A 56,611-nucleotide genomic window follows, 5' to 3' on the forward strand; every position below is an offset into this window, starting at 1 on the left:
TTGCAGAGCATCTCAATGCGACCTGCAAGCACGAAGTCGCCGAAGGTCAGCAAGGCGAGCAGGTGATGCGTAACCGTATCTATATTGCGCCGGGCGGCTATCACATGTTCGTCGAGAAGAAAGGCGCGACGCCGACAATCGGCCTGAATCAGGATGCACAGGTGAATTTCTGCCGTCCTGCGGCTGACGTCCTGTTCAACGCCGCTGCAAAAGTTTACGGTGCAGCACTGACAGCGGTCGTGCTCACAGGTATGGGCGCTGACGGATGTCAGGGTGTTGCAACGATTGTCGATCAGGGTGGCCGGTCCATCGTGCAGGATCAGAAATCAAGTGTGGTCTGGGGTATGCCAGGCGCGGTTTTCAATGCCGGTCTCGCACATTCTGTACATCCACTGAACGAAATTGCTGACGCGGTCGGCAAATCACTCCATGGAGTTATGTCATGAACGATGCTGATTTTGATTTCGTGACGTCCGAGCTGAAACGCCGTTCAGGCATCGTTATCGGCAAGGACAAAATGTACCTCTTGGAGAGCCGACTTTCGCCGATTGCGCGTAAGGAAGGCCTTGAATCGATTGGTGAGCTGGTTTCGCAGGTGCGCCGTAATCGTGACGAACGCCTGATGAAGGTCATTGTCGACGCTATGACGACGAACGAAACCTTCTTCTTCCGTGACAAGACGCCGTTCGACCACCTTGAGAAAGCCGTGCTGCCAGCGCTTCGTGAGAAGCGTCCGGGCCAGCGTATCCGTATTCTCTGTGCTGCGTGTTCAACGGGTCAGGAACCATATTCCATTGCGATGATGCTGGACCAGAATCCTGCACTGACAGGTGGTGCGCCGGTTGAGATTACAGCGGTCGATATTTCCGATCGCGTGCTCGATAAAGCGCGCGCTGGTCTCTACAGCCAATTCGAAGTTCAACGCGGTTTGCCGATCCGCACGCTGATGACGTATTTCACCCAGCAGGGTGATGTCTGGAAACTGTCCGATAACATCCGGTCAAAGGTTCAGTTCAAAAACGTCAATCTGCTGGATCCGATGACCACGCTCGGTAAGTTTGATGTCGTTTTCTGCCGCAACGTTCTGATTTACTTCGATCTTCAGACCAAACGCGACATTCTTCAGCGTCTCTCGGCACAGATGAATGATCCTAGCTTCCTGCTGCTCGGCGCTGCTGAGACGGTGGTTGGCGTCGTAGATTCATTTGCGCCGAACAAAGAGTTTCGCGGGCTGTATGAAAAGTCTGGCACTGCAGGTCGTGCGGGCATTCGCGCCGCGTAACCCGGTCTCGATAGTTACAAGAAAAAAGCCTGTCAGATATCTGGCAGGCTTTTTTCTTTTCAGAGGTTGTAGCGTTTCTATTCGGGTGTGACAGGCGCGCCGGGCGCTGCATCTTCAACCGCGTGCTCTGCTTTGCGAATTGGCTTTTCCGGTTGTCCGCGACCACGCAGCTGGATCACCGGCACGAACAGAATAGAGATCAGCGCGAAGATAACGATCACGACACCGCCCATGAAGATGAAGCTCATGGAGTCTGCAAAAGCGACTTTCAGGAATGGCGGCATCTCGACGGCGGCGCCGGCTGTCTCTGCTGAAATGTATTCTGCCTGCAGACGACCAAGATTGATGTTACCGGCAGCTTCAGGAAACTGCTGAGACAGATTTTCGGTGAGCCTTGATGTCATCAGCGCACCGAAGATCGCAACGCCAACGACAGAGCCTGTCTGGCGCAGGAACATGCCGGTAGAGGTTGCAACGCCGACCTGCTGGACCGGTGATGCGCTCTGAGAGACAAGTGTGAACAGGCTTTGTGAGGGGCCAAGGCCGAGGCCGACAAGGAATAGACGCCAGATGACGTCATAGGCGCTGGAGTTTTCCGTAAGGTGCGTCATTAGCCAGAGGCCGATGATCTGCACCACAGCGCCGCCCAGCATAAAGGCTTTATACTTTCCCGTCTTGGTCACAAGCCGGCCGACCAGGAAGGCAGACAGGATGAGCCCACCCATCAAAGGCAGCATAGAGAAGCCGGAATTGGTGGCTTTGATGCCAATCACCAGCTGCAGGTATAACGGCACGTAGATAATCGTGCCCATGAACGCCATTGAGATAATGAAGGACGAGATCATGCTTGTGGTGAAGGCTTTGTTTCTGAACAAGCCAAGCGGCAGGACCGGGTCTTTCACGCGGCTCTGTACAATCAGGAAGGCAATGCCTGTGACGATGGCGAGTGCGAAGAGAAGATCCACCGCCGGGTCGAACCAGCCATCCGTCGGGCCGTGTGTCAGTGCGAGCATGAGCGCACCAAGCGATGTGACGATCAATATGCCGCCAACATAGTCAATCGTCCCGCCGGTGCGCGTGCCGATGTCTGGCATTTTGCGACTGATCATGAAGAGCGCGAGCAGCGACGTTGGCAGGTTGATATAAAACACCCAGCGCCAGCCTGCGATGTGAACACCCAGAATGTCCGTTGTGCCATGGTCGGTGAACCAGCCGCCAATAATCGGTCCGACTACACTCGCGAGGCCGAATACGGCACCGAACAGACCGGCATATTTTGCGCGCTCACGCGGCTCGAACAGGTCGGCAATCGTAGCAAAGGCCGACGTGAACAGCGCGCCGCCTCCAATACCCTGAATGCCGCGGAACACGATGAGCTGGGTCATGCCGGACCCAAGCACAGGCAGGTCACCGAATTCACCCGCCAGACCGCATAGCCAAGAGCCGAGAATGAAGATGCCGATACCGGTAATCAGAACGCTTTTCCGGCCATACATGTCGCCGAGCTTGCCCCAGATAGGTACCATCACGGTAGACGTCAGAAGATAGGTCGTCGTCACCCATGCATAAATCTCAAGGCCGTGTAGGTCTGCAACGATGCGTGGCATGGCGGTCGAAACGATTGTCTGGTCCAGCGCGCTGAGCAGAAAGACAATCATCACGGCCATGAAGGTGGCGCGCTTTTGCTCCGGCGTTGCTTGCGGCTGACCTGTTTCGCTTAGTGGTAGGGCCTGATCTGTCATGGAATAGCGTCCATTGTACGGTGTATAGTTGTATCTTGCTATATCCATTGCGGGGGTACGATCAACCCCGCATTCCATCAAATGAAAGCGGGTGCCTGTCATGTAAGCACGGCTTACGACCCATTTTCTCCTGAAAGGGGAAATGGCGGCTTGCAGTTTGCAAAATTCGCGATTGAACACCTGCACATGACGGATTCTGGCACACCTGCCAGCGGTTTGTGTGAGCGAAGAGATAAGAGCGAGCGATATGCTATCCGGAATTCACCTGCTGCGCGGCGTTGCGGCCCTTCTGGTCGCGGGATTTCACATCTATGCGGCATCGACGGGTGGTGAGAACGGCAATCCGGTTCTCTTTTCGGCCTTCAAAGGCGGGGCGCTGGGCGTAGACATCTTCTTCGTCATTAGTGGCTTCATCATTTACTACGCGGCGGCGCGCGCGCCCGTCTGGTCATCCGGGCGCTTCATGGCGGGGCGGTTTTTCCGTATCTATCCGGTCTATTGGGCCGTTCTGATAGGCTATTTCGCGCTGTTGATCGGCCTGTGGGTTCTGACTGGGGATGCAAGCCGGTTCGCAGACCCGCAAACGATGATCCGGTCCATTTTCCTGTTTCCGTCTGATGCACATGTCATAGAGATTTCATGGACGCTCACGATAGAGCTTTTGTTCTATGTGCTTTTTGCGGCGACCTTCCGTGGTCCGAATTCCGATACCAGCCTCGTTTTCACGTCCATGCTCAGCTGGGCGTTTCTCTCCGTGCTCTACACGGTCGCTGGCATAGATGCGGGCGGTCTGAACGTCATCTTCCATCCGGCGGTCAGCGAGCTGCTCTTTGGTATGATTATCTGCGAGCTCTGGATGAAAGGGGCGCGCCGTTTTGCGCTCCCTATGTTTGCTTTCGGGGCAGGGGGGCTTCTCGCAACGCTCATTCTTGTACCTGGTCATGAACTTCACGAATGGCGTGCTTTGCAGGCCGGTGTGCCAGCGGCATTCCTCGTTTATGGCGCGCTGGGGCTCAATTTCCGTCTGGGTTTCTTTGGCAAGCTGTTCGGGGATGCATCTTACATGCTTTACCTCATCCACCTGCCGGCATTTATGGTGATTGGTTTCCTGGTCGAAAAAGCAGCCGGTATCAGTATTTATGCCAATGACCTCACCATGGGGATCACGCTGGTGCTGACCGTTGTCGCGGCCTGCCTGCTTCACCTGTTGTTTGAGCGGCCATATCAGGCCTGGTACAAGGCTTTGATGGCGCGTTTCGATGGTCGCGAAAAGCAGGCGCACCAGACGAGCTGAGGCACCTGCTTTTCGGTGTGAGCGTTAATTTTTAAGCACGCTTTTCGTTTGCTTGGCCGGTGCCTGTTTGATCCAGAACGGACCGGCGACCAGTGCTGCGCCCAGAACGATCAGGCATGCATTCAGTACGGCAAATGTCGTGTCAGACGCGACGTTAAAGAACATGATCTGATGCAGTATGCCGGCTAGAATAAGCACAGCGCCCGTCGCGCGCCGCAGTAGGAAGCCAATACGGCCCGCATCTGCAACGAATGGAAGGCCAACCGACAATGCGGTGAGACCTGCCCAGAACACCCAGCTCATGAGGTATTCGCCAAGTCCAGCGAGGCTGATGAGTAAGGTCAGCGCTAGCAGAGCGGGCGCGCCCCATACACATGCACTCCATGCAGCAGCCAGTCGTTGCTTTGGCTGGCCTTGTTCAGCCGATTTCAGGAAATAGATATTCAGTCCTGTCGCGACGATGAAGCAGAGCAATGCACCAAGGAACAGATAGGCAATCTTCATAGCTGTTCCGCCAAAATCGCCGAAATGCAGCCGGTAAACCGAGTAGGCAATCTGACGACCCGCTGCGCCGTCACTGAAGCCGGCGTGGCCGAGATATGTGCCGTCGCCATCAAACTGGTAAGCTTCACCATAGATAAGCCTGTCTGTATGCTCGGCCTGAATGTCGATGTGCTGTCCAGCCGTGCCCGGATCGTGCACGATGATAAGGAACGGTTCGACGCCGGGGACTTCTCGTTCGAAGTTTACGAGCGCGGTTTCGACATCCGCAAGCGGCGCCGGTGCTGCGTTCGCTGCCGGTTCATCCCCGAAAATCGCTTCGGATAATGCTCTTGTGTCGCCGTCAAAGCTTGTTTGGGCGAGGACCAGTGCGACGACGGCGAATAGTCCAATGACCGCGCCTGTGCCCGCGACAATAAGATTGAATGGCAGGGTCCAGACGCTGAGGCGATTGTGCAGGTCTGCCTGAACAAGGCGTTGCTGCCCGGACGTTTTCAGACGGAAGGCATCCCGAAAAATACGCGGATGCGCGAGCAGGCCCGAAATCGACATGGCGATCATCATCACACCAAAGATGGCCACCAGTATCATTCCGAACTGTTCGGGAAGGTTTAGATAGTAATGTAGGTGGATCAGAAAGCTGTTCCATGCCGTTTCATAAGCGCCCACAACTTCGCCGTTTGAGCCTGCAGCCTCAACGCCATTATCTCCGCCAATGACGAAGCGTGGCCAGTTCTCACGCGGAAGGTAGAGATAGACATGACTTGTATCTGGCTGAGCTGCGAGAACATTCTCGGCCGCGGTTTGTGCGGCATGTGGCGTTACCGTTTGAACAGCAGGCGTCTGTGCCGCTTCCCACCAGCCAAACTCGTCTTCAAGCACAGCGACGGTTCCGCTGAGGCAGACAATGTAGAGAATGGCGCTGATCACCAGCCCCATAACGCTGTGCGCGCTAAGCGATTGTTCGACCAGTTTGTTCGATGCGCGCGGCCAAAGTGACTGTTTCATGATTACCCCCTCAGACCCACGCCGTGATGGCGAATATAGCTGCGCCGGAAACAGCAAAGAGCGTGCGGCGCATAAGCTTTGCTTCCATGAGTAGAAGCACGCTGATCACGCCCCAGAGGACGACCGCGGTTACAATTGCGAGCACGCCATGCGTGGCGATCTGGTCCGGCGTCCGGTTGATGACGCGGAACATGGTTGCTGCTGCAAAAAGCGCGATGATGCCAGCGACCGGACCTGTCAGGATGAAGGTCCAGACCCGTGCAAGGTTTTTACGAACAGGGGAGGTCGGTGCTGGTAAAGCATCTGTTTTCCTGTTTCGTCCAACCGCGTAATCAGCGCGTGGAAGGCCAGACAGGATACTGGCTGCAAAGAACACGCCCGTCAGGCACATCGCGATCACGATGATCTGGGCTATGCCGCGATCTGCATTGGCTATAAACGCCGCAATCAATGCCGCCGCGATCAGCGCCCAACCTGCACCGAGAGCAACAGGTTTAGACCTGTGTTTCCATGCGTAGAAAAGCAGGAAAAGCCCTGCCGCTATCGCGGCAAGGCTCAACCCGGCTGTTATGACAGCTGGCTGGATCATGAGCCGAACTCATAGGCAAGTCGGGCTACCACCGTACGTCGCAGACCCGGGAAGCAGTCGCCGCGAGTCAGGCACGAGGTCAGATACACTTCGTCCGCAATATTGCGTGCGTTGATCTGGAAGTCCCACTGATCCCATTCATAACCGATCATCAGATCGCCCAGTGTATAGGACGGTGTGTCGTATCTGACGGTCGCTGTCTCGGACACGCTCTCGCCAACATAACGGACGCCTCCGCCGACACGGAAGCCATCCCATGCGCCTTCCGGGCGCCAGGTGACCCATGACGAGGCCGTGCTGTCAGGCTGGCCAGACAGGCGGAAACCATTCGGGTCTTCAGCATCGATTGTTGATGCCGCAAACTGCAGGAAGACATTGTCGAGTTGCAGACGACCTTCCAGTTCGACGCCGCGCAAGGTCGAGATACCCTGTTGCTGGCTAGCATTTCCCGGTAGCGAGTTTGGATTTGGCAGATTGCTAATCTCGATATCGTAATATGCGAGTGTGACCAGACCCGGGAAGTTTGTCGGTTCGTATTTGAGGCCGACTTCATACTGGCGGGCTTCTTCAGGCTCGAACTGGTTGCCATTCAGGTCTGTGCCGATGACTGGTTCGAAGCTTTCCGAATAGCTTGCATAAGGCGACAGGCCGTTCTCGAACTGGTAAAGCACGCCGACGCTTGTTGAAATGGCGTCGTCAGATTGAGTCACTGCGCCTGTATTGCTCTCGATTTCGTCATAGCGAAGACCGAGGGTGAACCGCCAGTTTTCATAGGAAATCTGGTCGGAGACATAGAGGCCGAGATCCTCTACCTGCTGGGGCGTTCCATCCGTGTAGATGGCGTCAAGAACAGCTTGGTCCGGATAGTTTCCGTAAACCGGATTGGCGAGGTCGAAGACGTAAGAAAAATCACCTGACAGAGCGCCGCCACCAAAGAAGTAGGCTGTGTTGTTGTCGGTTTCGACATCCTGATACTGCATGCCCAGAAGCAGGTTGTGTTCCAGAGCGCCGGTAGAGAAATCAGACTTGGCGCGCAGGTCAGCGGCGTATTGTTCAGACGTGTTGTCGGCGGCGTAGAATGTACGTGCAACGGTCGTTTCGGTGAAAAGGGGAACGCCCAGATACTGGTTCAGGTAGCGGCTTTGGCCGGCGCCAGTAAAAGTTGGCCAGGCCTGTTGGTATGCTGCCTCGCCGGAGCGCCAGAGTGCGGTACCTTCAAGGCGCCAGTAATCGTTGATGCGATGCTCGCCCAGAAGCGTGATTTGATCGGACTTGGTATCGAAGAAGTTAAAGTCTGGTTCGCCTGCATAGACGTCCTGATCGATATATTCGCCGGTAACGTTGTGAGGGAAGAGCGTGCCTTCCACAGGGATGAACTGGGCAGCGACGTCGCCTTTTGTATCCTGATGGATGCCGATCAAAGTCAGCCTTGTATCAGGCGATGGCAGCCAGGTGAGGGACGGCATGAAAACGCCTGTTTCTTCGTCGACATAATCGACCTGAGAGCCGGTGTTTCGATACAAACCCACCATTCGGAAGAGTAGTTGGCCGTCTGTTCCTGCAACCGGTCCTGTGATGTCGCCAGCCAGCTGATAGCGGTCAAAGTTTCCGAGTTCTGCTACGAGGGAGCCACCAAAGTCTTCGCGGGGCGTTTTGGACACAACGTTCAGAAGACCGCCCGGAGATCCCTGTCCGTAAAGCACAGATGCAGGGCCGCGCAGCACTTCGACCTGTTCGACCGTCCACGGTTCGACGCGTGTGGTATTATAGCTGCCGAAAAGCTCCTGAATGGAGTCGCGGTAGCGCGGAATGGAGAGGCCGCGGGATGTGACCCAGTCGCCTCGTGTGGAGAAGCCGTATGTCTCAGCCGTTACGCCTGACACGTAAGACACTGTCTGGGACAGATTGAGTGCGCCGCGTTCGATGAATACGTCCGCAGGTTCGATCGAAACGGAGCGGGCGGTTTCGGTAATAGGCGTGTCTGTTTTGGTGGCCCCGAATGCATCGACTTCGCCTGCAACGATGATCGTCTCCTGGCGGCTTTCTGCATCGGCTGGTTCGCTGGACGCGGCTTGTGCGAAGGCTTGTGGTGTGAAGCTGAGAGCGGTCAGCAGCGCGATGACCCCGGCGCTGTAACCTGATTTCGAAAGTGACATGGATTCCCCTGACGCAATTGCGAGTCATTATCAATAAAGGTTCGATATTGGTAATGAGAATGATTGTCAATTGCGTTTACTTGGCGAGGGTTGAAATCGCGCTTTCATGGGGGAGGGCAAAAAAAACGGCGCCCTGAGGCGCCGTTCTCTTTTTCAGTTGCGTGAAGGCCTTAAGCGGCTTCTTCGTCGCGAAGCTGTTGAGCGTTTGGAGAAGGATCACGAAGAACGTAACCACGGCCCCAGACTGTCTCGATATAGTGATTGCCCTTGGTCGCCTGTTGAAGCTTCTTGCGGAGCTTACAGATGAAGACGTCGATGATCTTCAGTTCAGGCTCGTCCATACCGCCATAAAGGTGGTTGAGGAACATTTCCTTGGTGAGCGTCGTGCCCTTACGCAGGGAAAGAAGCTCGAACATCTGGTATTCTTTACCGGTGAGGTGAACACGCTGCTGGCCAACTTCAACAGTTTTAGCGTCGAGGTTCACAACGATCTCGCCTGTACGGATAACGCTTTCAGCGTGGCCTTTAGAGCGGCGGACGATCGCAGTGATACGAGCGATCAGTTCGTCTTTGTTAAAAGGCTTTGTGAGGTAGTCGTCAGCGCCGTAACCGAGCGTTTTGACTTTCGCCTCAATGTCCGGGTTACCGGAGAGGATCAGAACTGGTGTGTTCACTCGGCTCATGCGGAGCTGCTTGAGAACATCAAAGCCTGAGATGTCTGGAAGTGAAAGGTCGAGAATGATGATGTCATACTCGTATACTTTACCAAGATCGACGCCCTCTTCGCCAAGGTCCGTCTGGTAGATGTTGAACCCAGCTGCTTTGAGCATCAGCTCGATGCTGCGAGCGACTGCGTGGTCGTCTTCAATCAATAGTACGCGCATCAAGTCGTCTCCCGAATCACTAACAGTGTAACGCGTTGGCGGTCTTCGCCTATAGGTAAACAGTTGTCGGGTTGCGAAATGGTTAACGCGAACTCCTTTTCGCATCAAAAATTTTAACGAAGATTTCTAATTCGTCATTTTGATGCGTTAACCCCAGCATTTACGGGGTTTTTGAGATTCGAGAAGCCTGTGGACAACGACTCCCTGATTCTCATTTTCAGGCAATACCCTACGAAATTTGACTCTTTTTCTTGGCACTTTGTTAACGAGTTGGGCTGGGTTCGTTACCAGATGGCGCCGTGCTTCATGGGGAAAACACACATTTGCCTCATTAATGAATGAACAAAACGGGCCACGCTCTTAACGAATGCTTAAGCGCATAGGACGACTCTCTGAGGAAAGTTTCACCCTCACTCTGATCGTAGCGATATCATGCTTCAGGACCTCATTCGGGACGTAAAACGCGCTTCGGCTATTCAGCTGACCGGTCGCGTTGAAGCTCTTGAAGGGCTGCGTATTGAGGCAAGCGGGCCTCGAACGGCATTACGCATTGGCGCGCTCGCGCATATTGGAGCGCCGAACGGGCCTCTGGCGGAGATTGTAGGTTTTCGCGGTGAACTGGCTGTATTGCTCGCCTGCGAAGAAAGCCAGGCTGTTTATCCGGGCGCTAAAGTCTTCTTCCAGACAGAACCCGCTGTTCTATACCCGTCTGATAAGTGGCTCGGCCGTGTCGTTGATCCGTTCGGCCTGCCAATGGATGGTGGCCCCGAATTGCCGCATGGGCCTTATGCCAAGCCTGTAGATGCGCCGCCGCCCTCTGCACACACGCGCTCACGTATTGAAGAACGGCTGCATCTTGGCGTCCGCGTCATGGATTTGTTCACGCCGTGCGGTCAGGGACAGCGCCTTGGCCTCTTCGCCGGCTCCGGTGTCGGTAAGTCGACCTTGATGGGCATGCTGGCCAAAGGCGCCGATGCGGATGTGATTGTGATCGGTCTGATCGGTGAGCGGGGCAGGGAAGTACGTGAGTTTGTTGAGGATGCGCTCGGTCCGGAAGGGCTTGCGCGTTCTGTTATCGTCACGGCGACATCTGATGCGCCTGCGCCAGCGCGTAAGCGGGCGGCAATGTCTGCGCTCGCTGTTGCCGAATACTTCCGTGACCAAGGCAGGCAGGTGCTCTGTCTTCTTGATAGCGTGACACGATTTGCCATGGCGCAGCGCGAGATTGGTCTTGCCGCAGGCGAGCCGCCTACGACGCGCGGTTACACTCCATCTGTGTTCGCAGAACTTCCAAAACTGCTTGAACGTGCCGGCCCTGGTAAACAGGGATCAGGTGCTATCACCGGTCTCTTCACTGTTCTTGTCGATGGTGACGACCATAACGAGCCAGTCGCAGACGCAGTTCGCGGTATTCTCGACGGTCACATTGTTATGTCGCGCCACATTGGTGAACGCGGGCGTTATCCGGCGGTCGACATTCTGAAATCGCTTTCGCGTCTTGCGTCCCAGCTGCACGGACTGGAAGAGGCCGAGCTAGTGCGCAATGTGCGCCGTCTCATCTCCACCTATTCCGACATGGAAGAATTGATCCGGATCGGGGCATATGCGCCGGGCGCCGACCCTGAGACGGATCGGGCAATTCGTCTGAATGAGGGATTGAATGAATTCCTGACACAAAGCCAGTCAGACCCGACCGCGCCGGACGCCGTATTTGATGCGCTCCGCCAGATCTATGATGCCAGCGCATGAGTAAGACGCTCGAAACTCTGATCAAACGTGCCCAGAAAGACGTCGATGCCCTCGCAATCGAGATGCGTCGTGCTCTGGAAACGCGGAATGAAATCCTTGCGGAGATGGCATCGTGCGAAGCCAGCATCGAAGCCGAAGCATCCATGTTTGATGGCTCACCAATGGCTGGGCTCGGGTTTGCAGCATTTCTGGATCGTCAAAAGCTCCGCAAAGTTAATCTGGATGAAGCGCTCAAGCTTGCCGATCAGGCCCATTTAGACTGCCAGAAGGCGATCAACCGCGCCTTTGCCGAATTGAAACGACTTGAGCAATTGCTTGAGCAGCACAAGCTTCGGGAGCGTCAGGAAATTCAAAAGCGCGAACAGGCAGCCTTTGACGAACGCAGTTCGCAAATGTTTGGCCGCTAGGGCTAAACGATCAGTTTCAGGAACAAATTGCCGTTGTGCACGTGAACATCGACCTGTTCAGGTGGCACTGAAAGCAGGGTCAGGCCCAGTTGCAGAGACGCTTTTGAATCCAGCCCGAGCGATGGTGCCGCTTTCGTCAGATCGAATAGCGCATCTTTCGAAGGAATAACTGCGCGGCTGACGAAAATATTCAGCGCAATACCGTCTTCATGACGCTCTGAGCGAATGGAAACACGGTCACCCTTTTCACAAGCGCGAAGAATGCCGGCAACGAGATGCTGGATGCCGAGCGTCGCGAGCGGACGTGAACCGATCTGTGTGAACCAGGATGTTTCTGTCTCGAAGACTAGATTGACCTGCTTTGATTGCGCAGTACTGGAGACGCGCTCTGCCGTTTCCAACAATAGTTCGTGGATCGGTGTGCGTGTCGCTTGAGAGAGATCGTCTTCTGAGTAAGCGCGAATGGCGCGCACGGTTTCCAGAAGGTGGGCGACATAATCGGCCGTACTTGAGCGGCCTGAGTCTTCCATGGTTTCCAGAAGGGTCTGAAGGCTGAGTTCAATGTAAGAGAACGGGCCTCTGAGCGACTCAACTGACCGTTTGATATCCCGAGAGCTGACCTTGCCTTCTGGTGGGCGGTCGGGTGCTTTGCGGCGCCATTTCGAGTTGGCGAGAATCTGCTTCAGCAGCTTCGAGCTCAGGTCGATCTTATCGATAACGGCTTCTGCGCCGCTGGAGACAGCTTCCTGACGCATATTCTCTGCGTCGTCAGAGGTCACAAATACAATTGGCGCGTCGGTGAATTCACGGACGCGCTTGATATCATCTTCGATGGAAATGGCGTCTGGCCGTCGCACATCCAGCAATACAAAATCGGCTGGACCAAGTTGTGACAGGCGCTGAAAGTCTTCAATGCGTTCGCTGATATTGAGCTGAATATCGCGCTCTTCCCCGACCATTTCGGTCAGGATCTTCGCGTCGAGCGCGTTATCTTCTACATAGTGGATGCGCATGTTTAGACTCAGACAGTACAAGTCCAAGATACTGTTAAATATACAAACCTGCAATAACTTAGGATATTTCTTCCACAGACTTTATAGAGCTTAACTACGGCTATGACTGTTGAAGGCTGAAGAACTGCCGGAAGAGCACATGTAATAGAGAAGTGATTCGTGCATTTTTCTTGCGAAACTTGAGAGATTCAATGCAGCCTTAAGGTTCTTTGAACGTTTTGTATGCTGATTTCAGATATTGATTTTTTAAAGGCGAAGGGGACCTTCGCGTTCACTTGACTACATTGAACCCGGGGTGGAGATTAAGTGCCTAAACGAGTATCCTTTGAACATGATCAGGCAGACTCCACCGCTCTGCTTGCAGAGCTGGCTTCTGTCATAGCTCATGATGTGAGAACTCCGGTTCGACACATTGGTCAGTTTCTTGAATTCTACGAGCGCGAGCTGGAAGCGGGAAACACAACGCAGGCAGCAGCGCATTTTGATATTGTGAAAGACAGTGTTTCACGCGTGTCCGATATGCTTGATGGCATCGTGACATATGCGCGCCTCGGGCGTGGTCTGGACGAACCTACAGAAGTAAATCTGAAGAAGCTTGCGGCTTCGGCTTTCGAGCGTGCGATGATGTCTGAAGAGCGCAGCAATGCCGTGCTCGACTATCGCGGGAATGAAGCCTGTATCGGGCATGATGTCCGTATCCAGGAAATGTTTGTGCACCTGTTCGAGAATGCCTTGGTTCACACGCCGAAGGATGAGGACCTGACAGTTCGCGTTGATGTCTATCGCGGCGAGCAGGACACGCATATCGAGATCAGAGACAACGGTCCGGGCATTCCTGACGGTTATGAAAAGATCATCTTCGATATGTTCCAGAAGGGCGGTAAGCGCGAAGAAGAGGATAAGCCTGTTGGCGGACTCGGATTGCCACTGGCGCGCCGTATTGCACGCCTGCATGGCGGTGATCTGACGCTGGAGCGCCAGTCAGGCGCGGGCGCAGACAAGCCCGCATCTGTCTTTGTAGTGACGTTACCGAATTCCGAAATTCTGACGTAGAGCGGTTTTAAACCCGCTCGCGCAACTCGTCACGAACGAGCACGGCGATGTCTTCACAGGCTTTCCGTGCTGCGGGTGAAATGCCTATAAAGGCCGTAAAGCCGTGCGCAAGGCTGTCATAGCACCGGTAAACCACGTCAACGCCTGCATCTGTCAGACGATCAGCATACGCTTTGCCCTGATCGTGCAGAATGTCAAAGCCTGCTGTCACGATAATCGCCGGCGCGAGATTTTCCAGCTGGGTGGAGCACATAGGCGAGATCATCGGGTCCTCGCGGTCTGCGCCTTCTGGCAGATACTGGTCGATGAACCATTCCATTGTATCGCGCGTCAGCGGGTAGCTGTCGGCGTAGATATTCATGCTGGATGATTCAAACTCTATCTCTGTTGCCGGATAGATCAGAATTTGAAGCACAGGCTGCGGCTTGTGATCACGCATCATTTCCTGCGCGACGATGGCAGTGAAGTTACCGCCCATGGAATCGCCCGCCACAGCAGCATGGCCCGGAGATGCACCAAGGTTCTCAGCTTCCTGCAGACACCACTCATAGGCTGCAATCGCGTCATTCAGACCGGCGGGCCATTTATGTTCGGGCGCAAGCCGGTAATCGACAGAGACAACCGGCGCTTTACAGATATGGCTCAGCAGTCCGCAGAATTCATGGCTGGTTTCAAGGTCGCCAATCACGCCGCCGCCAAAGTGGTAGAACACGATGACAGGCATGTTCGGGTCCTGACCGAACGGCTTGTAAATACGGGCGGGGATGGAATGCGTCTCTGTCGGAATGCTTGTGTCTTCGGTCGTGACGCCGGATGGAAGGTCGCCTGCAAAAAGAGCAAGGCCTTCTGCTGAGGCTGCACGGGCAATCTGAGGGCTGAGTGAAGACATAGGCGGTTGCTTGCGCGCGGAGTGAGCGATCATCTGGAAGTGCGGGTCCAGCGTGCGTCCACCAAGTTGTACCGGGTGTCCGCCAGACATTTTGACCAGCCAGCTATTCGGCAGCTTCATGACCATTTTGGCCAGCATTGTGCTAAAGCTCATGCCCGTTTCCCCATATATCTTTGTTCGCTGAGTTTTATCTTAGGTGCGAATTTCATCAAAAGCATGGCGGATACCACACAAGATCAGATTAGTCGCAAAATCCGTCGCCTGTTCAACCAGCTTTTCGGTCTGATCCTGATCATTTGAAATTCGCGTGAGCATGACGTCGCCAAGTTCGCGGGCGATCCCGATAGCAGAGGCCGTCAGATAGGCGGTGTCGATATCAGGCGAACCCTCGGAGGCGAGGATGGTCTCGATGTCCTTGCGGATCTCCTGAAAAATGGCGTTCATTTCAGGTGTATCGGACCGCACGTCGCTAATATGGATTTTGGGTGCTGCGAGCCTCAGAACTTCAGCATGTCGTTCCACAATGAAGTGGAAGTAAGCACTGAAGGCGCATTTGAGATACTCTTCAAAGCTGATGTTTTCGCGCGGCAGTGTTCTGAGCAGGCGGCCGAATTCAGCCGCAGACGTTTCCGCGAGCGCTTCGAAGATTTCTTCTTTGGATTTGAAATAATTGTAGAAGGTGCCGCTCGCCAGATCCGTGCGGCGGATAATGTCCCGCACAGTCGTCGTCTCATAGCCGAGCTCTGCGAAAACGAGACGCGCAGCATCCAGTATTGCTTCACGGTTAGCAGCTTTGGAGCGCTCTCGTTTGCCCTGGGTCTTTGAAATCATCATCTGGCGCTGTCACTTGAATCGGCTGGCGGTTTTCCGCACGAGCGGACCCTACTGTAAAATTGCGGGTATCAAAACTCAATCGCTTCCGTGCACGTCACGGCGAGATAGCGGGTCTTATGCCCAGTGAATATCCACTCAGGACTGTGTGTCCTCACCGTCCGTGTCCGGAGGAGTTGAAGGGCGGGTTAATTCATCTGGAAGCTGGAAGGTGGGCGATTCGACCGAGAATATGGCGTCAGCTTCTGCAGTCCGTCGTGACAGGCGCACCATTTCGAAGTGACCGGACAGAAAATCTTCGCCGGTTCCGACATGCCATTCGCCAAAGATCCGGCTGGCCTCATCGGATAGTCGTCCAAGATACTGAATATGGGCCTGATGGACTTCCGGGCCGGGGTGGTAGAGCTTTTCGAAGATTACGCTTTCACCAGCCATTTCTCCCATGACGTCGGCTGAAAGCTCGCGCAGCATAGGCGCTGCGAAAGTGTTTGGTTCCAGAGTGGTGCCGGTGAATTCAAGTTCGGCAACCGACTCAAGAAAGGCTGAAAACGGTATACGCTGATCGTCTGCGGCGGTGCCATAGGCATACCATCCGGTCCAGTATCCGGCGATGTCGTTCGCGTCAGTCATGGTGATTATCTATTTCCGTACGCTGACACTCGGTGTAGTGAGGTGCCATGACAGAGAATCCTGATTTCTTCGATCTTATTCGGCAATATGCGCCTAATATCATAAATAAGGTGCCGTATGCGAACACGCTAGGGTTTGAGCTGGTCGATCTTGAGCCGGGCAAGGCTGTCGCGCGTGCGCCCTACAAACCAGAGACCATTGGTGACATCGAGACCGGAATTATTCACGGCGGTGTTGTAACGGCATTGCTGGATAATGTGTCCGGTGTTTCGGTTATTGCAGCCCTCTCCGAGATGAAGTCTACAGCCACGCTTGATCTGCGTATTGATTATATGCGCCCGGCAGAAGTCGGCCGCGACATCATCGCGGAGGCAGAGTGCTATCACATGACCCGCACTGTCGCGTTTACACGCGCCTGGGCCTATCATGAAAGCCGCGACCGCGTGATTGCCACAGCGTCCGGATCATTCGCTCTGAACACCATCAAGGGCTTTCCCACGAATACCGGGGAGGGCAGCTGATGAGCGAGGACATTCTCCAGCGTCAGAAGAAGCTTCAGGACTATCTTAACCGGACGCCGTTTGCCGATTTTATCGGTTTCAAATGTGAAATCATGGGCGATGAAATGACGGCGATACTTCCATTTGAAGAGAAGATCATCGGTAACCCGTCTATTCGTGCGCTTCATGGCGGCGCGACGGGTGCGTTTCTTGAGCTGACGGCGATGGCTCAGCTGTTTCTGCTCTCTGATGAGGTCAGCCTCGCCAAACCGATTAATCTGACAATCGATTACCTGCGTCAGGCGAAGGCAGAAAACCTCTATGCCCGCGCGACGGTGACCAAGCAGGGGCGGCGCATCGCGAATGTTCATGCTGAAGCATGGCAATCGGAACGGGCCCGGCCAGTGGCAACGCTTAGTGCGCATTTCCTGCTCGGCGATGGTGAATAAGACAGTTTTGTAAAATATTTGAATTCACTTTGAAGTATTTGTGGAGTCGTAAATTCCCATACTAATGGCCAAATATTTTTAATACTTACAAGATAGACTTGCCCCGAATTTAAAAATCGGGTGATCAGGTGGATATTCGCAAACTCTCTGTACGCGAAAGAGTGTTGTTGCTGACCAGCGCAGCCATCCTTTCATTAATCGCGCTTACTGCCGCCTTCAGTATCACCGGACAGATGACAAAACGTCTGCAGTCTGTACAAGTCCAGTTGTCTGCACAGGCAGATGAATCCAGGCGGCTGGAGACCGAGCTTCTGCGGCTTGAAATGTATGCTTCCCGTTTTCTTGCAGAACGGAATGTCGATGATTTAGCCAATTTTGAGAATGACGCCCCCCGCCTGAGAGAGCTCGTCTCTACAGTCGAGCAATTCACATCTGACTGGTCGCTTTCATCGCTCTCAGAAAGGTATATCGCCAAGACACGGGCGGCATTTGAGGCAAGGGAGCGACTTGGTCTTGATGAAAATAGCGGGTTGGAAGGTGAACTCCGCAAGGCCGTGCACGACATAGAACGACGCCTTCAGACTCTTGATCAGGAAAGCCTGACAGTCCACATGCTAATGATGCGCCGTCATGAGAAGGATTTCATGATGCGTCTGGACACAAGCTACATTGCGCGTTTCGAAGCTCGTGCCGACGAGTTTAGCGCAGGCTTGCAGCAAGCAGGTCTTAGCGAGATCCAGCGTGATGAGATTTCCGCGCTCTTCTCCGCCTATCAACGCGGATTTGAAGACTGGAGTGAGGGACGTCTCCAATTGATGCGTCAACAGGATATGGCTGTTGCGGCGCATGCCGAGCTCGCGTCGGCAGTGTCTGCAATGTCCGGGGACCTTCTCGCGCGGGCTGACACGGCGACCATACAACAACGGACTGTTATTGACGGCACGATTGTAGCGATCTGGATCGCAGTCGTGATCCTGATCACGATCTGCGGAGCATTGGCGGTGTGGATCGGTCGTTCCATTGTTAGCCAGATCGCTGGTGTGAGTGACGAGATGCTGAGTCTTTGCAGAGCCTATGACACGAACACGTCGGGTCCGCTCCGGAGCAATGCACGTAGTGAACTTGAGCGTATGCGGCGTGTGCTGGATTTCTTTGCCGAGAATATTGCAGAGACGGAACGGCTGAACATGGAAGTTCGTTTTCACCGCGACCATCTTGCAGATGAAGTTGCAAAGCAGACTGCTGCCTTGGAACATCAAAAGCTTCAGTTAGAATTGTCACTTGATCAGGAGCGTGAGCTTCGCCAGCTGCAGAATCAGTTCGTAGCGACAGTAAGTCACGAATTTCGCACACCCTTGACCATCATTGACGGTACGGCGCGTCGTATTTCACGGTCTTTGTCGAAAATGGATGCTGGACAGATATCAGAACGGCTTGAGACGATCAGATCATCGGTACGTCGTCTGTCGGATATGGTTGATGAAACGCTGGATTCTTCAAGAGTCTCAGAAGGCGAGATTGATTGTAATTACGCTTGCGTTGATTTCCGCCAGTTTGTGGAAGGTATTGTGGAACGACATCGGGATATCGCGTCAGAATTTACGTTCGAGTACGATGTGGGGATATTGCCGGATTGTGTTGATGCGGATCCGAAGCATCTCGATCATATCGTCTCGAACCTCGTTTCGAATGCAATCAAGTACTCACGTCTACGTCCGCATATAAAAGTGACTATGGGGAAGGAAGGCGATTGCGTTTTTCTTTCAGTCAAAGACAGGGGTGTTGGGATTCCAAAAGAAGAGTTGCCGAAAATTACGTCGCGTTTCTTCCGCGCATCGACTTCCGCGGGCATTAAGGGGACGGGTATCGGTTTAAACCTCGTTGCCCAGTTGATACGTGCACATAATGGTAAGTTTAACATCGACAGCAAAGAAGGCGAGTGGACTGAAGTCACTGTTAGACTGCCAATCAGTGCGCCGGAAGACGCGCAGAAGCAGGATGCTGATTGCTGTAGTCTTATTAGCGCTGCCTAGTACGCGTAGATGATAATTGCTCAACGCCAATCGATAAAATTGTAAACGTCTGCTCCCGCAAAATTAAACCTTTTGTGGGTAAGACTGCATGCTGAGGTCACAGCATGCACGATAAGCTGAAATTTAAAAATCTGTTCCGGATCCATTCCGACGAACCTGAGCTTGTGCAGGCTCAGATGGCGGCTATGTCACGCCAGATTCCTCTGATTTACATCATTGTTGCGTTCAATGTGTTCGGTCTCGCCGTCAGTTTTGCCTCGGCTGCGCCGCCGGAACTGGCGATATGGACGCCTGCTGTTCTGATCGGCCTGTTCATCGTCCGCAGCCTTTTCTGGTTCATGCGGCCGAAAGAATATGCAAGCCATCTTGATGCGGCGAGGGAGCTGCGGAAGCTCTCAGCGCTTCTCGCAGGCATGGCCGTTTTCCTGTCCGTCTGGTGTATTCTCCTTTTCCCGTATGGCGATGCAAACCAGCAGACACATATCGCGTTCTTTATTTCCGTAACGCTGATCGGGACTGTCTTCGCTGTTGTTCAGGTCCCGCTGGCTGCACTGGTCTGTATGACGATTAGTGGCACAACGTTCGTCCTGTTTTTTGCGACGCGCGGAAACCTTGCTTACACCGCAATGGCGCTGAACTTCATTACGGTGATGCTTGTCGTCTTCATGCTGGTGCGCAGCTATTTTCAAAATCTCTACGGCTTCATCACGTCGAACAAGCAGCTGACCGAAGCGAACGCAGAGCTTAATTCGCTCTATGCCGAACTTCAGACACACCGCGATAACCTCGCCCAACAGGTTTGCCTGCGAACTGCTGAGCTGGAAGAGCAAAAGCTGAAGCTGGAGCAGGCGCTGAAGGCAGAACGTGAACTCAATGCGATGCAGAATGATTTTGTGTCCATGGTCAGTCATGAATTCCGTACGCCGCTCGCCGTGATCGACGGCATGGCGCGCCGTGTCGAGAACCGGGCTGACAGCATGGATGCAGAAGCTGTTCGCGAGCGGATGGAAAAAATTCGCGGCTCTGTTGGACGTCTTTCCAATCTGGTTGAGCGTACGCTGGATGCCTCTCGTATGGCTGCATCAAAGCTGCAGTTCGAGCCGGAAATGGTGGATATCCAGTCGCATATTCTAGACGTTCTGGATCGTCATAAGGAGATCGCGACCGAGTACCAGTTCGAGATCGATATTGAAGATCTTCCGGATGAGCTCAGCTGCGATCCGCGCCTGATGGAGCATGTGCTGGGGAATATGATCGGCAATGCCGTCAAATACTCCAAAGCGGACCCGCGCATCGATATTTGTGGTTATGTCGAGGGCAATTGGGCGATCATCAAGGTTCGCGATCACGGTGTCGGCATTCCGAAAGCAGAATTGGCTCGTGTGACAGAGCGTTTTTTCCGTGCATCAACAGCGACCAGCATTCAAGGCACAGGCATCGGGCTCAATCTCGTTAAAGAGATTGTTCAGATGCACGGCGGCAAGTTCAAAATCGACAGTGAAGAAGGCAAATGGACTGAAGTCAGCGCCTTCTTCCCCATTTCAAGGGATTCCGCCGATCCTGTCATTCTCGGCGTTCACGATGATGATGAGCCGGACGCTTTAGTCCGCCGCGCCTGAAAGAGCGTCGCCGAGCGCTTTACCGCTCGCCCAGGCATCTTCGACACCCCCGCCCAAAAGCCAGTCTCCGCAAACTCCGAGTGTCTTGTCTTCGGTCAGCATGAAGGGCTCGCCAGCGGGCTTGGATGTGACGGCATAGCGCCAACGGTGAGCATGCTCTACGGTGGGCGATGGTAGCTCTATCGACAATGTCTCGGCCAATGCCGATTTCATGGCCTGCAAAACATCACTGGCGTCATCTTCAAGATGCGCTTTCGACCAGTCTGTGCTGGCATGCAGAACAAGACAGTCCTTCGCTGTGTCTCTACCCGGCTTGGTCTGGTTCCGGATGATCGCAGCGATGGAGCTTTGTTCCGGTTTCAGAGTGGTGAATTCCACTGGCAGAAGTGTATCGAAGCCCAGCATCGTCACCCAGCGCGGCTCTGAAACGACGTCGTCAGCTTTCGCGGCAAACTCGGGGGCGGCATCGGCAAGAAGAATTGTCGCCTGTTCTGCTGGAATTGCGCAGACAACAACATCGCAGTCGAATGGCGGGGCATTCTGTTCGAAACACAGCGCCCAACCGCGCGGTGTCCGTGTTATGCGCTTCACGCGTTGGCCAAAGCGAACATCGAGGCCCTCGGCCAGACCCTTGATGGTGGAGTTCATGCCGGGCGTGCCGACAAAGCTTTTCGGAAAGCCGTTATCATTTGCATGCAGCTCTGCGACGAAACCTGCTTCGATGAGTGGTTGAAGCGCGTTTGCGAACGCCTCAGAGCGTGCCTCGAATGCGCTTGTTCCGTGGTCGAAGCGATATTCGGCCCCGTCCGCGCTGATGCGCTTGGTCGACAGCCGACCGCCTGCGCCGCGCCCTTTATCAAAAACTGTGACTTCCATTCCGTTCTGGCGGGCAATGCGTGCGCAAGTGAGGCCTGAAAATCCGGCGCCGATAATAGCGAGTTTCAAGAGTTCGATCCCGTTCAGAAATGTGATGCTTCAGATATTCAATACGAAGATGGAAGACGGGCGGATTTTATTTTTAGGCGCGGTCAAACGACTCAATCGCCAGGATAGTATTTCGCTTAAGCGAACTGGCGCTCAGACGCAGCATTGCAGAAACTAAAACAGCGCCACGTAGAAGACGCGGCGCTATATCAGAAACTATATGAACGCGGACCGATGAGGTTGCTGCCTTAAACGGGCTTTCAAGCGGCGCCTTTGACCTTCGCGTCGGAGCCTTTTGTCGCTTGCTCTGTAAGCCATTCGCGGAAGTTTTTCATTGCGGGCTTCCAGTTGTTGATTGTGTCAGGCGCAAAGACTTTCGCAGTCGGATACCACGGCAGTTCACCTGTGCCGAGATAAGGCCAGGCATTCGGCGCGCCGATAATGGCGGTACGCGCACCAGAGCCTGCTGCAATGTTTGTCGTTGCGTTCATTGGGCCGACTACCAGATCAAGCGTGACGCAAAGTGCAGCCAGATCATCCAGATCGTCTTTCAGATTGATGCCTTCCATCTGGTGGATTTTGACGCCGAACTCTTTCTCAGCGCGTTCAATATCTTCCGCGCATTCGCCATACTGCAGGTTCACCCAGACAACGCCTTCGGTTTTCAGCGTGTCCTTCCACTGCGTGAACGGAGAATAGTATTTCGAACGCTTCGCCGTCATCAGCATGGACTTCCAGAGGATGCCGGTTTTGAGGCCCGGGCCGAGCTTGGCCAGTTCGCTTTTCCAGTGCTCAACACGTTCCGGATCAGGTGTGAGGAACCCACCTTCTGTCGGGAAGTCTTTGATATCTGTACGCAGAGCACGCAGCACGCTGGCCATTGGTGCCCAGAAATCATAGGTGTCCCAGTCGGTGATCAGAGGACAGCCACGAAGTGGTATGGCGTTGGAGCGAACCGTAGAGTGCTTGGTGACTTTCGCTGTCGGGAAGGAGCGCTGCATCAGCGCTTCCAGACGCGGCACCACACCGATGGTCAGTGAGCCTTCAGGGCCGAGCCGGTCAATAAGATCGTGGCCCATATTCAGGAACATGACTTCGTCGCCGAGACCTTGCTCGCCTACGACGAGGATCTTCTTTCCTTCCAGCGGTTCGCCATCCCATTGCTTCAGAGGAATGGAATACGAGGTCGCACCGCCATAGCGTGGGTTGTTGCGGCATTCATATGCGTCCCACGCTTTGTCGAGCTGACCTGAACCGATGAGGGAGATCGCAATCGCGTGCTCGGTTTCCGCGCGCTCATTTGCGGGCATGACGCCGAGATCGAGCGCTTTTTGAAGATAGTCGAGCGCGACGTCGTGGCGGCCCTCTGTCGCGCGGCAATAGCCGATATTGTGATACGCGCGCGCAAGGTTCGGCTCCAGCTGAAGCGCCTGCTCATAGAACAGAACCGCATTGTCGAATTCAGTCTGCTCCATCATGACGGTGCCGAGCGAGTTCCACAGAAGCGAGCTTTCCTGATTCTCGTAAATCGCGGCACGCAGCACTTCGATCGCGCTTTCAAATTCGCCTTTATCGCGCAGAACACAGGCGAGGTTGTTCGGGCCTTCTACATGGTTCGGCATCATGCGGCAGAAAATACGGAAGAATTTTTCTGCGACGTCATAAAGGTCCATGCGCCAGGCCAGCAGGCCGAGGTTCTGATAGATCTCCGGCTCTTCCGGCGAGAGCTGAAGCGCGCGCTCATACATGCCGAGCGCAAGGCTCGCGACGCCGAGCTTATCGAGTGCGATAGCTGTAATATGGCAGGCGAGGGCGAGGTTCTCGTCAATATTGACGGCTTGCAGGCCAAGCTGCGCTGCCTCGCGGTATTTTTCTTCATTAATAAGACGAACGGCGCGCTTCATCAGCGGCATAGCCTTACGCAGCTTATCGTCTGACTTGTTATTCTTATAGCGAAGAACCGTTTTCAGCGCCTGACTCTTGGCTGCATCGCCCAGGGCGTCAGCCGGCATTGGATTGGCGAGAGGGGCCGCGTCCAGCGCTTGATCGAGAGTTGTGTTCTGGGTGGCGTCTGTCATGTGGCGCTCCGGTGATTGCGTTTATACCGAATTGCCACGGTCTCTTTAAGAAACGGCTAACTTCGAATTACTCCATCTAAAACTTGCATTAACCTCATGGAGGTAAAACCAGTCTGAATGTTTACTGGCTGGAGGACACCATGCCGCTTAAATTGTCGCTGAAACCTGGCGAAAAATTCGTTGTAAACGGCGCTGTCATTCAAAATGGCGATCGTCGCGGTGTTCTGCTTCTGCAGAACAAAGCGTCTGTTCTACGTGAAAAAGACATTATGCAGCCGCACGAAGCAGATACGCCTGCGAAGCGCATCTATTTCCCGGTTATGATGATGTATCTCGATCCTTCAGACGTCTCGAGCCAGTACGAAGAATTTGTGGTGAGAATGACGGAATTCATGTCCGTCATAAAAAATCCTGATATCCTCAAGGAATGCATTTCCTGTTCCAAGGATGTGATGGCGGGTCAATATTATAAGGCGCTTTCAAGGTGCCGGAACATTATGTCATACGAAGAGGAGCGCTTGGGGCATGTCCATCAAGGCGTATCAGCAGACAGCACGCCGGACCGAGAATCCGCGTGAAATTGAGTATCGCCTCTTTGCTCAGGTAACCGCCGCGCTCGTCGAGGCAGAAAAAACCGGCAAGAGCGATCTCCATAAGCTCATGGACGCGCTGGACTGGAACCGACGGGTCTGGTCTGCGCTGTCTCTGGACTGTGCGAATCCGGACAACGGATTGCCAGCTCAGCTGCGTGCCAGCATTATTTCTCTGTCGATTTTCGTCAGCAAGCATACCTCAGCGATTATGCGTGAAGACGAAGACATTCAGGATCTGATCGATATTAACCGACTGATCATGCAGGGACTGAACGGCGAATAGGGGCGTGCCCTTTCGTCATCTTTGCCCTGCGCCTAAACCGAGCTAACCTCCCTTAAAATATACGGGGAGGTTTTTTATGAGCCGCAGACTGCTTCTGATTCATGGCGTTGGATGCGCTGGCAGCGTCTGGACGCCGATGCGCCGCTTTTTGGAGCGTGCAGGCTGGACCTGTGAGGCGCCAACGCTCTTCCCCGAATATCGACTGGCTGAGAACCCGCCCGATGAGCTGAATAAGCTCGGGCTGGACGATTACATCACCGCTATGTCGGAGGAATGTCGCCGCATTCGTGAAGAAACAGGCGAAAAGCCGGTGGTGATCGGGCACTCTATGGGCGGTCTGATTGCCCAATCGCTCGTGGAAATGAATATGACCTCTGGCGGTGTGTTTCTGACGCCCGCCCAGCCGCGCGATTGTCATGCCGTAACGCCTGCTGTGGCGATCACATTCCTGAACATTGTCTTGTCGCAGAACCGCTCCAAGGCGCATAAAGTCTGGAAGACAGGTTTCAAATGGGGCGTTCTGAATTGTGTGCCGCGCGCCCGTCACGATGAAATCTACGCAACCGCGCTTTATGATTCAGGCAAAGTGTATGGAAATCTGGCGGACGGGATCGTTATCCGCGAAGAACGCTTTCAGGTGCCAACGCTGACAATTGCCGCCAGTAAGGACAGGGCAACGCCAGCTAAAGCCATCCGGAAAATGAAGGACAAATACGCCAGAGCACCTGTGCCCGGTGATTTCCGCGAATACGAAAATCACGCGCACTGGATTTTGGACGAGCCAGGTTCAGAGCAGGTCGCGACAGATATTCTGGACTGGCTCGAGCTTAAAGTCGGCGAGCCTGCTAACGCCTGATCAGTCTTCCTCGTCCGCTGACGGAACGTATTGAAGTGTACCCATACGGTTTTCAATGGTTTGACCGGCTTCAACCCATGAGGTGACACCGCGGTGTGCGCTGACATTTGTGTATCCGATGTCTTGCAGGATTTTCGTCACCACAGCTGCGCGAATTCCGTGCGAGCAGGTGACAATGATTTCCTGATCTGCGTCCGGTGCGAGTGATCCGATCCGGAATTCTACGACGCCACGCGGAACCGACTGCGCGCCAGCAATGTGACCGGCCTCGTATTCGGCTGCAGTCCGCACATCGATCAGGACCAGATTTTCATTGGCTTCCATACGGCTGATCAAATCGTCATTTGAAATATGATCGACGCCGGCCGTCATGCGTTCGCGGATTTCGTCCGCTGTCATCAGGTCGGCTGCATACGCCGGTCCGGCAAAAATGGCGAGCAGTGATACTGAAACGAGAGCCTGACGGATCATGGCGGTTCCTCCAATTATGTTTGTCGGGAAGCTATCATGGCTCCGGCCTTTTTCCATAGCAGATCGCAGGTTTGTGAAGGGTGAGGAACGACCCGGCAAAGACTGCACCACAGGGCTGAACAGGCTCGGAAATCCCTGCCTATCCGCTGGTGACTTGTGTAGATATTTATAGAAAATTCAATGAAATAGGGGCTTTTCCGGTTAAGTTTCCATTTACCAAAACGGCACGCCATTTGCGCACGCGTATGCAGGACAAAATGTCCAGCTGACTAAAATGGTCAGAACAATACCTGCCAGAATGGAAGGAAACTAAAATGGCTGCCCTTTCTGTAAATACCAACTACGGGGCGATGGTCGCCCTGCAACAACTGAACAGCACCAACATGGCTCTCAGCGGGACCCAAGAACGTATCAATACCGGGCTAAAGGTTGCATCGGCTAAGGACAATGGCGCTATTTACGCCATTGCTCAGGGCATGCGTGCAGACCTTTCCGGCTTTGGCGTTGTTCTTGACAGTCTCGACCGCACCGGGTCGACGGTGGATGTCGCAATCGCGGCCGGAAGTGCAATTTCCGACCTTCTCATCGATATGAAAGAGAAAGCGCTTGCTGCATCTGACGAAACACTGACTACGGCGCAACGAGCTGCCTTCAGCGAAGATTTCAAGGCGCTGCGTGATCAGATCGATACCATTGTCAGCAATGCTGAATTCAATGGCGTGAACCTGATCAACGGATCGACTGCAGAAATCACGGCATTTGCCGATGCTGATGGCAATTCTGTCATCACGGTGCAAGATGAAAACCTTTCTCTGGGTGGTGGCGTAGTGACGATCGCTGCGACGGCATCGCTCGACACAGCTACCAATGCTTCAGCTCTGGTCTCTACGATTGAAACATCGCTGACTAACCTGAACCAGGCGCTCGCGCGTCTGGGCACGTCTTCGAAGGCGCTCACGATTCACTCAGAATTCGTGACAAAGCTGCGTGATTCCCTCGAGAAGGGTGTCGGCCATCTGGTCGATGCGGACATGGCTAAAGAGAGTGCCAAACTTCAGGCTCTGCAGACGAAGCAGCAGCTTGGCGTACAGGCCCTGTCGATCGCGAACCAGGCTCCGCAGATCATCAACAGTCTGTTCCAGTAAGACCTTCAGTCGTAAATGGGGGAGGGATGTATTCCTTCCCCCTGCTACGGCCACCGAAAGTTGGAAACAATGCGTAAGAACACGCACACAGAAGCACAGGCGGCCGTCGGCGGAGAGATCCCCGGCGGTTTTTTCATGGCCCGGCAGGCAGTAATTGCCGGGGGAGGAAAGTTTTGCCTGGTCGAAACTGCCTCATGGGAAAATTGCATCCTTTTTCGTAACATTTACATGCGTATTCACGGGGGCTGACGCTTCATCCCTTAACCATTCTGTTTGGCATCGCGCTTGCTCTTACTAGTCCGCAGGCAAAACGCCTGAGCGAGCAAAATGCACGCGTTACATAACCAGAATGGAGATCGCTAAAATGGCGAGCGTAAATACGAACTATGGCGCAATGGTCGCGCTGCAGCAGCTGAACTCTACAAACTCTCAGCTCGAAATGACTCAGACCCGTATCAACACGGGCATGAAAGTCTCTTCCGCAAAAGACAATGGTGCTGTTTATGCGATCGCTCAGGGCATGCGCGCTGACGTTGCTGGCTATGGCGTTGTCACAGACTCACTTGATCGTTCAAGCTCTACAGTCGACGTTGCTATCGCAGCTGGCGAAGCAATCGGTGATCTCCTCATCGACATGAAAGAGAAAGCGCTTGGCGCAGCTGACTCTTCCCTGACTTCAAACCAGCGTGCTGCATTCAACGAAGACTTCAAAGCGCTTCGTGACCAGATCGCGACTGTTGTCTCTAACGCTGAATTTAACGGCGTGAACCTGATCAACAACTCTACTGCTAACATTGAGGCGTTCGCGTCTGCTGACGGTACATCCGTCATCACCGTTCTCGACGAGAACCTGTCTCTGTCCGGCTCTATCGTCACGCTGACATCTACTGCTGTCATCGACACAGTCACAAAAGCGTCTACAGCTGTTTCTACAATCGAGACATCCCTGACGAACCTCAACCAGGCGCTCGCGCGTCTCGGTACAGCGTCTAAAGCGCTCGGCATTCACTCAGACTTCGTCACGAAGCTTTCTGACGTGACTGAGAAAGGTATCGGCAACCTCGTCGATGCGGATCTCGCGAAAGAATCTGCGAAACTGCAGGCTCTGCAAACTAAGCAGCAGCTCGGTGTTCAGGCGCTCTCAATCGCCAACCAGGCGAGCGGTATCGCACTGTCCTTCTTCCGTTAAGAAGCGACGACCTCTCAGAGGCAAACCAGTTAAAATATTGAAGGTGGCAGCCTTCATTCCTGCCGGGTCCCTAAGGGGCCCGGCTTTTTCTTTGCCTTGAATTCTGGATCGGAATTTTAAATTCTTCATATATATCAATGATTTGTAAAGGTGTAAAACTTCTGCCCGGCAATTATTGCCGGTAGGCAGAAAAAGCGGGAGGTCGGAGAAACTTTAATAAAGTCTCCGTGCCGCGTTAATGTTTGAGGCCCTAAAAACCGGCTGAATCTATTTTTCTGTTAAGCACAGTTCTGGCCCGCCATTTGCGAAGCCATTCTGCGGACAAAAGGTCCGTTCAGGCAAAAGGCCTGAGTTACATAACCAGAATGGAGATCGCTAAAATGGCGAGCGTAAATACTAACTATGGCGCAATGGTCGCGCTGCAGCAGCTGAACTCTACAAACTCTCAGCTCGAGACAACACAGACCCGTATCAACACGGGCATGAAAGTCGCTTCCGCAAAAGACAATGGTGCTATCTACGCGATCGCTCAGGGCATGCGTTCTGACGTCGCTGGCTATGGCGTTGTTCAGGAATCACTCGATCGTACAAGCTCAACCGTTGATGTTGCTATCGCAGCTGGTGAAGCGATCGGTGACCTTCTCATCGATATGAAAGAGAAAGCGCTCGGCGCAGCTGATTCATCTCTGACGTCGAACCAACGCTCTGCATTCAACGAAGACTTCAAAGCGCTTCGTGATCAGGTCGCGACGGTTATCTCTAACGCAGAGTTCAACGGTGTGAACCTCATCAACAACTCTACAGCAAGCGTTGAAGCGTTCGCTGACTCTGATGGCGGTTCTGTGATCACAGTTCTCGACGAGAACCTGTCTCTGGGCGGTGCAATTGTTACGCTGGCTGCAACTGCGTCTCTCGACACAGTGACAAACTCTTCTGCAGCGGTTGGCACTATCGAGACATCTCTCACAAACCTCAACCAGGCTCTGGCCCGTCTCGGTACGGCGTCTAAAGCGCTTGGTATTCACTCTGATTTTGTCACGAAACTTTCTGACGTGACTGAGAAAGGTATCGGCAACCTCGTCGATGCGGATCTCGCAAAAGAATCTGCAAAACTGCAGGCTCTGCAAACCAAGCAGCAGCTCGGTGTTCAGGCGCTCTCCATTGCCAACCAGGCAAGCGGTATTGCCCTGTCCTTCTTCCGATAAGGGAAGACCAAAAAAACGAAGACACAAAAGGCGTAAGACCTTTCATGACTGCCGGGCCCTTGTGGCCCGGCTTTTTCGTTTCTGACGCACGCACACGATCACCCGACGCGTGGCGGATAGATAAAATTTCAATAAAAACAATGGATGGATAGGCAAGATTAACCCGGCAAATTATGCCGGTCGGCAGGTTTGGTCGCCGCCTTCATGTCTTGCTAACCATACTGGAAATTTTGTTAACCATAGGAATTCAGCAGCCGCCGGAAATCCCGAAAATCACGCTTAACCATAAGTCTGGCCCAGCTTTTGCCTAGTCATATGCGGGAAGAATCCCAGTGAGCAAAAAGCTCAAGTGATGCCTGCGTGCAGGCAGTAAAGACCAGAAAGGATCGCTAAAATGGCGAGTGTGAATACCAACTATGGCGCTATGGTTGCGCTGCAACAGCTGAACAACACAAACTCTCAGCTCGAAACAACCCAAACTCGTATCAATACGGGTATGAAAGTTGCGTCTGCTAAGGACAACGGCGCTATCTTCGCAATTGCTCAGGGTATGCGCTCTGATGTTGCCGGTTTTGGCGTTGTTAAAGAATCCATCGACCGCACAAGTTCTACTGTCGACGTTGCTATTGCTGCTGGCGAAGCTGTCGGCGACCTTCTCATCGACATGAAAGAGAAAGCGCTTGGTGCTGCTGACGGATCACTCACAACATCTCAGCGTGCAGCGTTCAACGAAGACTTCAAAGCGCTTCGTGACCAGATCGGCACAATTGTCAGCAACGCTGAATTCAATGGCGTGAACCTCATCAACAACTCTACAGCTGGTGTGGAAGCTCTGGCTGATGCGGATGGCGGTTCTACTATCACCGTTGCAGACGAAAACCTGTCTCTCGGTGGTGGAGTTGTGACACTGGCTGCGACAGCATCTCTTGATACTGTGACAAACGCTTCTGCAGCGGTTGGCACGATCGAAACCTCGCTGGACAACCTGAACCAGGCGCTCGCTCGCCTCGGTACGGCGTCTAAAGCGCTCGGCATCCACGGCGACTTCGTTCAGAAGCTGTCTGACGTGACCGAGAAAGGTATCGGCAACCTGGTCGATGCGGACCTCGCAAAAGAATCTGCGAAACTTCAGGCCCTGCAAACCAAGCAACAGCTTGGTGTTCAGGCTCTGTCTATCGCGAACTCTTCTGCAGGTATTGCATTGTCCTTCTTCCGATAGAGGCAAGGGTATCGGGGCCGGTGATCTTATTCATCGGCTCCGGTCCTTCCTTCCACGGTTAGGAGACACACAATGTCAGGAGATCTCAAACTTACCCCGGTATCTGGCGCATTGGCCGCTGATATCAAACAGGAGCGTTTCGCGTTTCGCGAAGCTTCAGGCCAGGAAGAGCAGTCTGCAGTATCCGATGTCCGCAAGGCAGAAGACGCGGAGACAACAGACCCGGCCGAACAAAGACGCCAGCTTCTTAAAGAAGCGCTGGAAGAAACTAAAAACGCACCCGATGGTAGACTCGTCATCGAACGCGATGAAGATACTGGAAAGTATGTCCAGAAGGTTCTTGATCCAACGTCCGGTGAAGTTCTTAAACAATGGCCGGAAGAGCAGTTTCTCGAGCTCGCAAAGTCTATGGGCGAAGCTTACGGACTGATTGTTGATCGCCAGGTCTGAACCCGATCCGACGAATACCTGAGAAACTTTTTTCTCTTTGCCAACGTTTATTTAACCATCACGAGCGAAACCTTTACTCCGAGGCAGGAAATTTAGCTTCCCTGCGGGAGAGAACTTATGGTTTCGAGTGTACATACAAATTCAGCTGCAATGAGCGCATTGCAGGTTCTGAACAAAACCAATAGTGATCTTGAGCAGACCCAAAACCGGGTCGCTAGCGGGTATAAAGTCGGCGGCGCCAGAGACGACTCAGCGGTTTTTGCGGTTGCGCAAGGCATGCGGGGCGACATCGGGGCACTTGCCGCGGTTCGAACTAGTCTGGATCGCGCCAACTCCATTGTTGACGTCGCGATTGCCGGTAGTGAATCCATTTCTGACTTGTTGATTGAGCTACGCTCGAAAGCGCTTGCGGCTTCCGATACGTCGATTAACGGCGCGGCGCGTTCTGCATATGATGAAGATTTCAAATCGCTCATCAGCCAGATCAGTACGATCATCAACAACTCTGAATTCGACGGCGCGAACCTTCTCGATGGCTCGCAGACGAACGGAATCGGCTTCATTGCTGACATCGACTCGACTGATCAGATCACTCTGGATACTGAAAATCTGTCACTTGGCGGATCAATTATCACCTTCGCGGCTACGGCAAGTCTTGGCACAGCAACGCTGGCGTCCGGCCTTGTCAGCACGATTGATACAAGCCTGAGCAATGTGAACGCAGCTCTGTCCCGCCTCGGCGCGACGGCCAACCGCGTTGATACACATGTCAGCTTCGTATCCAAACTCAGCGATAGTCTTGAGCAAGGCGTGGGTAACCTCGTCGATGCTGACCTCTCCAAAGAGAGTGCGCGACTGCAGGCCTTGCAGGTTAAACAACAGCTCGGCGTTCAGGCGCTGTCTATTGCGAACCAGAATTCTCAGACGATCCTTTCCCTCTTCCAGGGATAGGGCATCTGACATCTTTTCAGCGATTATGGATCTGGTCTTCCCTAGTCGCTTTACTTGGGTCCGGAGTAATTCTCCGGACCCATTTTTCTTTTAAATCAGGCGTCTTCACTCGACTTGGTGTGATAGGCTTCTTCGCGTTCAGTCGCGAGAAGCGCACGTACGGTTTCATATTCATAGCCGAAACTGCGCAGCGCATTACCCGATAACTGAAGACCTGTTTCGACAACTTCCGGAACGACATAGTTTGCGCCAGCGCGCTCCAACTCTGTCGCGTGCAAGGCATCGTGCGCCCGCGCAAGGATTGGAATATCAGGACGAACCGCGCGCACCGACCGCACCAGCATTTCTGTAATCTGCGGATTATCGACGGTGATGATAAAGACAGATGCGCCTTCCAGACCTACCGAATGGAGAAGTTCTGGCCGTGACGCATCGCCCAGATAGGCGCGGTAACCAGCCTCGCGCGCGTTAGAGACTAGCCGCGCATTCATATCCAGCGCGACAACATCGGCCGATTCCTGAGACAGAATTCGCGCCACAACCTCGCCGACGCGACCAAACCCGGCGAGCAGGACGTGGCCCTGATGATCAGAAAAGTCTTTAACTTCCTCGGCGACGGGTGCGTCATCAGGCAGTGTCTTTTTGGCGAGGAATTGCCCGATCTTCGACATTGCGGGAATGCAGAGCATAGATAAGCCGGCGATTGCGGTAAGCGGCGCGGCGATTTCTGATGGTAGAATGCCAGTCGCTGATGCCGTTGCGACGACGACGAACGCAAACTCGCCGGCAGGCGCCAGAAGGAATGCACTCTCAATTGCGACAGCGTTATCCTTGTTCAGAATGCGCACGGCACCGTAAGCGGCGACAAGTTTTACGCTGATCAGAATGACCAGACCGAGTACAATGGTCAGCGGCTGAGATGCGATGGCAGGTAAGTCGAGCCCCATGCCGACTGTCATAAAGAAGAGGCCGAGCAGAATGCCTTTGAACGGCTCCAGATCGACCTCTGTCTGGTGTTTGAATTCTGTCTCACCGAGCAGAAGACCAGCCAGAAAAGCACCCAGCGCCAATGACAGGCCAGCGCTGGCGGTAATGGCCGCGGCACCAACAACGGTCAGCAGTGTGAGCGCCATAAGGAAATCACGTCCACCGGCAATGGCGACCATTTTGAACAGGCGACGCAGCACGAATTTGCCTATAAAGAAGATCACGGCAATGGCGATAACGCCCTGAATAAAGGCCTGCAAAAGCACGGATGTGAGGTTCGCGCCTTCTCCAATATTTAGAAGGCCAACAAAGATCAGGATCGGGGCAACCAGAATGTCCTGAAACAATAGAACGCCGAAGCTCGTCCGACCGACCGGTTTTGCCGCGATTTTCTCTTCGACCAGAACCTGCATGACAATTGCAGTGGAGGAGAGGGCGAGCGCCAGACCGCAGACAATCGCAACGCTAGGGTCGGGAATGATGAGCCAGAACGCAATTGCCGCGAGCGACAGCGCGCTGACGGAGGCTTGCATGCCGCCAACGCCGAACACGGTTTTCTTCAACGCCCAGAGCTTCTCGAAAGAGAATTCCAGTCCCAGAAGAAACAGAAGGAAGAGCACGCCCAGCTCTGCAAACGGAGCGGCGGCTTCTGGTTCGGATATCGAAATATATTCCAGAACGGGCCAATGCTCGGCCAGCATGCCGACGCCGAACGGGCCGAGCGCGAGGCCGGATACCATGAAGCCGATGACGGCAGGCAGTTTCAGAAAGCGGAAGAAGGGAACGGCCACGCCTGCAGCGAACAGGAACACCATTGCGTCCTTGATGAGGATTTCTTCGCCTGCCGTTGCCATAGTTCAATCACCCCCTGAATCGCTGATATGTATGGTTTACCAGCTTTGCGGCGCGGTGAAGAGGTGGGAGACTTAAAAGAGTGCTGCGGTATACTTTCGCATTATTTTGCTTCAGAAATGCAGGCGAGCCGCTTTATTCGTGCTCAAGTGGTTCGATGCAGTGAAAAGTTCAATTCAGATATGCAAATTTAGCGCTTGAACTTTGCCGCTAAAGGCGTAGAGGGGCGTCATGTCTCAGGATCTTATCTCTCTTTTCTCGGCAAGTTTTGTCACCTTCTTCGTGCTGGTGGACGCGCTGGGCGTTGCCCCTGTTTTCGCATCCATGACGGCACCTGGTGGGCCTGCCTATTCGCGCAAGATGGCGATCAAGTCGGTCTTTGTGGCGACCATTATCGTGTTTGCGTTCGCCTTCGGTGGCTCATGGCTGCTTGAGAAGATGCATATCTCTATCGATGCGTTCCGTGCAGCCGGTGGTTTGCTGCTCTTTCTGATCGCGCTGGACATGGTGTTTGAGAAGCGTACTGAGCGCCGTGAGCATCGTGCAGAGGCGCATATGGCCGAACACGAAGATCTGGACGATATCTCTGTCTTCCCGCTTGGTATTCCAATGCTTGCTGGGCCGGGCACGATCGCGACGGCTATGCTCTATATGAGCAACTCAGACAGTATTGCGCAGCAGGGCGTGGTTCTCGCCGCCTTTGCGCTGAACATGCTGGTCTGCCTTGTCATGTTCCTGCTTGCTGGTCCGCTTGTTCGTATGATGGGTGACAGTGTGGCAGGTGGTCTTACCCGTATCCTCGGCGTCATTCTGGCGGCGCTGTCTGTTCAGCTGCTGATCGATGGCATTAAGGGCGCGTTCAATCTCGTTTAAACGAAAAATGCCGCCTCCATTCGGAAGCGGCATTTTTTTTGGTTCTTGTCTGGGGCGTTAGCCGGCCTTACTGACGTCTGACGTCGGTGCGAGTGGAAGCTCGCCCATTTCAGGGAAGGCCGCCTGCAACATGCCCAGAAGGCCGCGCGCATCCATGCGCTCAGGGTTGCGGTTAGACGCATAATAGAAGCCGTCTTCCATCTGGCTTGCGCCGCGTTCCAGCCATTTCGCCATCAGCTTCTCATCGAGCGCTGGCAGGATTGCGAAACGGTCAGGGATTTCGATGGTCGAACGGCCATCATCTTCGGCAACCATGGTTTCGTGCAGCTTCTCGCCCGGGCGAATACCGATCACTTTGTGCGGCAAATGAGGAGCGACAGACTTTGCCAGCTCAACCACAGTCGTAGATGGGATTTTCGGAACGAAGATTTCCCCGCCTTCCATTAATTCGAGGCTGGAGAGCACGAAGTTCACGCCTTGCTCCAGCGTGATCCAGAAGCGTGTCATGCGCTCGTCTGTGATTGGCAGGTGATCTGCACCCTCTGCAACCAGTTTCTTGAAGAATGGAACGACAGAGCCGCGAGAGCCGACAACATTGCCGTAACGCACAACCGAGAAGCGGCAGCCATTGCGACCGGAAAGGTTATTGGCCGCTGCGAAAATCTTGTCGGAGGCCAGCTTGGTCGCGCCATAAAGGTTAATCGGGCTGGCCGCTTTGTCGGTGGAAAGTGCCACAACCTTCTGCACGCCAGCACGGATGCAGGCATTCACAACGTTCTCTGCGCCCATAATATTGGTTTTGACGCATTCCATCGGGTTGTATTCAGCGATTGGAACATGCTTCAGCGCGGCTGCGTGAATTACGAAATCAATGTCGCGCATTGCCATTTCAAGGCGGGCCTGATCGCGAACATCGCCGATAAAGTACCGCAGAAACTCATGTTTCTGCATCGGAAACTCCTGAGCCATCTCGTATTGCTTCAGCTCGTCGCGAGAGAATATAACAAGGCGGCGTGGCGTCCAGTTGTCGGTGATGATCTTGACGAGCTTCTTGCCGAAAGAGCCAGTACCCCCTGTAATCAGGATGGATTTTCCATTGAGGTCTGGAAATGGCGTACGGAAATCGCGTGTGATCCCCTGGAGATCAAGGTCGGAAGCTGCTGCGATACTCATGGTCTGAACCCCTTCAATTTGGTTCAAATTTGTTCTTTCGGTTAAAGATATGCGTGCTTTGCTTTACCAATCCTTAGCGCCTGAAATGTTTAACTACGCGCATGATACGCGCACCTGTTTCCGTTGTGCTCTGTGCACGCAACGAAGCGAGCCGGATTGAGAAATCGATCCGGGCTATTGAGGCGTGCCAGCCGGACGAGCTGATTGTCGTGGATGGCGGCTCGACAGACGACACTGTCGCGATTGCTGAACGTCTCGGCGCGAAGGTTATCCGCTCCGGTGGACGTGGCCTCGCACCCGACCGTCAGCTAGGGGCCGACCATGCCGCGCACGATCTCATCGCCTTTATTGATGCCGACCACCGTCCTGCGCCGGATGCGCTCGTTTCGCTCCAGCGAGACATGGAAGAGTTCGGTCTGGATGTCGTTCAGGCGGGTGTCGGTATTGAAGATAATGGCTTCTGGAACCGTGCAGAGCATGACGCGATGGCGGTCTTCCAGCACCAGCCGGGGTCGCGCTCTCTGATGATCGGTGTCGCGCCAACCCTCTACCGCAAAGAGGTATTGCAGGCCGTTCGCTTTGATGAAGTGAATAAAGACCAGTCCGATGATGCAGACCTGTTCAAGCGTATCGTCGACACGGGCCGGTTCACATTCGGAGTAGGGCGCACTATTGTGCCGCAATATCACCACCCTGAATTCTCCGATTATATGGGTAAGTTCCGTTGGTATGGACGCCGCGATGCCGAGTTCATCCGCACCCATCCGGACCGTGCCCATTCCATGTATTTTCATCTGTTCGTTCGCTACCCGATCTGGCGGCCGATCAAATCTGTTTTCACCGGCCGTCCACGCGCCGCGATCTATTTCTGGGTCTGCGGGCTGACGCGTCTTGGTGTCGTAATCTCGAAGCGCACGCAGGCCCTGTTCTCACGGCCTCAGACGCAACCTTCAGAATCCGGAGATGCAGCATGACGCTTGCGGTTATCGTTCAGGCCCGCATGGGCTCTTCCCGTTGCCCGGGCAAGGTGATGATGGATCTTGGCGGCGAGCCATTCCTGAAGCGCTGCCTTGATCGCTGCGACCAGATACCTGGTGCGGATATGGTCGTGGTCGCAGTGCCTGATCTGGCTCAGGACGATCCTGTCGCTGAAGCTGCTGAAAGCTGGGGCTATAAGGTTGTGCGCGGTCCTGAAAAGGACGTTCTCGCCCGTTATGCGCTGGCGGCGCGTGAGGTGATCGCAACGGCCGTTATGCGTGTGACGTCGGATTGCCCGCTTATTGATCCGGAAATCTGCGGCGAGACGATCCGCTTCTGGAAAGAAACGCAGGCTGATTATGGCTGCAACAACATGCCTCCGGGCTTTCCGCATGGGCTGGACTGCGAAGTTTTCCATGCCGGCCATCTGCATGCTGCTAATCATCTGGCCGAAGATCCGTATGAGCGTGAACACGTCACGCCCTGGATTCGCAATCATCCAAACCTGACACACGCATCCATCAAAGGTCCGAAAGGGGGCATGGAACGCCTGCGCTGGACACTCGACTATGAAGAAGATGTCGAAATGTTTCGCGCGCTTTACGCGGCAATGGGCGAGGATGCGCCGTTCGCGCGTGCGGCTGACTATCTGGCTATGTGCATGCGCCGCCCGGATATTCCGGCGATAAACGACATGCGTATTGATCCGGCGCGACTGGCCGCCGAACAGGAAGCGGACGTGTCTGGCGCAAGTCAGACATCGCTTGCCGCGTAATGAGCGTTCTGGTTCTCGGCGCGACCGGCCTTCTGGGCACGGAAGTGATGGCGGTGTTGCAGGAGCGCGGCATTCGCGCACTCGGCGCTGCACGTTCGGGCGCTGACCTCCAGATTGATGTAACAAACCAGATGGGGCTGTTTCGTCTGCTCTGTCAGACGGATGCTACGGCTGTCATCAACTGCGTTGCGAATGTGAACCTTGCCGCCTCCGAAGCCGATCAGGAAATGTCCTATCGTGTGAATGCTGCGCCGGTGGCCGTGCTCGCGGCGTGGAGCCAGCAGACCGAAGGGCGTCTCATTCACGTCTCAACCGATCAGTTCTTCCGTGGTGAGCCGCGCGAAAAGCATGATGAGAACGCGCTCGTTCACATGATCAATGCCTATGGCGCGTCCAAATTCACAGCCGAGACCATGGCGCGCGAAGCACCGAACAGTCTCGTTGTGCGCACCAATATTTGCGGCGCGAAAAAGGGCTTTGGTCGCTGGGCAATCGACAGCCTGACAAACCGCACGCCTATCGGTGCCTTCACTGACTATTTCACCTCCACCATGCATGTCCGCGCCTGCGCTGAGGGGCTGGTGGACCTGATGGCGACGGGCGAGACCGGCGTGATTAATCTGGCATCGCGTGATGTCAGCTCAAAAGAAGAATTCATGCAGGCGCTTGCCGCTGAGCTTGGCATCAATCCGGACTGGATGGTGCAGAGTTCCGCGCGCGATATGACGCCGGAACGCGCGCTGTCCTGCGGACTGGATGTCGCGCGGGCCGAAGCCGTTCTGGGCCGCGCCATGCCAACCCTTTCGGACACTGTCCGTTCACTCGTTCACGAGGATGCACAATGCGTTACAACCACGAATTCAGCATCGGCGACCGTAAGATCGGCCTGAACGAGCCGACTTATTTCATCGCTGACATTGCAAGCTCGCACGATGGAGAGCTGTCCCGCGCCAAAGACCTGATCTGGCTGGTGAAGGAAGCTGGTGCCGATTGCGCGAAGTTCCAGCACTTTCTGGCGCGTGACATCGTCTCTGATGAGGGCTTCCGCTCGCTCGGCGGGCAGATGGCGCATCAAGCGGCATGGAAGCAATCGGTCTACGATATCTTCGAGAAGTATCAGACACCGCGCGACTGGACGGATGAACTCGTTGCCGAGAGTAAAAAGGCTGATATCGATTTCATGACGACGCCATATGATCTGGCGGCGATTGATCTGGTGGATAAGCATCTGAAAGCCTGGAAAATCGGCTCGGGCGATATTGGCTGGAACCAGTTCATTGAAGAGGTGTGTTCGCGCGGTAAGCCAGTCTTCCTCGCGACAGGTGCAGCCGACATGGAAGATGTCGAGCGCGCGGTGGACGCGGCGCTCACGAAAACCCGCGAGCTCTGCTTAATGCAGTGCAATACCAACTACACGGGAAGCCTTGAGAACTTTGCAAATGTGAACCTCAACGTGCTTCGCGCCTTCGCTCTGAAATATCCGGGCATGCCGCTCGGACTGTCTGATCACACGCCGGGCCATGCTGCTGTACTTGGTGCTGTCACGCTTGGCGCATGTGCAGTCGAAAAGCACTTCACAGACGACAACAACCGCGATGGTCCTGACCATCCGTTCTCGATGAACCCGCAAAGTTGGCGGGATATGGTTGATCGCACGCGCGAGCTTGAACTGGCGCTGGGCGACGGCGTGAAACGCATCGAAGCGAATGAGCATGACAGCGCAGTTGTGCAGCGACGCTGTCTACGCGCGACGCGTGATCTGGCGGCGGGTGAAACAATCACCGATGCTGATCTTGTGGCGCTGCGTCCGCGCCCTGAAGGCTCCGTTGAGCCATTCGAGCAGGATCTGGTTGTTGGCCAGCCGTTGACGGCCGCGGTGAACAAGGGCGATGCCCTGATGTGGGAGCATGTGGGCTGATGCTGACAGGTGAAATCACCGGCCTCCGCGCCATTGAAGAGAGCGATCTGGAACAGCTTCTGGCCTGGCGGAACGATCCGCGCATGCGCCGCTTCTTCCGCGAATATCGCGAGCTGAACATGACCCAGCAAAAGAGCTGGTTTGATGCCAAGGTGAATAATGATCCGGCGACACGCATGTTCGCTATCGTGGACCTTGAAACCAAAGAGCTGATGGGCGCTGCAGGGCTCTGCTATATTGATGGCATCAATCGCAATGCAGACTTCTCGATCTATCTGGGGATCGATGATCTCTACATAGATGAGGATTACGCGCCGGATGCGGGCCGCGTTCTGCTCCGATACGGGTTTGAAGAGCTGAACCTCCACAAGGTCTGGGCCGAGATTTATTCGATCGACAAGCCGAAGCAGCAGCTATTCTACGAGCTGGGCTTTACGCGCGAAGGCGTGCACCGCGAAACACACTGGACGGAAGGTCAGTGGGTGGACAGCCTGTTCTACGGCCTGCTCGCGAAGGACTTCCGCTAGTACGGGCTGGATTTTGGAATGTGGAAGCTGCGGGTGAATGTGCTGAGCGCAATCAGGCCCATAAGCACGCTTAGAACGATGAATCCCGCAATCAGCGATATCAGCTTCATGGACCAGTCCATCACAGTTGTTGCCGCGTTGAGCGCGTCCTCGCCATAGTGTTTTGCCAGAGCGATAGCGCGGTCGCCGCCTGCCTGTGAAATGAGCTCGGCGCGTTTCAGATCGCTCTGTGATGAGATCGTTTCAATCAACATAAGCGCATCGACCGTTGCACGACCTTCGTTCAGCGCCGCCAGACGTTCCAGATCGCTGATGAAGATGCGTAGACGTGGCTGGTCCACCGATTCTGCGAAGGCCGCGAAAATGGCGTCAGTCTCGATCAACAGGTTGGAGTTTGATGCAAAGGCTGCCTCTAGGTTAGCCCGAAGCGTATCTTCCGGCATTGCGCGTTCCAGATGATCGCGCAGCGTGCGCTCGAAATCGGGCGCCAGCCGGTCTGCACGGATAGCCGTTTTTAAAAGCGATGCGCCCTCAAAAAAGCGGCTATCGAGCTCTAATTCATCCAGCAGGCCATCACGGGCGATCAGGCCGAGGCCGGAAATGGATAGTGCAAAAACGTCCGTGAGGTCACCGCGTATCCAGCCGGCGCTTTGAAAGGCGAGGTCACGTGCATCGCCAAGCACGAAGAATTCAGGTTCAGGCGCAACGTTCGTCTCGTCTTCGATCAAAGCTTCAGATTGCAGGCCGTCTTCTTCTGTTTCTGGCGCAGTTTCAGTGTTTGCCTCGGCGTCATCAGCAGGTGCGGCGGGTGTGGTGCTCATAACAGGTGGCGCGACGGAGCGCTCATAGCGGGCGCGAACATCATCGGGCAGGAAAAGTTTGGCTGCAGTCAGAAGCCTGTCATCATGCTGCCCTGTGCTCTCAGTCGATGCCGCAGCGCTAACCGCAGCAGCGTCCTGTCGGTTAAGCATATAAGGAGCCGAAAGCAGGAAACCGCGCGCGCTGGTAATATCTCCCTGACGGACTTCGGCGTCGATCAGCTCTGCCCAGTACTGCCTGTTGTTTTCATGGCTCGGGATGAGATCTGCGAACATGCGTCCCATACGGTCCTGCGTCGCCGTGATAGCCTCTGAAGTCGGCTCATATTCGGCACCGCGGGCATTCCGTGTTTCCTGAATAATCAGGAAAACGACAATGCCGCTGATGATCAGTAGAATGTTGAAAATCAGGGCGGAAATCCATCCGAATGATCTTTGCGAATTTCGACTGCGTGAACGCATGGAATGGTTTCCGGATTCTACCGATTTACTGAGACCTATTAGTACTTTCGTTAGGTCGATGACGGATAATGATCAAGTATCGCCTGCGCGTCGCAGGTGTTTTGTCGCTGAAAGATGGCGAAACGATGGAACCGATTAATTTCGATTTTTCTCCGCTTGCGGGGTATTACAACGCGAAGATTAATCTCAGCCTTGCATCCGCACAGGCTCGCTCTGTCTCGTCTACTCAAGCGTCGGAAGAGACCGCAACATCCAACAGCGACTTGCCCTGGCGCCAGGAAGTCGATCCTGATGACGCTCTGCGAAAAGCCCTTGGCGCAGCCTCATTTCTTCCGGATAGCGTGGCGCGTGATGCGCGCGATGAACGCGGCGACGTACCGAAAATTTTTGCAGCATACTCTGCGCTGGCCAGCATTACGGCGATCGCGCAGGCTGCCAAAGAAGACCGCCTTCCGGTCGGCCAGGAAAGCCGCGCTCAGAAAAGAATGCTGGAAGGCATTCTGGAAGTTAAAAACTTCCTCGCCAGCGTGGATATCCAGAAGACCATTCTGATCGCCGGACAGCGCCTGTCTGCGGCGCAGAGTGAAGCGGCAATCACACGTTCCTCTTACGAGTACAACACCAAGGTTCTGCACTCTGGCGAGTACGACGCTGAGGTGGCGGCGTTCACCGGCGATAAAGTGTTCACGGTGACAGCCAAGAAGATCAACACGACCTCGTCGGTGACGATCGATCTGGCCGAAATGGAAGCCACGACTGGCAAGACCGTCCGGAATCTCGACAACGTCGCCGAGTTCATCAATTTCAAGCTTGAAGAAGCCGGCATTCGCAGCTCGTTCGTTCGCGAGAAGATCGGCATTAAAGACGAAAATGGTGTTATTCAGGGCGATGACTTCGGCTTCAAAATCAAAGGCGTTTCTACCGAGACGCTGAGCTTCTCTGCAGCTGACGCTGCGCCTGCAGCCATCATGGTTGGTCAGTCCGGCATGGGCGATAATGGCGGCGGACAGCTTTCCGTCTGGACCGGTATCGACGGAGGCGCGCCAGTAATGGCGAACGCTGCACGTCTCGGCGAAGACGGCAAGGAAACAAATATTGCAGCTACGGCGGTTCATCCTGATGGTGGATACGTCGTCGTTGGCACGACTGAAGGCGTGATCGGCGAAAGCGGTATTCGCGGTGAAGACGACACCTTCATGGCGCGCTATGACAGCCAGGGGCAGATGGTCTGGTCGCGTACGCTCGGTGCTGCGACTTCAGCTGAAGGTCTGGCGCTCGCTGTCTCTGATGATGGCAAGATCGCAATCACGGGTAAGACATCTGACGAGCTGATCACCAATGCGATTGGCGGCGGCGATGATACGTTCGTCACTATGTATGATGCAGATGGTATCGAGCAGTGGACCCGTCAGCGCGGCAGCACTTACGACGATCAGGGTAACTCGATTGCCTTCGCGGCAGACGGTTCGCTCGTCATCGGTGGCACAACGGCTGGCAGCATGACTGAAGACCTGCTCACAGGTGGTAAAGACGCATTCATCGAGAAACTGGACGCTGATGGCAACCAGCTCTGGCTGCGCCAGTTCGGCACGACCGAGAATGACTCCGTAAAAGAGGTGAAGGTCGCTGATGATGGATCTGTCATCGTCGCGAGCATCGAAAACGGTGAGGCCATTTTGCGCCGATATGCGAGTGGCACAGACGATCCAGCCGACTGGACATACTCTCTCGGTAACCTCAATGGCGGCGATATCGGTGCGCTCGAGATTGCAGACGATGGCACGATATATATCGGTGGTTCGACACGCACGACCGGTACCGATGCAACCGGATTTACAACCGGCACGCAATCCGACCGTGATGGATTTGTTGCGAGCATCAACGTCAATGGCGGCGGTGTGGTCAGCACGAACTGGCTGCAACGCATTGGCGGGTCTGACTATCAATCCGTTGAAGGGCTGAAAGTTTCCGGCAGCGAAGTAATTATCGCAGGCACTGGCGAAGGTGAGTTCGGTACGGCAACGTCTGATAAAGATCAGTCGGCGTTCCTCAGTTCTCTGTCGGTTGCAGACGGTACGCAGGGTTGGTCGTCCAGCCTGTCAGGCCGCGGTGGGATTTCGTCCGCAAGTGACGTGATCCTCTCTGACAGCTTCTCCAACACACTCGATGCGTTCGGTCTTCCGGATGGAGATATGGTGCTGGCTGATACAGCGGCCGTGACTGACCGCCTGTCTATTCGTCCGGGCGATCATTTCTATGTCTCCGTAGATGGCGGACGGGATAAGAAAATTACAGTCGAGCAGGGCGATAATCTGCGGTCTCTGACATTCAAGCTGAACGCGGCGCTGGTGCTTGACGGTAAAGCCGATGTGCGCCGTAGCAATGGTGCGCAGTCTCTCAAGATTACACCGAACGAGGGTGTCCAGATCGAGCTGAAGTACGGCGCTGAAGGCCGTGATGCGCTCGCAGCGCTTGGTCTCCCAACTGGCGTGATTATGGAAAAGCCGATCCCGGGCCGCGACTCTATCAGCGACAGCCCCGAAATCGTCGCGCTTGGTTTGCTTGACAATCTGAACTTCGACACCAAAGAATCCCGCGACGACGCATTTGACGTTCTCGAGGGCGCGCTTCGTGGTCTGCGTACGGCTTATCGCTGGGCAGTTGATGATCCAACGCTTCTGGCGCTCAAGAATAATGATCAGGGGCCAGGCCGGAATTCAGGCGGTGCGCCGCCCGCTTATCTGACAGCGCAGATTGCCAATCTTCAGGCGGGGCTTCAGCGACTGACAGCTGGCGGTGGCGGATTTAACTTCTTCGCCTGATCAGGCGTCCTTCCACGCTCCGGATGCCAATCCGTCAATGCTCCAGCTTCCAACCGAATAGCGTATGAGCCGCAGGGTCGGGTGACCGACTGCGGCTGTCATGCGCCGTACCTGACGGTTTCTGCCTTCCGTAATTGAAAGCTCGATCCAGCTGTCCGGCACGCTTTTGCGAACACGTATCGGCGGGTCGCGATCCCACAACTCTGATGGTGCATCTATCGGGCGCACGATGGCCGGGCGTGTCAGCCCGTCTTTCAGCTCGACGCCGTTCTGTAGAGCAGACAGGGCGGCGTCGTCCGGCACACCTTCAACCTGCACCCAATAGGTTTTGGGCTGTTTGAATTTCGGGCTGGCTATTTTGTTCTGAAGCTTGCCGTCATTTGTCAGAACGAGCAGGCCTTCGCTGTCGCGATCCAGACGACCGGCTGCATAAACGCCTGGGACGTCGATATAGTCCGACAGCGTCTGGCGGTCCGTGCCCTCATTTCCCTTATCGGTGAATTGAGACAGCACGTTGAATGGTTTGTTGAACAGAATAGTGCGCGACATGGCGCCCTTGTAACGCGGCTTTACAGACTTGCAAAAAGATCCGGCGTTTTCACATCGCGCGCATTGCGGATGTCCTCGCCGATATAAAAGCATGGATGCTTGAGAGACTGCAGTCCGCCGCGCGCTTCATAGTGCGACCAGCCTCCATTCGGCATTTTTGCCGACCGGACTTTTGCGCCGCACATCGGGCAGTCATGCAGCCATGTTTTAGAACCGTGAGAGGTGAGAGCGGTTTCGCGCACCATCCAGCTGCCGGGAATACGTGTGTATGCGCCGGATTTGAGTTTCCGGTCGTGAGCTTTGCGATAAATCAGCTGCACCGTCATGCCTTTCATCTCAGGTCATGGAGTCTCGCCTGATATACTTAATGAAAACTTGGCAAACGGGCCTTCGGCCAGATCCTTGGCGAGGTTTTTTATCGAACAGCGGTGTAGGCGTTAAAGTGCGAATACGTATAGTTTACCCTGCAGTGCCTGAGGGCCTGATCTTCAGTTTGGGTTTTGTCGATGAGTCTGCCGTTTCTTCCTAATATTCCTGTCAGTGATATTTCGGCTGCAATTCAGGTGGCGATTGGTCCGATCTTTCTTCTCGTCGGTACCGGATCGCTTCTGAATGTCGTGACAGGGCGGCTCGGGCGCGTCGTGGATCGTGCGCGTGTTCTGGAACGCCTCATTGAAGAAGGTGAGGAGGAAGTCCTGGAGCGGCGTCATCTGATGGAGTTGAAGGCGCTGGACCGGCGCATGAAGTATGGCAATCGCGCTGTACTCCTGTGTTCGCTCTCGGCAGTGCTGATCTGTATTCTGGTCGCGCTGGTCTTCGTGCTCGATTTTATCGGCGCGGCAGCAGGGATCATCATCGCCATACTGTTCATGATGGTGATGGCAGCCCTCGCAGCTGGGCTGATCAGCTTTCTTCTGGAAGTTCACACGGCGACACGGTTTCTACGTGTGCGCCATGAAGTGCTCGCGCGTCAGCATAAGATGGCGTCGAGCGAGGCTTAGGCCTATTCCCGGAAATAGACGTCGACGCGCCGGTTCATCGGGTTGATCAGATTGTCTTCGGTGACAGCATTGGTTTCACCCATAGCGACAATGGCAATGCGGTCCACGTCGAGATCAGCTGCCATGAGGGCGTCCAGAACATTGTCGGCGCGCTCCTGCGATACAGTCATGTTCACCGTGTCGCTGCCGATCGCGTCTGATTGGGCGACAATCTCAATCGCTGAAAGATCGCAGCTTTCTGCGGCTTCGACCGCGATAGCGATGGCATCCAAAGCGATTTCATCAAGATCGGTCTCGTTGGAAGCAAAATAGATCGGGAAGTTTCTGTCAGCGCAAACAGGCATGGTTGCCTCGGCTTCCATGACCGGAGCTTCTGGCGGTGGTGGCGGCAAGGATGTTGTCGTGCAGGCGGCGACCATAACTATCAGGCCAGAAACCAGTACGGCGCGTTGGACAGAAAGCGTATTCATTTCAAAATTCCCCCAAACTCCATCAGACCATGTGATGGAACGCTTTATCTGGCAATCGGTTCCTGATCGATAAAATTTAAATAATGCCATTCATTAAACAGTAATCAGTATTAACGGAAATCGGCCTGCTTTTTACCAAGGTAAATGCATGCGGGTATTTCATTAATTGGTTTTGTTAGTTTCTCCTGTGGACTGCCGCATTTGCTTAACCATACGGAAATCCATAGCTGCGTTAATCAGGGGGTGCCTCACTATGGAGCCCTTATGATGAAAGCTATGATCAAACACGTCGCGTCAGCGACCGGTCTGTCTGCGAAGCGTGCTGAAAATGCCCTTGGTATTGTTTTGAATGCATCCGAGCGACAAGGCTCTGTGTTCGTAGCCCAGCTATACAAAAAACTACCGGGCGCTAAAGCGCTGTCTGCGAAGGCGGGTAAAGCGACTGGCGCGGCCACAGGCGAGCTTGCGCGCCTGATTGAACAGACACCCGGTGGACGCATGGCGGTCGCAACAGGCATGATCCGCAATCTGCAAAAAGCCGGCCTCGGTCATAACGAGATTTCCGGCATCTTCCCTGCGGTTTCTTCATACTGCGAAGACGCCTACGGCCTTAAGGGCTTTGGCCATCTTGGCGACTTGCTGGGAACACGCGGCGCTGAGACCGCGACTGATACGGCTGTTGCCTGACCTGCAAGGCACGAATTGAGTTTCTGAAGGGCCACTTGAACGGGTGGCTCTTTTCGTTTGCGAAGATCCCTGACGCTGGATAAACCGGCGTCATGGCCGATAATGATATCCTCTCCATTGAAATGATCCTGAGGGCACTCCGTGAGGAAGCTGCAGACTGTTTCACCGACCCTGTGCTAGTAACGATTGATTTCAGTAAGATTGCTGATGTTGATCCGAAGGGTGGAGAGGCAAAAGTCCAGCGCCTGAAAGCGTCACGCCGTGTCGCTTTTCTGAAGGCAGAACTCTATCAGGATGATGCTCTGATATTTAGCGCGAAAGCAGTCTTCAAGGCCCGCGCCGGACTCGAATAAAGTAAACAAAAAGTAAACATAAAACTTTATTCCAATTTATTCTAAATTTGTTCCAAAACAATATTTACATGAGAACAAAAGAGGAATATTTATGACCTATGGAACGGAGGGTGAACATGCCTGTTGTGAATTTCTGTGGTCAGTCTGGTCGGTCAGTGTCTTTCGAACGAGTTTCCCCGGACTCTGATTGGGCGGCGCGTGAAGGCATCGCCATGTTTGCTTCTCATACCGGTTTCGGATGGCGCATTATCCGTATCGTCGAGCTGGACGGTCGCCCTGACAATATCCAGCCGATCTGGGCTTATCGTGACGCGCAGCGTTATGGTGCGCGCGCCGTCTTCTTTATGGAACATACCCGAATTCTGGATCGCAAAACCACTATCGCTGATCTTCGCGAAGGTCTTGATCCTGTCTGTGACACCCAACGCGCGAGCCGCGCTGCCTAAACTGAAAGGCCGGTCCGCTGCCCGTGGACCGGCCTTCTTTTTATTGGCTCGGGGCGTGATTTATTCGCCGCGACCCGGTGTCTGCAATGCAGCCTGATCTGCCGCGACTTGCGCCGCCCTCACCAGCTGAACAAATTCGCTGCGATAGCCGAACTCGTCACGGCCGCGCGCATCAAGCGCCAGTTCAATGACGTCGTCGTATCCAAATCCGTTTTGCATATACGGATCGCCACGCAGGAGCTGGCCGAAGGCTGCAACTGATGTTGCAAACCGCGTGTAGAGCGGGGCGTCATCAATGTTTTCGAACATCAGGCCGTCTGTCACGGGGATGGAGACCAGAATGGATTCGTCTTCCTGTGGTGGCTTGTAACGCAGTTGTACGAAGGCCCATTCGTCCGACGTGCTCTCGGCGGCCGGTTCATTACTTCCGTAACGACGCGGGTTCAACAGGCCAGCCTCTCCAGCGGGCGTGACCTCATAGATAGCCGTTACAGTATGTCCTGCGCCGATTTCACCGGCATCTACGGCATCATTGTTGAAGTCAGCTTCGTTGAGCATCCGCGTCTCGTAACCAATCAGGCGATACTCGCTCACACGGTCAGGATTGAATTCGACCTGAATTTTCACGTCTTCGGCAATCGTGAAGAGCGAACCGGACAGATCATCGCTGAGCAATTTGCGCGCTTCATTCAGCGTATCGATATAACCGGCGGTTCCGTTTCCAGCCTGGGAAATCGTCTGCATCATATGGTCGTTATAATTGCCGCGACCAAAGCCCATGACGGACAGGTAAATCCCGCTATCACGTTGACGGGCAACAAAATCTTCAAGGCGTTCATTGCTGGTAATGCCAACATTGAAGTCGCCATCTGTCAGCATCATGACGCGGTTGACGGAGTCCTCGTCAAAGTTTTGCTCGGCGAGGGAGTAGGCGAGGCGAAGGCCTTCACCGCCCGCAGTTGAGCCGCCAGCACTCAGACGATCAAGTGCTGCCATGATCGCTGCTTTGTCGTCACCGGATGTCGGCTCCAGCACCGTACCTGCTGCGCCAGCATAGACGACGATGGAGATCGTATCCTGCTCTGTCATCTGGTCGATCAGCATACCGAGCGCCTGTTTGGCGAGTGGCAGCTTGTCCGGCGCGTTCATGGAGCCCGAAACATCAACCAGAAGCGTCAGATTGATAGGCGGACGCTCATCGACCGGAATTTCATATCCCTGCAGGCCGACCTGCATGAGATAGTTATTGTCTGCCCATGGTGACGGAACGAGTGTGACATTCGTTGAGAATGGCGGGTCGGTGCTCTCCGGCACCGGGTAGGTGTAGTCGAAATAATTGATCAGCTCTTCAATACGCACGGCATCAACCGGCGGCATTGTGCCGTCATTCAGATAGCGACGCATGACGGAGTATGATGCCGTGTCTACGTCAACCGAGAAGGTGGACACCGGCTCGTCACTCACGCGGCGCACAGGGTTCGCGTCGAAATCCTCATACTGCTCACGGTCCATGATATCCTGCTGAGGTGGCGCGATATATCCAGCGACTGGTGAAGGCGCCGCTCTCAACTGCGGTGATGCCATTGCCTGCATCTGCGGTGGAGGCGGTGGAGGCGGAGGAGGAGGTGGTGGTGGAGGCGGCGATGGCGGCGGTGCCATAGCTTGATTGCCTGAAGAGCCTGAACCTGTAGATTCACATGCGGTTAGTGCGAGCATGCCGCAGGCGGCGAGTAGTGCAAGTTTAACTGTGGGCTTCATCTTCCCCTCCCAAAAGCTGATACACCATAACAGCTTGAGAGATATGTTCGAAATGGGGCCGAAACTTGCCGGACTCCCCGGCATATATGGAATTCCTGTGTCAGTTCACCTGTGTCGCAATCCAATTGTCGACGTCGCGTTCGACCAGCGCGAGCGGGCGAGAACCGGTTCTGAGCAGTATGTCGTGGAAGTCCCGGATGTTCAGTCGGTTACCTAATACGCCACGTGCCCGTTCGCGCAGACTGGTGAATACAAGGTAGCCCTCAGTAGCTGCGCAGCCAAGGCCGGGTTCTGCCTTGAAGGTTTGAAGCCGTTCAAGCGCATCGGCTTCGGAAATGCCAAGGCGTGTTGTCAGCAGGTTTGCGGCTTCGTCTTCGCGCATCGTGCCAGTCAGGAGGCCGATTTCGGCTTCGGCCTCGGTGAAGATGACCAGACGCTGATATAGCATCGCGGCTTCTAATTGCGGCGCATCATCAAACGCGGACCGGCGGGCCAACACATCCAGCGCATAGGCAGGCCAGCCGAGATCAAACGCAAGCGTGCGAAGTTCGCGGGACAGCAAAGGCAGGTCCTCGCGGCGTTCTCCTTTCATCTCGCGATAGGCGTGGCCCGGAAAATAGGTTTGAAGAATTTCGATCACGGACAGGGCCATTGGATTGGCCTCAAGATAGGCGGTGGACACCCGAAGCGGCACAGTGTCGAAGATTTCCAGGCTAGAAGGTTCATCAAACAGTTGTGTCGGAACAGGCGGGGCGGGGCCGCGCGGAGGTGCTTCAGGTGGCAGAATAGGTGTCAGCTCATATTCCGGCAGGCGCTCAACCGAGTATGCGGCCAGATAGCTGGACAAATGCTCCAGCGCGCGCTCGAAATTCACAAAGCTCTCAGGCGGCCCGTCTTCGGTTACGTCGGGCGTTGGTGGCGTAGCGAGCTGGCCGTCTGCATCAGGCGTAGGTGTGGCCGGCGGTGGAACGAGCGGCGCTCGTTGTTGCCATAACATCATAGCGCTGAGCGGATTGTCGGGAATGGCTATGTTATCGAGAAGCGCATTGCCTTCCTCGTCCAGCGGCGCGTGGTCGTTCCAGTGATCAATGAGAAGCTGATCGAATGCCGCTTCGGTCTCTTCTGCGAGGCGCTGGGCGTTGAATAGACAATCCTCTGAATTCGCGACGCCCGAGGTGACCTGATTGAGTAGCGCGTCATAATAGGCGGTCGTCGCACCGACAGTGGCGTCGTGCGCCGCTGTTTCCGGCAGGCCCTCAATTGTCGCCAGAAGCGCAATCATTTCGGGAAGCAAGAGCCGTTCCACGCCCTCGGTGAGCTGGATGGTCCAGTCTGAACGAGGGAATTCTTCGGATTCGAGCGTTTCCCATTGCGCGCGCCACGACCGAAATGCCGTTTCGGAAGCGAAAGGCGAACGTGTGATTTGATCGGTGACGTCCTGGAGAATGTCTGTCGGAGGTACAACGCCCGACACCGCATCCATGGCAAGTCGGCGGTGAGCGCTGCGAATATCATTCGAGATTTCAGGCAGAAGACCAAGCAGCATCGGAACATCAGCCGTCTCATAGTCAAGCTGGAGTACGCCCATAATGTCCAGCGCGGCCAGATGAGGCCCGCTTAGCTGGTCGATTGGATAGGGGCGGGAATATATGAGGCCGGTCTGGCCGTGGCTGAACCGGCTGACCTCACCAGCACGAACATATGCGCCGTGGATTTCCCAGAATGCGTTGAAGTCCGGTGCATCGGCTTCCGGAGCTTGGAGACCGGACAGCTCCTCCATCGCAATAATCCGGCGCACGCGTGCATTCTCAAACGCCGCCGGCCCCGGCACACCCGTGTCCCGCAACCAGACGCGCGGGTTACGAGTGGGGATACCATAAAGATCGAGTGGAATCGGTTGCGGCAATTGTGCTTCCAGCTGTTCGAGCTGGATGTAGAGGTTCTGGCGCTGGACCGCTGCCGCTTCCGGTGACAGGGCTCCGTTTTCGGGCTGACAGGCGGCTAGCGCCAAAAGCGCGATCGACCCCGCCGACAGCCGCAATGGCGCGAATTTTTCCCGGCTCGGGCGCAGTTTGGAAAAAAAGTTAGCCTGCATGGGTGAGTCATCGCCTGTCGGTGTGTGCAGAAGGTTGTCGCAGAAATTGTTTTCCTTTAAGAGGCCTGCTGCACTGTGTTTTGGGAGACTATTATGGAATCGAATCCAGCCGGACAAGGCCCTGCGCTGTCTGGGAACGTCATGTTCTACAAAAAGCCGGAGCCATTGTCTTCGGAAGCTCACGGTTCGCTCGGCGTTAAGCGTATCGATCAGCCGCTCGGCTTCCTGCGTTCCGCGCACGCCGTACCGGTAACTGTAAGCGAATTTGGAATGGCGGCGGCGTCGTTCCCGGTTATTTTCGTCGGTAATGACAAAACGCCCGTTGCTGTTATGGGCATCCGCGAAGGTCAGAACCTTTTCGTTGGCGCTGATGGCAACTCTGATCAGGATTTCTACCTGCCAGCATTCGTTCGTCGCTATCCGTTCGTGTTCGCATCTGACAATCAAAGCGACCGTCTGCTGCTCTGCGTTGACCGTGAAGGTCCGATGGTCACAGACCAGCCGGAAGTTCCTTTCTTCGAGAATGGCCAGCCAACTAAATTCACAAACGACGCAATCGAGTTCTGTAAAGAATTCGAACGTCAGCGCCGCGCGACTATGGAATTCGTCAAGCTGGTCGACAGCTATGGCCTGTTCGAGCAGAAGTCAGTGAACTTCACACCGCGCGACCAGAACGGCCAGGAAGGCCCTCAGCAGAAAATCGCTGATTACTGGGCGGTTTCCGAAGAAAAGCTGAACCAGCTTCCAGCGGACAAGTTCCAGGAACTGCGTGACAATGGCGCTATCGGCGCGATCTACGCTCACATCCTGTCTCTGCTCAACTGGCAGCGCGTGATCCAGCGTGCTCTGCGCACACCGCCTCCGGGCCAGCCGCTGAGCTAAACTCCTTCGGGGGAAGCAGGAACCACTTCGTCGTGCGCGCAGAGGCAACTCTGCGCGCTTCGTCGTTCTAGGGATAAGATCAACAGATGGGGCATTGTGCCTCACAAACGCGCGAGAGCCCTTTCGTGCTAACTTTTCCCTTTATATTCCATGCTAGACGACAAAACTGTCATTGCTCGAGACACAGGTAGTACGCATGCGCATGAATTCTTTTTCCGCTTTCTGGGCAGGTCTGATTGCTCTTATCAGCCTTTCCTTTGCCGGATTTTCTGCGTCGGCCTTGCCGCACGATTCAGGCCATGCGCGCGTTGAACTGATCTCTGACCATGTGAGTGTCGTGCCGGGCCAGACGGTACGCGCAGCGCTCGTGCTCGAGCTGGATGATCACTGGCACGTCTATTGGAAAAACGCAGGCGACTCCGGACTGCCAACTGAAATCATCTGGGATGACACGTCTGGTGTGACCGCGGGCGAGTTTAACTGGCCTGCGCCATTCCCGCAGCCGCTCGATATCCTGATGAATTACGGATACGAAGATGAGCTGATCCTGCCATTCGATCTCGACATTCCTGAAGACGCTGTCGGCAGCGTGACAATGTCGGGCCTCGCGACCTTCCTTATCTGCGCCGACATTTGTATTCCGGAAGATGCGCCGATCCGTCTCGACCTCTGGATTTCCGATACGCCTGAACTCAACACAGACCGCGCAGATGTTTTCCGGCGTGTGGATGCCCAGCTCCCAATGGCATTTGAGGGCAACGCAGCGATTGATCGTAGCTCCGACCCATGGAAGCTCTCAATCGAAAGCGATATCGTGCGCGCTGCGTTCGAAGCGGATATCGTGAATGTGCGCTTCTTCCCGACAGATCACCAGATCCTTCACCCTCCGGAACAGCCTGTGAGCATTGGTCCAAACGGCATCACGCTGGAGCTTCAAAGTTCGGGTCGTAGCCGCGTGCCGGATAATATTGAGGGCGTTCTCGTCGTTGAAGATATCGATGCGAACCGTATCGCATTCGACCTGACTGCGCCGGTTGGTGACGTGATCGCCGGCACAAGCGGAACTGCGCTTGCCGGTGGCACATCATCCTCTTCTTCCGCCCCGCCGCTCTCTTTCAGTGGCCTGCTGGCTATTCTGGGCGGTGCACTGCTGGGTGGTATCATTCTGAACCTGATGCCATGTGTGCTCCCGGTCCTCTTCATTAAGGCTCGTAGCATTCTGTCTCTGGCAGGCTCTAACGAGATGGGCGAAGTGCGTGCGCATGGCCTGTTTTACACTGCGGGCGTCATCACGTGTTTCCTCGGCTTTGGTGTGATCCTCGTCGCGCTGCGCTCTGCAGGCGAAAGCGCGGGCCTCGGCTTCCAGCTGCAATATCCGATCGTGATTGCGGGCCTGTCGCTCCTCATGTTCATGCTTGGCCTCAACATGCTTGGTTGGTTCAGCTTTGGCGGGTCGCTCATGGGTGTGGGGAGCAATCTCGCTGAACGTGGTGGACATCAGGGCGCTTTCTTTACCGGTCTTTTGGCGGCATTCGTTGGCGCGCCGTGCATCGGCCCGTTCCTCGGTGCAGCCGTTGGTGCTGCCGTAAACCAGCCGCTTCACATTGTGCTTCTGGTCTTCTTTACGCTTGGTCTGGGTATGGCTCTGCCATTCCTGCTCGTAAGCCTCGTTCCGGGCATTGCGAAATACCTGCCGAAGCCGGGTGGCTGGATGGAGCGTCTGAAGCAATTCTTCGCATTCCCGCTCTTCCTCACGGCAATCTGGCTTCTCTGGGTTCTGGCAAACCAGTCCGGTGCTGACGCTGTTGCACTGGTTGGTCTCGTCGCTGTCGGCCTGACTTTTGCGACCTGGATTCTGAAGACGTCGCCGGAAAAAGGCGCAGCCCGTAAGATTAGCCTGGGCGTTGCGCTTGTGGTCACGCTCGTATCCTTGATCATCCCGGCGCAAATGCTGATGGGACCAGTTGGCAATTACGCGCAGGCCGGCAGCGCAGGCGGCGCACATGCGGGCTATGACGGCGAATGGTCACCTCAGACCGTCGCAGATTTGCGTGCAGAGGGTCAGGGCGTGTTTGTCGACTTTACCGCAAGCTGGTGTGTGACCTGTCAGGTGAACAAGCGCACAACGCTTTTCGGTGACCGCGTCCAGAATGCTCTGGATGACCAGAATGTGTCCTTGCTGATCGCTGATTGGACATCCCGCGACGATCAGATCGCTGAAGAACTCGCTCGCCATGGACGCGCAGGCGTGCCGCTCTATCTCTACTACGCACCGGGCGCGGAAGAGCCGGCTGTTTTGCCGCAAATCCTTAGCCCGTCAATTGTGATAGATACAATCAGTCAGTAGTTCCCTGGCCGATGTTGCAGACGGATAGAGTTGTGTTGAAGTTACTTCAACAGAGAAAAGGTTTGATTGCAGGCATGGTGCTCGCCATTGCGCTGACCGCTGGTGCGTTCATTTTCTCAACGGATCAGGGCGACCCGCACGGCGCTCTGACAGTTAGCGCAGATCTGGTGCACGAAGCGAACTGATATCTCCGCCGCCACACTGGCCGTTAATGTCAGAGTGAAGGTTCATCTCGATGACTTCGCCAGCCTCTAACACAATTGCAGCGGCTTCACCCACAGATACGGCATCTTCCAGCATCTTGGAGAGCCGCTCCTCAGCCTGCACTCGCGACGCTTCAGAGCTGTCATCAGCGAAGGCTGAGAGCTGGACGTCTGTTTCTTCCGCCATGCCTCTGAAAATACAGCCAAGGTCTTCTGGCAGCGGGGCATCCTGTGACCCCGATGTGGAAAGACGCGTTGCCGTTCTGCCAAAGCGCTGCAGGCGAAAGCGCAGGTCATCGGGGAGCGTGTGTGTGTCCATCGCTTCAATTCGCGTGTGCAGCTCTGCAGCCTCCTCAGACCAGCTTCTGGCGAGGGCAGGTGACGCGCTGGCCGATCCAGCGAACAGAAGGGCGCCCATTGCGAGCATAAAAGACGAGGTCGTTTTCATGGCGTGAGTGTCCCGCGCGCCGGTTAACAGACCTGAAAGGCAGGTGTATTTGAGCGTGTGCGACACGTAAAAATATGCGACAGGCAACACATGAGGTTGGCAAGGCGCTCACAAGGCTCTATCCCGACCAAAAATTCCGGCGATATATCATGGCAAAAAACAAGAAACCCAATCCGAAATCTCTCGCTCGCAAACCTCGCGGTTTCCCGGACAAACGGGAAGACGTGCTGAAAGCTGAGCTGGATATGATCCATCGGGTTTCATCTGTTTATCGTCTCTGGGGCTTTGAAGGCATTGAAACCGGCGCATTCGAATATGCGGACGCGCTGGGTAAATTCCTGCCAGATCAGGACCGCCCGAATGCGGGTGTCTTCGCCATTCAGGATGATGATGAGCAGTGGATGTCACTGCGCTATGACCTGACGGCGCCGCTTGCGCGTTTTGCGGCGGAGAACTGGGATACGTTGCCGAAGCCGTTCCGTCGCTATGCGTATGGTCCGGTGTGGCGCAATGAGAAGCCTGGCCCAGGGCGCTTCCGTGAGTTCATGCAGTGCGATGCTGATACCGTTGGCGCGAAAGGCCCTGCGGCTGACGCAGAGATGATTGCGATGATGGCCGAAGCCCTCAAAGCGGCTGGTGCGCAGCGTTTCAATGTTCGCGTCAACACGCGTGATCTGATGTCCGGCCTTCTGGACTCCATTGATGCGCGCGATGAAGAAACGCGTCTCACCATTCTGCGTGCGCTCGACAAACTGGATCGCCTCGGTCTCTCCGGTGTGGCTGATCTTCTCGGTGAAGGCCGTGAAGATGAGTCCGGCGACTACACTAAAGGCGCTGGCCTTGATGCAGAGCGCGTGAAGCGTGTTCTGGCATTCGCTGAGTCCGGTAAATCCTCACGCGGTGAAACGCTTGAGGCTCTGGCGGCAGTCGTTTCCGGCAATGAAGCCTATGACCGCGGCATTACAGAACTTCGCGAGATTGACGGTCTTCTCTCTGCGATGGGCACGCCAGATGGTGTCGTTGTGTTCGATCCGACTATTGTGCGTGGCCTTGAATACTATACCGGCCCGGTCTTCGAGGGTGAGCTGCTTGACGAAATCCTCGACGAGAAAGGCCGCGCTGTACGTATCGGGTCTGTCGGCGGTGGTGGTCGTTATGACGGTCTGGTTTCCCGTTTCCGGAATGAAGAAATTC

Annotated in this window: 55 protein-coding genes (2 of these 55 running past the window's edge); 34 read left to right on the plus strand and 21 right to left on the minus strand. The window is 54.8% G+C overall.

Translation table 11 applies throughout. From position 1 onward, the window contains the following. Positions 1-446 carry the end of a protein-glutamate methylesterase/protein-glutamine glutaminase gene (locus G523_RS0109245; RefSeq protein WP_022694771.1) on the plus strand. Its footprint begins 703 nt before the window's first position, so the window shows 446 of its 1,149 coding nt (coding positions 704-1,149); its start codon lies off the left edge, out of view; its stop codon occupies positions 444-446. Then, positions 443-1,282, plus strand: coding sequence for a CheR family methyltransferase (locus G523_RS0109250; RefSeq protein ID WP_022694772.1), 840 nt, complete (start codon positions 443-445; stop codon positions 1,280-1,282). Before G523_RS0109245 ends, G523_RS0109250 begins: the two co-directional genes overlap by 4 nt. Before the next feature lie 77 nt (positions 1,283-1,359). Here the strand turns inward: G523_RS0109250 and G523_RS18770 are convergent, their stop codons facing one another. After that, positions 1,360-3,024 (minus strand): MDR family MFS transporter, encoded by a 1,665-nt coding sequence (locus G523_RS18770; protein ID WP_022694773.1) that lies wholly within the window; start codon positions 3,022-3,024, stop codon positions 1,360-1,362. 247 nt (positions 3,025-3,271) lie between these two features. On the opposite strand from G523_RS18770, the gene G523_RS0109260 reads away from it, so the two are divergent. Continuing rightward, positions 3,272-4,318, plus strand: coding sequence for an acyltransferase family protein (locus G523_RS0109260; protein WP_022694774.1), 1,047 nt, complete (start codon positions 3,272-3,274; stop codon positions 4,316-4,318). Between the two features lie 24 nt (positions 4,319-4,342). On the opposite strand, the gene G523_RS18775 is transcribed toward G523_RS0109260, so the two are convergent. The 4 genes from G523_RS18775 to ctrA form a co-directional block, all read right to left on the minus strand. Further along, positions 4,343-5,827 carry a PepSY-associated TM helix domain-containing protein gene (locus G523_RS18775; protein ID WP_022694775.1) on the minus strand — a complete coding sequence of 495 codons (1,485 nt, stop codon included), beginning with the start codon at positions 5,825-5,827 and terminating at the stop codon, positions 4,343-4,345. A 10-nt stretch (positions 5,828-5,837) separates the two neighbouring features. Continuing rightward, positions 5,838-6,416, minus strand: a complete 579-nt coding sequence (locus G523_RS0109270) for a hypothetical protein (protein ID WP_022694776.1) — start codon at positions 6,414-6,416, stop codon at positions 5,838-5,840. After that, positions 6,413-8,572 carry a TonB-dependent siderophore receptor gene (locus tag G523_RS0109275; RefSeq protein WP_022694777.1) on the minus strand — a complete coding sequence of 720 codons (2,160 nt, stop codon included), beginning with the start codon at positions 8,570-8,572 and terminating at the stop codon, positions 6,413-6,415. The genes G523_RS0109270 and G523_RS0109275 overlap by 4 nt, the downstream gene beginning before the upstream one ends. A 170-nt stretch (positions 8,573-8,742) precedes the next feature. Continuing rightward, positions 8,743-9,456 (minus strand): response regulator transcription factor CtrA, encoded by a 714-nt coding sequence (gene ctrA / locus G523_RS0109280; protein ID WP_022694778.1) that lies wholly within the window; start codon positions 9,454-9,456, stop codon positions 8,743-8,745. 432 nt (positions 9,457-9,888) lie between these two features. On the opposite strand from ctrA, the gene fliI reads away from it, so the two are divergent. Both fliI and G523_RS0109290 read left to right on the plus strand, forming a co-directional pair. Further along, the gene (fliI, locus tag G523_RS0109285) at positions 9,889-11,205 is read left to right on the plus strand and encodes a flagellar protein export ATPase FliI (protein ID WP_022694779.1); all 1,317 of its coding nucleotides are present in this window, start codon (positions 9,889-9,891) and stop codon (positions 11,203-11,205) included. After that, positions 11,202-11,612, plus strand: a complete 411-nt coding sequence (locus G523_RS0109290; protein WP_022694780.1) for a flagellar export protein FliJ — start codon at positions 11,202-11,204, stop codon at positions 11,610-11,612. The genes fliI and G523_RS0109290 overlap by 4 nt, the downstream gene beginning before the upstream one ends. 2 nt (positions 11,613-11,614) lie before the next feature. Here G523_RS0109290 and G523_RS0109295 read toward each other — a convergent pair whose 3' ends face one another. Further along, entirely contained in the window at positions 11,615-12,625 is a 1,011-nt protein-coding gene (locus G523_RS0109295) for a response regulator (protein WP_022694781.1), read from the minus strand. 306 nt (positions 12,626-12,931) lie between these two features. Here G523_RS0109295 and G523_RS0109300 point away from each other — a divergent pair, with 306 nt between their 5' ends. Further along, positions 12,932-13,678 (plus strand): sensor histidine kinase, encoded by a 747-nt coding sequence (locus G523_RS0109300; RefSeq protein ID WP_022694782.1) that lies wholly within the window; start codon positions 12,932-12,934, stop codon positions 13,676-13,678. Positions 13,679-13,685: 7 nt separating this feature from the next. Here the strand turns inward: G523_RS0109300 and G523_RS18780 are convergent, their stop codons facing one another. The 3 genes from G523_RS18780 to G523_RS0109315 all read right to left on the minus strand — a co-directional run bounded on the left by G523_RS18780 (position 13,686) and on the right by G523_RS0109315 (position 16,028). Then, complete coding sequence (locus G523_RS18780; RefSeq protein ID WP_022694783.1) at positions 13,686-14,720, minus strand: alpha/beta hydrolase; 1,035 nt, start codon at positions 14,718-14,720, stop codon at positions 13,686-13,688. A 39-nt stretch (positions 14,721-14,759) separates the two neighbouring features. After that, positions 14,760-15,401, minus strand: coding sequence for a TetR/AcrR family transcriptional regulator (locus tag G523_RS0109310; protein ID WP_022694784.1), 642 nt, complete (start codon positions 15,399-15,401; stop codon positions 14,760-14,762). 135 nt (positions 15,402-15,536) lie between these two features. Beyond that, positions 15,537-16,028, minus strand: a complete 492-nt coding sequence (locus G523_RS0109315) for a hypothetical protein (RefSeq protein ID WP_022694785.1) — start codon at positions 16,026-16,028, stop codon at positions 15,537-15,539. A 47-nt stretch (positions 16,029-16,075) separates the two neighbouring features. On the opposite strand from G523_RS0109315, the gene G523_RS0109320 reads away from it, so the two are divergent. The 4 genes from G523_RS0109320 to G523_RS0109335 all read left to right on the plus strand — a co-directional run bounded on the left by G523_RS0109320 (position 16,076) and on the right by G523_RS0109335 (position 20,629). Continuing rightward, complete coding sequence (locus tag G523_RS0109320) at positions 16,076-16,549, plus strand: PaaI family thioesterase (RefSeq protein ID WP_022694786.1); 474 nt, start codon at positions 16,076-16,078, stop codon at positions 16,547-16,549. Next, positions 16,549-16,977, plus strand: coding sequence for a PaaI family thioesterase (locus G523_RS0109325; protein ID WP_022694787.1), 429 nt, complete (start codon positions 16,549-16,551; stop codon positions 16,975-16,977). Before G523_RS0109320 ends, G523_RS0109325 begins: the two co-directional genes overlap by 1 nt. A gap of 233 nt (positions 16,978-17,210) precedes the next feature. After that, positions 17,211-19,010: a sensor histidine kinase gene (locus tag G523_RS20300; RefSeq protein WP_155802634.1), complete on the plus strand. Its 1,800-nt coding sequence runs from the start codon at positions 17,211-17,213 to the stop codon at positions 19,008-19,010. A 104-nt stretch (positions 19,011-19,114) separates the two neighbouring features. Continuing rightward, entirely contained in the window at positions 19,115-20,629 is a 1,515-nt protein-coding gene (locus tag G523_RS0109335) for a sensor histidine kinase (protein ID WP_022694789.1), read from the plus strand. On the opposite strand, the gene G523_RS0109340 is transcribed toward G523_RS0109335, so the two are convergent. After that, complete coding sequence (locus G523_RS0109340; protein WP_022694790.1) at positions 20,612-21,574, minus strand: NAD(P)/FAD-dependent oxidoreductase; 963 nt, start codon at positions 21,572-21,574, stop codon at positions 20,612-20,614. The genes G523_RS0109335 and G523_RS0109340 overlap by 18 nt on opposite strands. Positions 21,575-21,813: 239 nt before the next feature. Then, positions 21,814-23,631 (minus strand): tetratricopeptide repeat protein, encoded by a 1,818-nt coding sequence (locus G523_RS18790; RefSeq protein WP_022694792.1) that lies wholly within the window; start codon positions 23,629-23,631, stop codon positions 21,814-21,816. A gap of 140 nt (positions 23,632-23,771) precedes the next feature. On the opposite strand from G523_RS18790, the gene flbT reads away from it, so the two are divergent. The 3 genes from flbT to G523_RS18795 all read left to right on the plus strand — a co-directional run bounded on the left by flbT (position 23,772) and on the right by G523_RS18795 (position 25,363). Beyond that, positions 23,772-24,209 (plus strand): flagellar biosynthesis repressor FlbT, encoded by a 438-nt coding sequence (gene flbT / locus G523_RS0109355; protein ID WP_022694793.1) that lies wholly within the window; start codon positions 23,772-23,774, stop codon positions 24,207-24,209. Further along, positions 24,157-24,507 carry a flagellar biosynthesis regulator FlaF gene (flaF, locus tag G523_RS0109360; protein ID WP_022694794.1) on the plus strand — a complete coding sequence of 117 codons (351 nt, stop codon included), beginning with the start codon at positions 24,157-24,159 and terminating at the stop codon, positions 24,505-24,507. Before flbT ends, flaF begins: the two co-directional genes overlap by 53 nt. Before the next feature lie 76 nt (positions 24,508-24,583). Next, positions 24,584-25,363 (plus strand): alpha/beta hydrolase, encoded by a 780-nt coding sequence (locus G523_RS18795; RefSeq protein WP_022694795.1) that lies wholly within the window; start codon positions 24,584-24,586, stop codon positions 25,361-25,363. On the opposite strand, the gene G523_RS18800 is transcribed toward G523_RS18795, so the two are convergent. Then, complete coding sequence (locus G523_RS18800) at positions 25,364-25,834, minus strand: rhodanese-like domain-containing protein (RefSeq protein ID WP_022694796.1); 471 nt, start codon at positions 25,832-25,834, stop codon at positions 25,364-25,366. Positions 25,835-26,148: 314 nt separating this feature from the next. Here G523_RS18800 and G523_RS0109375 point away from each other — a divergent pair, with 314 nt between their 5' ends. From G523_RS0109375 to G523_RS0109405, 6 genes are all read left to right on the plus strand, one after another. Further along, positions 26,149-26,979, plus strand: a complete 831-nt coding sequence (locus G523_RS0109375) for a flagellin (protein ID WP_022694797.1) — start codon at positions 26,149-26,151, stop codon at positions 26,977-26,979. Positions 26,980-27,343: 364 nt separating this feature from the next. After that, positions 27,344-28,168 carry a flagellin gene (locus tag G523_RS0109385; protein WP_027441596.1) on the plus strand — a complete coding sequence of 275 codons (825 nt, stop codon included), beginning with the start codon at positions 27,344-27,346 and terminating at the stop codon, positions 28,166-28,168. A gap of 380 nt (positions 28,169-28,548) precedes the next feature. Continuing rightward, the gene (locus G523_RS0109390) at positions 28,549-29,373 is read left to right on the plus strand and encodes a flagellin (protein WP_027441597.1); all 825 of its coding nucleotides are present in this window, start codon (positions 28,549-28,551) and stop codon (positions 29,371-29,373) included. Between the two features lie 394 nt (positions 29,374-29,767). Beyond that, positions 29,768-30,592 (plus strand): flagellin, encoded by an 825-nt coding sequence (locus G523_RS0109395; RefSeq protein WP_022694801.1) that lies wholly within the window; start codon positions 29,768-29,770, stop codon positions 30,590-30,592. Positions 30,593-30,664: 72 nt separating this feature from the next. Further along, a complete protein-coding gene (locus G523_RS20305; RefSeq protein WP_081648750.1) occupies positions 30,665-31,042 on the plus strand; it encodes a flagellar protein FlaG in 378 nt (125 codons plus the stop codon). A 117-nt stretch (positions 31,043-31,159) separates the two neighbouring features. After that, a complete protein-coding gene (locus G523_RS0109405) occupies positions 31,160-31,993 on the plus strand; it encodes a flagellin (RefSeq protein WP_022694803.1) in 834 nt (277 codons plus the stop codon). 95 nt (positions 31,994-32,088) lie between these two features. Here G523_RS0109405 and G523_RS0109410 read toward each other — a convergent pair whose 3' ends face one another. Next, complete coding sequence (locus G523_RS0109410; protein WP_022694804.1) at positions 32,089-33,834, minus strand: cation:proton antiporter domain-containing protein; 1,746 nt, start codon at positions 33,832-33,834, stop codon at positions 32,089-32,091. 229 nt (positions 33,835-34,063) lie between these two features. Here G523_RS0109410 and G523_RS0109415 point away from each other — a divergent pair, with 229 nt between their 5' ends. Beyond that, a complete protein-coding gene (locus tag G523_RS0109415; RefSeq protein ID WP_022694805.1) occupies positions 34,064-34,705 on the plus strand; it encodes a MarC family protein in 642 nt (213 codons plus the stop codon). Between the two features lie 57 nt (positions 34,706-34,762). Here G523_RS0109415 and pseB read toward each other — a convergent pair whose 3' ends face one another. Next, positions 34,763-35,878, minus strand: coding sequence for a UDP-N-acetylglucosamine 4,6-dehydratase (inverting) (pseB, locus tag G523_RS18815; RefSeq protein ID WP_022694806.1), 1,116 nt, complete (start codon positions 35,876-35,878; stop codon positions 34,763-34,765). A gap of 101 nt (positions 35,879-35,979) precedes the next feature. Here pseB and G523_RS20310 point away from each other — a divergent pair, with 101 nt between their 5' ends. From G523_RS20310 to G523_RS0109445, 5 genes are read left to right on the plus strand one after another with little or no spacing between them, the layout of a single operon-like run. Beyond that, positions 35,980-36,852, plus strand: a complete 873-nt coding sequence (locus tag G523_RS20310; RefSeq protein WP_022694807.1) for a glycosyltransferase family 2 protein — start codon at positions 35,980-35,982, stop codon at positions 36,850-36,852. Beyond that, positions 36,849-37,631, plus strand: a complete 783-nt coding sequence (locus G523_RS0109430; protein ID WP_022694808.1) for a cytidylyltransferase domain-containing protein — start codon at positions 36,849-36,851, stop codon at positions 37,629-37,631. Before G523_RS20310 ends, G523_RS0109430 begins: the two co-directional genes overlap by 4 nt. Next, on the plus strand, positions 37,631-38,521 hold the full coding sequence (locus G523_RS20675; protein ID WP_081648802.1) for an SDR family oxidoreductase: 891 nt from the start codon (positions 37,631-37,633) through the stop codon (positions 38,519-38,521). Before G523_RS0109430 ends, G523_RS20675 begins: the two co-directional genes overlap by 1 nt. Then, on the plus strand, positions 38,473-39,549 hold the full coding sequence (locus tag G523_RS0109440; protein ID WP_022694811.1) for an N-acetylneuraminate synthase family protein: 1,077 nt from the start codon (positions 38,473-38,475) through the stop codon (positions 39,547-39,549). The genes G523_RS20675 and G523_RS0109440 overlap by 49 nt, the downstream gene beginning before the upstream one ends. Next, a complete protein-coding gene (locus tag G523_RS0109445; protein WP_022694812.1) occupies positions 39,549-40,076 on the plus strand; it encodes a GNAT family N-acetyltransferase in 528 nt (175 codons plus the stop codon). The genes G523_RS0109440 and G523_RS0109445 overlap by 1 nt, the downstream gene beginning before the upstream one ends. Here G523_RS0109445 and G523_RS0109450 read toward each other — a convergent pair. After that, positions 40,073-41,356, minus strand: a complete 1,284-nt coding sequence (locus G523_RS0109450) for a hypothetical protein (RefSeq protein WP_022694813.1) — start codon at positions 41,354-41,356, stop codon at positions 40,073-40,075. The genes G523_RS0109445 and G523_RS0109450 overlap by 4 nt on opposite strands. A gap of 68 nt (positions 41,357-41,424) precedes the next feature. Between G523_RS0109450 and G523_RS0109455 the strand changes: the two genes are divergently transcribed. Continuing rightward, a complete protein-coding gene (locus G523_RS0109455) occupies positions 41,425-44,178 on the plus strand; it encodes an autotransporter outer membrane beta-barrel domain-containing protein (RefSeq protein WP_022694814.1) in 2,754 nt (917 codons plus the stop codon). Here G523_RS0109455 and G523_RS0109460 read toward each other — a convergent pair whose 3' ends face one another. After that, a complete protein-coding gene (locus G523_RS0109460; RefSeq protein WP_022694815.1) occupies positions 44,179-44,727 on the minus strand; it encodes an rRNA large subunit pseudouridine synthase E in 549 nt (182 codons plus the stop codon). 20 nt (positions 44,728-44,747) lie between these two features. Next, positions 44,748-45,053, minus strand: coding sequence for a hypothetical protein (locus G523_RS0109465; RefSeq protein ID WP_155802636.1), 306 nt, complete (start codon positions 45,051-45,053; stop codon positions 44,748-44,750). A gap of 180 nt (positions 45,054-45,233) precedes the next feature. On the opposite strand from G523_RS0109465, the gene G523_RS0109470 reads away from it, so the two are divergent. Continuing rightward, positions 45,234-45,728 carry a DUF2721 domain-containing protein gene (locus tag G523_RS0109470; protein WP_022694817.1) on the plus strand — a complete coding sequence of 165 codons (495 nt, stop codon included), beginning with the start codon at positions 45,234-45,236 and terminating at the stop codon, positions 45,726-45,728. Positions 45,729-45,730: 2 nt separating this feature from the next. Here G523_RS0109470 and G523_RS0109475 read toward each other — a convergent pair whose 3' ends face one another. Then, positions 45,731-46,198, minus strand: a complete 468-nt coding sequence (locus G523_RS0109475) for an OmpA family protein (protein ID WP_022694818.1) — start codon at positions 46,196-46,198, stop codon at positions 45,731-45,733. A 264-nt stretch (positions 46,199-46,462) separates the two neighbouring features. On the opposite strand from G523_RS0109475, the gene G523_RS18830 reads away from it, so the two are divergent. The 3 genes from G523_RS18830 (at position 46,463) to G523_RS0109490 (ending at position 47,684) form a co-directional block, all read left to right on the plus strand. Then, the gene (locus tag G523_RS18830; RefSeq protein WP_022694819.1) at positions 46,463-46,885 is read left to right on the plus strand and encodes a hypothetical protein; all 423 of its coding nucleotides are present in this window, start codon (positions 46,463-46,465) and stop codon (positions 46,883-46,885) included. 92 nt (positions 46,886-46,977) lie between these two features. Beyond that, positions 46,978-47,238 (plus strand): acyl-CoA thioesterase domain-containing protein, encoded by a 261-nt coding sequence (locus G523_RS0109485; protein WP_022694820.1) that lies wholly within the window; start codon positions 46,978-46,980, stop codon positions 47,236-47,238. 116 nt (positions 47,239-47,354) lie between these two features. Beyond that, positions 47,355-47,684 carry a hypothetical protein gene (locus tag G523_RS0109490; protein ID WP_022694821.1) on the plus strand — a complete coding sequence of 110 codons (330 nt, stop codon included), beginning with the start codon at positions 47,355-47,357 and terminating at the stop codon, positions 47,682-47,684. 60 nt (positions 47,685-47,744) lie between these two features. Here the strand turns inward: G523_RS0109490 and G523_RS0109495 are convergent, their stop codons facing one another. Beyond that, the gene (locus G523_RS0109495; RefSeq protein WP_022694822.1) at positions 47,745-49,442 is read right to left on the minus strand and encodes a vWA domain-containing protein; all 1,698 of its coding nucleotides are present in this window, start codon (positions 49,440-49,442) and stop codon (positions 47,745-47,747) included. Positions 49,443-49,542: 100 nt separating this feature from the next. Then, positions 49,543-51,537: a DUF885 family protein gene (locus tag G523_RS0109500; RefSeq protein WP_022694823.1), complete on the minus strand. Its 1,995-nt coding sequence runs from the start codon at positions 51,535-51,537 to the stop codon at positions 49,543-49,545. Positions 51,538-51,630: 93 nt separating this feature from the next. Between G523_RS0109500 and G523_RS0109505 the strand changes: the two genes are divergently transcribed. The 3 genes from G523_RS0109505 (at position 51,631) to G523_RS20925 (ending at position 54,951) form a co-directional block, all read left to right on the plus strand. Continuing rightward, positions 51,631-52,419, plus strand: coding sequence for a SapC family protein (locus G523_RS0109505; RefSeq protein ID WP_022694824.1), 789 nt, complete (start codon positions 51,631-51,633; stop codon positions 52,417-52,419). Between the two features lie 196 nt (positions 52,420-52,615). Continuing rightward, positions 52,616-54,766: a protein-disulfide reductase DsbD family protein gene (locus G523_RS0109510; protein ID WP_022694825.1), complete on the plus strand. Its 2,151-nt coding sequence runs from the start codon at positions 52,616-52,618 to the stop codon at positions 54,764-54,766. A gap of 32 nt (positions 54,767-54,798) precedes the next feature. After that, positions 54,799-54,951, plus strand: coding sequence for a hypothetical protein (locus G523_RS20925; RefSeq protein ID WP_155802637.1), 153 nt, complete (start codon positions 54,799-54,801; stop codon positions 54,949-54,951). Here the strand turns inward: G523_RS20925 and G523_RS20325 are convergent. Further along, positions 54,920-55,417 (minus strand): hypothetical protein, encoded by a 498-nt coding sequence (locus G523_RS20325; protein ID WP_022694826.1) that lies wholly within the window; start codon positions 55,415-55,417, stop codon positions 54,920-54,922. The genes G523_RS20925 and G523_RS20325 overlap by 32 nt on opposite strands. 146 nt (positions 55,418-55,563) lie before the next feature. Here G523_RS20325 and hisS point away from each other — a divergent pair, with 146 nt between their 5' ends. Further along, positions 55,564-56,611, plus strand: the 5' portion of a protein-coding gene (hisS, locus tag G523_RS0109525) for a histidine--tRNA ligase (protein WP_407674750.1). The gene runs 425 nt beyond the window's last position; only the first 1,048 of its 1,473 coding nucleotides appear in the window; its start codon is at positions 55,564-55,566; its stop codon lies off the right edge, out of view.

Origin of the sequence: Ponticaulis koreensis DSM 19734 (assembly GCF_000420665.1) — a bacterium.
In the GTDB taxonomy this organism is placed as follows: domain Bacteria; phylum Pseudomonadota; class Alphaproteobacteria; order Caulobacterales; family Hyphomonadaceae; genus Ponticaulis; species Ponticaulis koreensis.

What these genes read in the sequence shown, in the direction of transcription:
- G523_RS0109250 (WP_022694772.1), top strand. Translation starts at nt 443, where the DNA reads ATGAACGATGCTGATTTTGATTTCGTGACGTCCGAGCTGAAACGCCGT.
- G523_RS18770 (WP_022694773.1), bottom strand. Translation starts at nt 3,024, where the DNA reads ATGACAGATCAGGCCCTACCACTAAGCGAAACAGGTCAGCCGCAAGCA.
- G523_RS0109260 (WP_022694774.1), top strand. Translation starts at nt 3,272, where the DNA reads ATGCTATCCGGAATTCACCTGCTGCGCGGCGTTGCGGCCCTTCTGGTC.
- G523_RS18775 (WP_022694775.1), bottom strand. Translation starts at nt 5,827, where the DNA reads ATGAAACAGTCACTTTGGCCGCGCGCATCGAACAAACTGGTCGAACAA.
- G523_RS0109270 (WP_022694776.1), bottom strand. Translation starts at nt 6,416, where the DNA reads ATGATCCAGCCAGCTGTCATAACAGCCGGGTTGAGCCTTGCCGCGATA.
- G523_RS0109275 (WP_022694777.1), bottom strand. Translation starts at nt 8,572, where the DNA reads ATGTCACTTTCGAAATCAGGTTACAGCGCCGGGGTCATCGCGCTGCTG.
- ctrA (WP_022694778.1), bottom strand. Translation starts at nt 9,456, where the DNA reads ATGCGCGTACTATTGATTGAAGACGACCACGCAGTCGCTCGCAGCATC.
- fliI (WP_022694779.1), top strand. Translation starts at nt 9,889, where the DNA reads ATGCTTCAGGACCTCATTCGGGACGTAAAACGCGCTTCGGCTATTCAG.
- G523_RS0109290 (WP_022694780.1), top strand. Translation starts at nt 11,202, where the DNA reads ATGAGTAAGACGCTCGAAACTCTGATCAAACGTGCCCAGAAAGACGTC.
- G523_RS0109295 (WP_022694781.1), bottom strand. Translation starts at nt 12,625, where the DNA reads ATGCGCATCCACTATGTAGAAGATAACGCGCTCGACGCGAAGATCCTG.
- G523_RS18780 (WP_022694783.1), bottom strand. Translation starts at nt 14,720, where the DNA reads ATGAGCTTTAGCACAATGCTGGCCAAAATGGTCATGAAGCTGCCGAAT.
- G523_RS0109310 (WP_022694784.1), bottom strand. Translation starts at nt 15,401, where the DNA reads ATGATGATTTCAAAGACCCAGGGCAAACGAGAGCGCTCCAAAGCTGCT.
- G523_RS0109315 (WP_022694785.1), bottom strand. Translation starts at nt 16,028, where the DNA reads ATGACTGACGCGAACGACATCGCCGGATACTGGACCGGATGGTATGCC.
- G523_RS0109320 (WP_022694786.1), top strand. Translation starts at nt 16,076, where the DNA reads ATGACAGAGAATCCTGATTTCTTCGATCTTATTCGGCAATATGCGCCT.
- G523_RS0109325 (WP_022694787.1), top strand. Translation starts at nt 16,549, where the DNA reads ATGAGCGAGGACATTCTCCAGCGTCAGAAGAAGCTTCAGGACTATCTT.
- G523_RS20300 (WP_155802634.1), top strand. Translation starts at nt 17,211, where the DNA reads ATGACAAAACGTCTGCAGTCTGTACAAGTCCAGTTGTCTGCACAGGCA.
- G523_RS0109335 (WP_022694789.1), top strand. Translation starts at nt 19,115, where the DNA reads ATGCACGATAAGCTGAAATTTAAAAATCTGTTCCGGATCCATTCCGAC.
- G523_RS18790 (WP_022694792.1), bottom strand. Translation starts at nt 23,631, where the DNA reads ATGACAGACGCCACCCAGAACACAACTCTCGATCAAGCGCTGGACGCG.
- flbT (WP_022694793.1), top strand. Translation starts at nt 23,772, where the DNA reads ATGCCGCTTAAATTGTCGCTGAAACCTGGCGAAAAATTCGTTGTAAAC.
- flaF (WP_022694794.1), top strand. Translation starts at nt 24,157, where the DNA reads ATGTCCATCAAGGCGTATCAGCAGACAGCACGCCGGACCGAGAATCCG.
- G523_RS18795 (WP_022694795.1), top strand. Translation starts at nt 24,584, where the DNA reads ATGAGCCGCAGACTGCTTCTGATTCATGGCGTTGGATGCGCTGGCAGC.
- G523_RS18800 (WP_022694796.1), bottom strand. Translation starts at nt 25,834, where the DNA reads ATGATCCGTCAGGCTCTCGTTTCAGTATCACTGCTCGCCATTTTTGCC.
- G523_RS0109375 (WP_022694797.1), top strand. Translation starts at nt 26,149, where the DNA reads ATGGCTGCCCTTTCTGTAAATACCAACTACGGGGCGATGGTCGCCCTG.
- G523_RS0109385 (WP_027441596.1), top strand. Translation starts at nt 27,344, where the DNA reads ATGGCGAGCGTAAATACGAACTATGGCGCAATGGTCGCGCTGCAGCAG.
- G523_RS0109390 (WP_027441597.1), top strand. Translation starts at nt 28,549, where the DNA reads ATGGCGAGCGTAAATACTAACTATGGCGCAATGGTCGCGCTGCAGCAG.
- G523_RS0109395 (WP_022694801.1), top strand. Translation starts at nt 29,768, where the DNA reads ATGGCGAGTGTGAATACCAACTATGGCGCTATGGTTGCGCTGCAACAG.
- G523_RS20305 (WP_081648750.1), top strand. Translation starts at nt 30,665, where the DNA reads ATGTCAGGAGATCTCAAACTTACCCCGGTATCTGGCGCATTGGCCGCT.
- G523_RS0109405 (WP_022694803.1), top strand. Translation starts at nt 31,160, where the DNA reads ATGGTTTCGAGTGTACATACAAATTCAGCTGCAATGAGCGCATTGCAG.
- G523_RS0109410 (WP_022694804.1), bottom strand. Translation starts at nt 33,834, where the DNA reads ATGGCAACGGCAGGCGAAGAAATCCTCATCAAGGACGCAATGGTGTTC.
- G523_RS0109415 (WP_022694805.1), top strand. Translation starts at nt 34,064, where the DNA reads ATGTCTCAGGATCTTATCTCTCTTTTCTCGGCAAGTTTTGTCACCTTC.
- pseB (WP_022694806.1), bottom strand. Translation starts at nt 35,878, where the DNA reads ATGAGTATCGCAGCAGCTTCCGACCTTGATCTCCAGGGGATCACACGC.
- G523_RS20310 (WP_022694807.1), top strand. Translation starts at nt 35,980, where the DNA reads ATGATACGCGCACCTGTTTCCGTTGTGCTCTGTGCACGCAACGAAGCG.
- G523_RS0109430 (WP_022694808.1), top strand. Translation starts at nt 36,849, where the DNA reads ATGACGCTTGCGGTTATCGTTCAGGCCCGCATGGGCTCTTCCCGTTGC.
- G523_RS20675 (WP_081648802.1), top strand. Translation starts at nt 37,631, where the DNA reads ATGAGCGTTCTGGTTCTCGGCGCGACCGGCCTTCTGGGCACGGAAGTG.
- G523_RS0109440 (WP_022694811.1), top strand. Translation starts at nt 38,473, where the DNA reads ATGCGTTACAACCACGAATTCAGCATCGGCGACCGTAAGATCGGCCTG.
- G523_RS0109445 (WP_022694812.1), top strand. Translation starts at nt 39,549, where the DNA reads ATGCTGACAGGTGAAATCACCGGCCTCCGCGCCATTGAAGAGAGCGAT.
- G523_RS0109450 (WP_022694813.1), bottom strand. Translation starts at nt 41,356, where the DNA reads ATGCGTTCACGCAGTCGAAATTCGCAAAGATCATTCGGATGGATTTCC.
- G523_RS0109455 (WP_022694814.1), top strand. Translation starts at nt 41,425, where the DNA reads ATGATCAAGTATCGCCTGCGCGTCGCAGGTGTTTTGTCGCTGAAAGAT.
- G523_RS0109460 (WP_022694815.1), bottom strand. Translation starts at nt 44,727, where the DNA reads ATGTCGCGCACTATTCTGTTCAACAAACCATTCAACGTGCTGTCTCAA.
- G523_RS0109465 (WP_155802636.1), bottom strand. Translation starts at nt 45,053, where the DNA reads ATGACGGTGCAGCTGATTTATCGCAAAGCTCACGACCGGAAACTCAAA.
- G523_RS0109470 (WP_022694817.1), top strand. Translation starts at nt 45,234, where the DNA reads ATGAGTCTGCCGTTTCTTCCTAATATTCCTGTCAGTGATATTTCGGCT.
- G523_RS0109475 (WP_022694818.1), bottom strand. Translation starts at nt 46,198, where the DNA reads ATGAATACGCTTTCTGTCCAACGCGCCGTACTGGTTTCTGGCCTGATA.
- G523_RS18830 (WP_022694819.1), top strand. Translation starts at nt 46,463, where the DNA reads ATGATGAAAGCTATGATCAAACACGTCGCGTCAGCGACCGGTCTGTCT.
- G523_RS0109485 (WP_022694820.1), top strand. Translation starts at nt 46,978, where the DNA reads ATGGCCGATAATGATATCCTCTCCATTGAAATGATCCTGAGGGCACTC.
- G523_RS0109490 (WP_022694821.1), top strand. Translation starts at nt 47,355, where the DNA reads ATGCCTGTTGTGAATTTCTGTGGTCAGTCTGGTCGGTCAGTGTCTTTC.
- G523_RS0109495 (WP_022694822.1), bottom strand. Translation starts at nt 49,442, where the DNA reads ATGAAGCCCACAGTTAAACTTGCACTACTCGCCGCCTGCGGCATGCTC.
- G523_RS0109500 (WP_022694823.1), bottom strand. Translation starts at nt 51,537, where the DNA reads ATGCAGGCTAACTTTTTTTCCAAACTGCGCCCGAGCCGGGAAAAATTC.
- G523_RS0109505 (WP_022694824.1), top strand. Translation starts at nt 51,631, where the DNA reads ATGGAATCGAATCCAGCCGGACAAGGCCCTGCGCTGTCTGGGAACGTC.
- G523_RS0109510 (WP_022694825.1), top strand. Translation starts at nt 52,616, where the DNA reads ATGCGCATGAATTCTTTTTCCGCTTTCTGGGCAGGTCTGATTGCTCTT.
- G523_RS20325 (WP_022694826.1), bottom strand. Translation starts at nt 55,417, where the DNA reads ATGAAAACGACCTCGTCTTTTATGCTCGCAATGGGCGCCCTTCTGTTC.